This is a genomic window from Legionella pelazae, from assembly GCF_052527395.1.
This window is the reverse complement of the sequence record NZ_JBNVZS010000002.1, coordinates 173,015-230,685: the sequence shown is the minus strand read 5'-3', so window position 1 is coordinate 230,685 and position 57,671 is coordinate 173,015. Positions and strand designations below refer to the sequence as shown.

Here is a 57,671-nt window from a genome sequence, read left to right as displayed (position 1 = left end):
AAATGAAGGAAAACCTAAATACTCAGCTAATGCTTTTTGAATAGGAAAAGTTAATAAATCAGACGGTACTTCTTTTAATGTTTTTAAAACTATATCGTATAACAAATCAGGATTAATTTTAGTTCTTAAAGCGAGAGCTCTTTTAGCTATAGCAGGAAATAAGCCATTGATTCTTTTATAATTAAAAATATAACCTTTAGTAAGTAATTTATATTTAGACCATCCCTGATATTCAAAAGGATTAAGAATATCTTCATAATAATTAAAATAGCGAAATGCTGCTCCCCAATCAATGCGAGAAAATTGAGTTACTTTTTTTTCATTAGCTGGTAACAAACGATTCAAGCAGACAATATTTCCACTATGCACGCTGTAATCACCAAAGAGCAGAGAAAACATCAACGCAATAGATAACCCATAGTAAGATTTAAATTCTGCAGTTAATAATGCATATTGATTAGATCCATTTAGCATCTCTATAAGAGGATTTCGATCAGAATTATCTTTAAATCCTGTACCAATTATTTTATAAAGTTCAGTAAATTCTACCTTAGGTTGAATTAACCCATAAGACCCATCTTCAAACTTAATCCAATCTGCATTAATTAAGGAATCAAAATATTGTGGATCAATTAATTTTCGCTGTTTAAATTCTTTTAATAATAAGCCCGCTAATAATTCAGTAAATAATTCTTTAAGATCAGCTGGCTTTTTAACAAAGTAAATTTTGCCTTCTTGATCTTTATAAAAACCTTTTATTTGATTTTTACCACCAAGAGTACCTGCAATTTTAATTAATTCTTTACCTCTATACCTTAACATCAAATACTCCCTGGTAATAAAAAATATGACTAATTTTTTTATTTTTAATTAAGCCGAATCATCTTTTGTGTTAAAAGATCTACTTTTAAATTAATTAAATTGAGCTATTTCCTTTAACATTAAATTAAATTTAAACTACAGCTGTAATGAATTAATCAAACTGGTATTATATTAAAAAATCTGTTATTTACTTATAAAATTTTATAAGATAATAACCAAATTACTGCTAATGCGCAGTAATTTATAATTCTAATTTTTGCTTAAATAGAGGAAGTAAGAAAAGGTTCTAGATAATGAGGAATTCTTTTATCTAACCAGTAGATAGGCCGCCCCAGAATATTACCGCTAATAAAACCAACATGCCCACCTTTCATACTTAACTCTAGCGTTACACAATCGGGTAGTTGCTCAGGAAGCGGGATTACCTCAGGCGTCATAAAGGGATCATCTTTAGCATGAATGATTAACGTTGGTGTAGCTATTTCTGGCAGATAATTAAGCGAACTAGCCTGTCGATAGTAAGTATGCACACTCGTAAAGCCGTGCAAAGGTGCTGTTACATTTTCGTCAAATGTCCAAAAACACTTCCATTTTTCAATATCTTTGTAAACTTGTGGCAAATCTGAATTTATACTACTTCGTTTGTTAATAAAGATTTGTTGCAAAGAATTTAAAATTTTATTTTGATAAATTCGAGCGAAACCTTGATTAATTCGATCAGCAACAATTCGGAGTTGAAAAGGGACAGACACTGCAACAGCTGTGGTTAATAGCTGTTGTTTGCCACTTTCGCCTAGCCACTTAAGCAAGACATTACCGCCTAATGAAATACCTATTGCTGCTTTAAGAGTATGTGGCTCTAATTGCGCAAGATAATTAACAATGAAATTAAAGTCAACTGTATCGCCAGAATGATAAGCTCGAGGTAAACGATTAGGATGACCGCTTGCGCCACGAAAATGCATTAAAACGGCACGCCAGCCCTGCTTATTTATAGCATGCATTAAACCACCTGCATAAGGAGATTTAACACTACCGCCTAAGCCATGTAATAAAATGACTAAAGGTGAATTAGATGATAAACCATTGATAGCCCAGGCTAAATCAACAAAATCGCCATCCATTAATTCTACCCGCTCTATTTTATCAATAGGCGCTTTAATCTTACGCATTAAAGTCGGGTATACTGTTTGTGCATGTGGAGATAGCAACCACCATGCAGGTTTAAAGGTACTTACAGTTATCATAAATTATTATGGTATGTTGGACTAAATTCCTCTACTGCCTCAATCATTACAGCTACTTTTTCTGGCAAAATATCAGGTGTAATACCATGCCCCAAATTAAATACATGCCCACTCCCATAACCATACGAATCTAACACCTTTTTTACATGCTCACGAATAATCCTATCGCTTTTAAGTAAGAGCGCAGGCTCTAAATTACCTTGCAAAGCGACTTCTTCACCGACTAGTGCTCTTGCATATCCTAGCTCACAAGTCCAATCTAAACTTAAAGCATCACAACCCGTTGCAGCCATTTCTTTTAGCCACTTTCCTCCACCCTTTGTAAATAGAATGACTGGAATATCAGGGTGAATTTGCTTAAAAGCATGCACGATTTGCTGCATATATTGTAAAGAAAACTGTTGATACTGTTTGGTTGTTAATAAACCTCCCCATGTATCAAAAATCATAACAGCATTGACACCTGCTAAAACTTGTTCAAGTAAATAATTCTTTACCGCTTGAGCTAATTGCATTAATAAGATATGGGCCACTTCTGGCTGGGTGTCAAGCAAAGTCATCATATGATTAAAATTACGGCTGCTTTTCCCTTCGACCATATAACAAGCCAGTGTCCAGGGGCTACCAGAAAACCCAATTAAAGGTAGATCTTTAGGCATCTCTCGGCGGATTAATTTGATAGCGTCAAACACATAAGCTAAATCATTTCCTATATTAGGAGGGTTGACTGCCTCAATAGCCTTTGCTGATTGAAGTGGTGTATGAAAGCAAGGCCCTTCTCCTTCTGCAAAATATAAACCAAGCCCCATAGCGTCAGGAATAGTTAAAATATCAGAAAAGACAATAGCAGCATCGAGGGGATAGCGACGTAGGGGCTGTAACGTAACTTCACAAGCTAGTTCAGGCGTCTTACATAAATTTAAAAAATCGCCTACTTTGGCACGGACTTGACGATATTCTGGTAAATAACGCCCTGCTTGTCGCATTAACCAAACTGGCGTACGTGGAATAGGCTTACGTTGTAAGGCCCGTATTAAAAGAGAATTAGCAACGTCACTCATAGAAATCCAAGATAAAAAGGGCATTCTACCATTTTTAGCTTAGATAAAAATGCTTAATTTAGTTAAAGATTCAATAGGAGAAATAAAGTTTTACTAAAATTAGATTAATTTATCTTAATTACGTTAACGTAATTGCATTTTCTTTGTTAATTCATTTAGCTCATTTAAGTGTGAACTAATAAATTCCAACCGGCGAGCTAATGAGCCACTTGGGTTGAATTTAGGACTCGCTCGAGATTGCTCTTCTAAATCAACAATTACTTGTTTAATTGAGGCGTCATCTTCTTTAATACGTGAAATAGCTTTTTTAACTAGAAGGTGATGATGTCTATTCCAATGACCTGTCATAAATAAACTGAAGGTGGGCAAGATAGTATTTAATTTAGAATAATCATTAAGTACCGCTAGCGCATTGTCTTTAACACTTTTATTTTTATTCCACAAATGTTTATATCGCGCGTTTACTACTTTCTTAATACCGATGTCAGCAAGAAATTTTTGCTGTTCTGAAGTAAAAATAGTTGATGGTTTAGTAATATAATGGTTAAGCGCTTGATAAGCTTCCACCAAATAATTAGGCTTTTGCTTTTTTAAGAACTTATCAATTGACTTATCTTGTAAATTATTAATCTTTACTGCTGCAACAATTAACTGCAAAAATAATTTTGCTTTGCTGGCACTAGCTAAGGACTTCTCTACATTGATTATAGAACGTGAAAAGGGACAAAGGACCTGATTATCGTTAAGTGCTTCCCCTGTACTAGAAAGTAATTTTTTTCTGCTTTCATCTATTATTGTTATTTGACTCACAATTAGCTCTTCTAAGAAGGTACTAATTGACTGATGTTCAACTTCAGTACTATGCTCTAGCTCTTCTTGCTGATTTACCCTTAACTGATAAAGACGAGTAAGATAGGGAACCATAAAAACCATGTTTTTAGGCAAATCGTTAGAAGCAAGAGCAATATTTGCGTTTGCAGGCATATTTACTAAAATAAGAATTACCGTATCGATTACCTCACATGACTTCATAATGTGATTAATATCGAATCCTTTTCCCACCATTTGTTGCAATATCTCTTCATAAATACCTTCTTCTTCATTACGAGTCCTATATTGATTCAGCGCTAATTTTATAAATGACTTATCGCGCTCGCCTTCTTTAATAATTTGTCGACATTTGTTTAATTGTTCTTGTAAGCCTAATAGTGATCGTTTAGAAAATAGTCTAATAAAATTATTATTCTCATAATGAATGAACACAGAATCACTATGAATTTTAAAATCAATAGGGTCATAAAGTTGAGAAATTTTACTATCTACAGCTAAGTTTTGTTGAATCCCTTTTAAATTACTATAATTAAACATAACCGAATTTTCTCTTATTATCTTTTAGTCGAATTTAATTAATTTATTAATTAAAAATCCATTTATACATCAATTTATCGTTTATATTATACATATGCTAATTTAGCTAAGTTGGCAAATTAATTTTTATTATTAACTCTGAGTTAATACAATTATTAATTGAACGCAAGTTCAACCTATGATTCTTTATCCTTTTATACTAAATTAATATTAATTTAATTTTTATAGAAGCCCATTTCTCATTGCTCTTGAGAGCATGAGTTGCTATTCTAATTTTCTTTAAACGGATATTTAAGATGGATAGACTTGAAATCACAGGTCTCACTATTGCCACTAAAATTGGAGTACATACTTGGGAAAAACGTATTGTACAGCGTCTAGTATTAAATATTTCTATTCCTACTGATTTTACCCATTGTAATGATGATATTAATAAAACAGTTGATTATTCTAAATTGACAGACTTAGTGACAACTTTTGTTGAATCGAATTCATTTAATTTAATTGAGACTGTGGCAGATAACGTTGCCCAATTAATTAAGAAAGAATTTAATCTAGGCGAAGTCACAGTAAGTGTTAGCAAACCTCATGCTATTAAGAATGCTACTGATATTAAAGTATGTGTAACGCGTTAAGCTCTCTTATAAGGAAAAACTAGAATTTGCAGGTACAGATAGTTCCTGTGTTATAGATGTATTAGGAATGATAGCCTTTTCTTTTCTTTGATAATGTAAATTGGACTCTTTAGAGATCTCATAATTTAAATTAGGCTTGTCCTTTAAATGAAAAATATTTTTAAATTTCTGGTAAGATCCCATTTCTACTTCTGCAGTATTACTAGACTGGGATTTTAAATGTTCTAAAGATTTTCTTTTAAAACGATAAGTATTTCCTAAAATCAATGCAGTTTGCAAAATCATTAATGCAACGCCTACTCCTGGATTTAAACTAAATCCTACAAAAACTAATAGCCCGCCTGCAACAAGAAGTGCCGCCGAATTATAACTTAAACTAAATGCAAGATTTTGTTTAATATTACTTACAGTTTGCTTTGCAATTGTAAATAAACTTACAACAGGCAGTAAAGATTGACCTTGAATAATTGCACCTGCTTGCTGTTGTGTTATTTCACTACTTGAATTAGATTTAATAGCTATTCCAAAGTCACTTTGTGCCAAGGCAAGTGCATCATTGTCTGCATCACCTAACATAGCCACTTTGAGTTTTTTAGCCTGTAATTTGCGGATAAAATCAATTTTTGCCTTTTCATGCGTTTTAGTAGCTAATCCTACATAATCAGCCGCAATATGATCGATAGGAATATTTAATGGTTTAACGTATCGAATAGCAGTATCTTTTTTTTCCCCGGTGCAAATGAAAACTGGTTTATTTAATTTTTGTAAAGCAGTAATTGCCTGTGCTGTTTCATCACGTAGTGGATCAGTTAATATAAAATAACCCAATAATCGGTTATCACGAGCAATATAGATAGGGGTTTCAGCGACATCTAAAATTATTTTTTCGCTTACGGAAGTAACATCTATACCGATATCATGCATCATATTTTCATTACCAATGGTAATTTTTGCCCCTTTAATATCTGCGCTAAGCCCTGAATGATTAGTAGAGTCTACTAAGACATCTTCCGGAGCTTCTAGGGCGTGGATTTGCTTTTCTTTAGCATAATCAACAATGGCCTTAGCCATAGGATGTTTAGATTTTTGCTCTACTGAAACGGCATAGGCAATCATCCTATGTTCCTCTATTTCAGGCAACAGACAGCACAAATTAGTAACTATAGGAGCACCCTTAGTTAAGGTACCACGTAGATCACAAACAATTACATCTACAGCTGCTGCATCTTGTAATTTTTTTGCACTTTTAAACTCAACCCCATGAGTTACTGCTTTTTGTAAACCAATTTTAACTGCAAAAGGAACAATTAGCCCAAGAGTACACGGACAAGCAGATACTAATACTGAGATGGCACATTGAATTGCAAGCGCAGGTGGAAAAAATAAACCTATAGTAATGCCAGATAGAATTGCAAATCCAATAACCGCTGGAATAAAATACTGCAAAAGCCGACTTGCTGTTTCTTCGATAGGCGCTTTTTCATACTGTGCTGTTTCTATAGCTTTATCAAAGCGCGCTAAGTAAGAATTATGTACATCTGCAGTGACTTGTAATTTTAGAGGCTTTGCATCTTCTGCTAAATACATGCCTGAATAAACAAGCTCGCTCTTTTTAAAATTACGGGGTAATGGCGAGCCCGTTCTAATAGTTTCATAAATTAAATTATTTTCAGTTAAACAAACACCGTCCAAGGGAATAAGCTCGCCTGGGTTAATAACGATGACGTCATCATCTTTAATATTTAATAAAGGACATAACTCCACATTTTCTTCATCAATCAATAGATTGACACGTCTAGGCAACCGTTGTTGAAAACGCTTATCTATTTCTAGTTTATGTTTAAGTGACTCTTCAATTGCAAGTCCAACATGCCGAAAACCAAAAATTAAAAGCCCTGCTTCAAACATCATAGGAAGCCATGGTACAAAAAAAGCAAGCGTTGAAACAACAATCACAGTTAATGTGCTAAGAGTAAACAACATATCCATTGTTAAGGTACGGGATTTCCATAATTTCATTAATGCATCTTTGTAAGACGGGAAACCTAAAACTAAAGTTAACAAAGAGCTTAGTGTACCAATAATAATCATAACTGGTATTGGTAAACCGCCTGTAAGCAATGACAAGATTAATAAACTAAGTCCAGAAACTGTGCCAATTAGACCTTGGAACCAATGAGAAGTGAAAAATTTGCGAATTTTATCTGATAATTTTTGCTTTTTCTTAATCTCTGTAACCTCAGGCTCGAAAATGAGATCCTCTACAGAGAGAGGTATACATCTAAAACCTATATTTTCAACTTCACTAGCAATTCTTTCACTATAATTAACTCTGTCTTCGGTTGTGTCTTGTTCGTTAACAAGGATTTTTAATCGCTTAGTCGTTAAATCAATATTGTACTCTTCTAACCAGGAATGCTCTTTCTTATATTGTTCAAGATTTATTTCTATAGAGCGAATGCAACTAACACAGGTTATAGTGGGAAGAGAAAATTCATAAGTCTTTGAGGCCATATATTAACTCAAACATCAACTTTACGGATCATTCCTTTCATACGTTCGCTCCTTGCTACTGCAAGCTGCGCTTTCTCAGCTTCAGCACGTGAAGGAAAAGGGCCAACTACTACCCGATACCAGTTCACATTATTTTTTAAAATAGGTGAGATTGTTACATCGAAACCACGTAATACTAAGGATGCTTTTAAATGCTCAGCATCCTGGCGTCTATTAAAGGCGGCAATTTGAATTAAAAATGCTTCTTTGGTATGACGAGCAGCTAATAGAGTTGCTTTATTATCAATTGTTATTGCAGCTTGACGAGCTTGCTGATTAGAAAGCTGAGCCGGAGAAGTTATTGGTGATCTTTGCCCTATTACAGCTTGCGGTTGAGTCTGTTGCACATTGCCTGCTCCCTGCAAGGCCGCTCCTTGCATAGCCGAATTTGGTAATAATTGTGGGAGGGATGATTGCTGGTTTTTGGCACTTGCCACAGTTATTCGATTAGCTGTTGAGCCAGGTGGGGTATTATCTTTAGCTAGCAAGGTATAAAATTCAAATTTTGGTTTAACAACCTGTTGCTTAGCTACCTTCTTTTTTTCCACAGGCACTTCTTTATTTTTTAAGACATGTTGATTAATCCAAGCTGATAAGCTAGTAAAATCAAAGACGGTTGCAGTCAAATAACCACACAAAAAAGAGGCCAATAAGGTTACCAATTGTTTTGGGACATTACGGCGTTGTCTTACAGGTCTCTTTTTAACATAATCCTTTGCCATCACATACTCTCAGGGGCTGAAACACCTAATAATTGTAATCCATTTCCTAACACCTGACGTACTGCACTAAGTAAACACATTCGGGCGTTACGTAATGACTCATCTTCACATAATAAAATTATTGCATTGTAATAGCTATGTAAACCATTAGCTAGTTCACGTAAATAATAAGCGAGTTGATGGGGCTCGCAAGTAGATGCAGCTAATGTAACTACTTCAGGATAACGGCTTAACAAGGTTAATAATGTTATCTCATAAGGCTCTGATAACCGCTTAATTGATTGTAATCCCTGCTCTATATTTAAGGTATATTTTCGCTCTTGCAATTGTCGTAAAACACTACATATCCGCGCATGGGCGTATTGAATATAATAGACTGGATTTTCATTGGATTTTGACTTTGCTAAATCCAGATCAAAATCCATATGTTGCTCGGGCTTTCGCATTACATAAAAAAAGCGAGCCGCATCATTACCAACTTCCTCACGCAATTCTCTTAAAGTGACAAAAGATCCACTGCGAGTCGACATTTGCATACGTTCGCCACCCCGATATAAAATTGCGAACTGAACTAACATAATATCGAGTGCCTGCTCATCATGACCTAATGCTGTAACAGCAGCGCGAATACGTGAAACATAACCATGATGATCAGCACCGAAAATATCAATGACTCTGGCAAATCCACGATTATATTTATCCCAGTGATAGGCCACGTCCGAAGCAAAGTAGGTTGTTTGCCCATTAGCTCGAATTAATACTCTATCTTTCTCATCACCAAAAGAAGTAGCTTTAAACCACAAGGCACCTTCTTTTTCATAAGTATATCCGGCCTTCGTTAAGGCATTAATACCTTTCTCAATTGCTTTACCTTCTAATAATGACCGTTCTGAAAACCAACAATCAAAATGAACACCAAATTCATCTAGATCATTTTTAATATCATTAAGGACAGAATCAAGGGCTTGTTTATGAAATAAATTGAAGCTTGTTGTACCTAGCAAGGCTTTCATTCTTAAAATAATAGCATCAATATAAATTTCCTTGTCGCCACCTTCTGGTTCATCAGGGGGTAAATTTCCACTAACTATTGACCAGGGATACACATACTGATGGCTATGTTTATTTAAGAAATCTTTTGCAATTGCTTGAACATAGTCACCACGATAAGCATTCGTTGGGAATATAATTTGTTCGCCTGTTAATTCAAGATAACGAAGCCATACACTAGCAGCTAAAATATCCATTTGCCGGCCAGCATCATTAACATAATATTCACAACTCACATTAAACCCTGCTGCCTTTAAAATATTAGCTAAAGTAGCACCAAAAGCGGCACCGCGGCCATGACCAACATGTAAGGGCCCGGTTGGATTAGCTGAAACAAATTCAAGAATAACTTTTTTATTTTCACCAAGATTAGAACAACCAAATTGCTCTTTTTCTGTTAATATTTTTGCGATTACTTCTAATAAAACATCATTACCTAGAAAAAAATTAATAAATCCTGGCCCAGCTATTTCTATACGCTCAACAGCAGGTTGTTCATCTAATGTACTTATGATTAACTCAGCTACTTGTCTTGGCAGTTTTTGGCAAGGCTTTGCCAACATGAGTGCTAAATTAGTGGCAAAATCACCATGATTAGCGTCCTTTGTTCGCTCAATCTTAATTTCAACATTCTGATCCTGAGGAATAATACCTTGGGCTTTAAGCTTATTTATTGCATCTGAAAGTAACTGTTCAACAATGTGCTTCATCAAATTTTTCGTTTATCAAAAGGCAACTATTATGCGCTTTTTCCTGTCAGAAGCAAGGCTTTTACAATACATCTTAGGTCGATCAAAAGAGATACTTATTTAACTAAAATGAAACTTTTTAAATCTGCTAATAGCTCGATTCTAACAGGTAAAAAGCTTCCTTACTCTACAACAGGTAGTTTCTCATAAGCTTTTCTAATATAACCATCTTGAGATAAAATAATAGCAATAGGCCTTGTTTTATCAAAATGAGCAAAAATAATCATCATCATTACTGTAATGGGTACTGCAAGAAACATACCTAATATACCCCATATTGCTCCCCAAAGAGCTAGTGAAAATAAGATAACTAAAGGGCTTAAATGCAATGACTTACCTAAGTACCTAGGTTCAATAATGTTACCAATAGTAAAATGGATAAAGGTAAAACCAAGGGAGATAATGAGAAACGGCAACCAATCATCAAATTGAATCATCGCTAATAAGGCTGGAAAAACTGTTGCAATAATAGCACCTATATTGGGAATAAAGTTTAGAAAAAAAATAAGAAGTGCCCAAAATTCAGCAAAGTCCAGTCCTACTATTTTCATTAATACCCAACTGATAAGCGCCATTATAACACTTAAAAACGTTTTAATTCCTAAATAGGTTTGTGTGTCATTAACAATATGGCTGATAATATTATCTACTAATTCACGATGTTCAGTTTGAGGGAATAAAGCATCTATTTTTTGCCTTAAAAAGTGTTGCTCAATAAATAAAAATACAACATATAAGGTGATAAGCACAGCTGATCCGGCAACTGTACTAAAAACAGAATAAACGTTAACAACTAGGTTTTGTACACTTACATCTTTTAAAAAACTATCAAAACGAGCTAGCATTTTAATATGGAAAAAGTTATCAATGCTTTTAAAAATATCCTTCAAATTTTCTTGATAGCGTGGTGAGACATCAATTACTTCCATAACATTATTAGAAATAATATTTACCAAAATTGTAAACAAGACTGTTACAATGAGAAGAGAAATTAGCATTCTTAGCCAAAGTGGCATATGGGCACCAAAAATAGGTATATGCTGCATAGATACATTAATTGTATTGAGTAGATGCCAAATAAAAATGGCAATAACAAGTGGAATAAGTAAACCTCGACCAATAACTAGTAAAAAACCAATTATACAAACTAGGATCATGCTTGCAGTAAAGGTGACAGTCCGGTTCATCCCTTCTCCTATTGTTTTAATTTCCAAAAGATTGCTTTTGAAAATTTGCTATAGTGGTATAGCGCCGCCCACTAAGCTTTAGAAGAGGCGCAAGTGAAGCGAGGCGAAGGAGTGTACAACTAAGTACATGACCGAGCCGAGTGAACTTGCAACGCAGTATAAAGCTTATTAGGTGACGCTATATTAAAAGCAACCACGTACCGCAGGATACATTAAGACATACGAAAAACCTGACCATTTAAGTGATATCGTAGAGTATTTTAAAAGCTTAATTCAACACTTACTTAATTTCCTGCTATTATTCTTTCTTTTAACTTAATTATCATACCGTGCTGTCTCAAACTTGTGAAATATTACCAGGCGTAGGGCCTGCCTTAGTTAACAAACTGAGCCGATGTGGTATTAAAACCGTCGGTGATCTCCTTTTTCACCTGCCTTATCGTTATCAAGATAGGACACGTATTACACCTATTCAAGATCTTCGTCCGAATGAGTACTGCGTTATTGTAGGACAAATTTGTAAAATTGAAATTAAATATGGCAAACGAATGATGCTTTATTGTTATGTGCAAGATAGAACAAGTGGCATTTTAAGACTTCGTTTTTTCCATTTTAATAAACAACAATTAAATACTCTTAAAACGAATACTTGGCTACGAGCCTTTGGTGAAGTACGTGATTTTGCTAATCAATTAGAAATGATTCATCCTGAATATCGAGTTTTAGAAAATGAACATGATGTCAGAGTTGATGAAACATTAACGCCTATTTACTCAACTACTGAGGGACTTACGCAAAGTAGACTGCGTCAACTTATTAAAATGACTTTATCTAACTACCAATCTCAGTTAGAACAATTAGAATGGATGACTGCAGACCAGTTGAAAAGCTATCATTTTCCCTCTTTAGCACAAGCCATCACTTTTCTTCACAGCCCGCCTCCGGATACAACAATGAATACACTTGAGGCAGGCACCCACCCAGCTCTCCAAAGAATGAGTTTTGATGAATTATTAGCTCAACGTTTAAGCATGCAATTTGCAAGACACTATCGTAATCAATTTTATGCGCCGCCTTTATTACTTAATGAATTGCTCTATAAACAATTTCTTGATCAATTACCCTTTGCACTAACAGAAGCTCAATCGCGAGTCAGTCATGAAATTAAAGAAGATTTAAGCAAAAACAAGCCCATGCTTAGGCTAATTCAGGGTGATGTTGGCTGCGGGAAAACAACTGTCGCAGCGATAGCGGCACTACAAGCCATATCGCAAGAATATCAAGTCGCTTTAATGGCTCCTACTGACTTATTAAGTGAACAACATGCAATTAATTTCCAAAAATGGTTTTCTCCTTTAGGGATTAATTGTGTGCGCTTAAGTGGCAAAATGAAAGCAAAAGAGAAACGAGAAACCTTAATACAGTTAACAACAAATAAGTGCCATATCGCCATAGGTACACATGCTTTATTTCAAGAAGGCGTTGAATTTCATAAATTAGGATTAATTATTATTGATGAACAACATCGGTTTGGTGTAGAACAACGTTTATTATTGCAGCAAAAGGGGCAACAAGAAAAATTTATGCCTCATCAATTATTAATGACAGCCACTCCTATACCACGAACATTAGCAATGACACAGTTTGCTCATCTAGATATCTCTATTATTGACGCCCTACCCCCTGGTCGTATCCCTGTTCATACAGCAGTTATCAACCAAGATAAACGCGAACTAATTATACAGCGCTTAAAAGCGGCTATTGCAAACGGTATGCAAGCCTACTGGGTTTGCACACTTATTGAAGAGTCCGAGAAACTACAATGTACTGCAGCCAGTTTAACGGCTAAAACATTACAAGAACAATTACCAACTGTACGCATCGGTTTAGTTCATGGAAAAATGAAGCCAGTTGAGAAAGAAGCTATTATGGCAGCTTTTAAAGAGGGCGAATTGGATTTACTTGTTGCTACTACAGTTATTGAAGTAGGCGTAGATGTACCGAATGCGAGTCTTATGATTATTGAGAATGCAGAGCGTTTAGGACTCTCTCAACTTCATCAATTACGCGGTCGGGTCGGTAGAGGAAATAGTCAATCTTACTGTCTGTTATTATATCAATCGCCTCTCTCAGAGTTTGGTGCAGAACGTCTGCAAATCATGCGTGCAACTTCAGACGGCTTTATAATTGCTGAAAAGGATTTACAATTACGGGGCGCAGGTGAATTTTTAGGCACTAAACAGACCGGCTATCGCCAATTTAAGATTGCAAATCTTCCTCGTGATAGTGCTTTACTACCTTCTGTGGCCCACTGTAGTAATGAACTAATAGACAAAGCACCAGAAACAGCTAAGTTAATTGCTAAGCGCTGGCTAGGCCAATTCGAACAGTTTTTACAAAGTTAACCAAATCCATGGGTTTTAAAATTAGCCAATTAAAAAATTACGAGTTGCTGTACTTAAAATATAAATTAAAACTAGACATTATTTTTTTCTCTGTTACTATAGCCGACTTTCTTTACTCTGCACTTTAATATCCTGTGGATAACTAATTCTCTTTTTTTCCTAAACGTCCTTTTTATTAACATACTTTTTAAGTGAAAGCCTTGCTGGATATAGCTTAACAGCTTAATCCAAATAAATTAAACTTTCTTCGTTATCCACAAATTCTGTGGATAACCTTGTGCATAGACTCTTAAAATCCTTATAAATACGCAGCTTAGATGGCTGGTTTAGTTCTTACCAATTTAAGTAGAAAATTATTAAATGGCCCAATACGATAAAAAATCAGGCTAATTTAAATTAGCAAATGCCATATTTGTAGACGATTAATATTCTGAATTTATTTTTTATTGATTAAATTCTTTAAGTTAAAAAATAAATCTTAGTCCTTATCCTTATTTGCATTACAATAGATGATGCGCAATAACCTAAAAATTGATTAGCAATTTAAGCTCGTTAAAGAAGGTGGCCAATGTCTGAGCGTTATCAGGAAGCAAAAAGAGTAACTCTAATTGGTGCAATTACTAATGCATTACTAGGAATCATTAAATTAGCAGGTGGATTAATTTACCACTCTCATGCATTAGTTGCGGATGGAGTGCACTCTTTTGCCGATTTAATCACAGATGTTATGGTTATCTTTGCTTCTAAATTTGGCAGTCAGGACGCTGATAGTTCTCATCCTTATGGTCATCAACGTTTTGAAACAGCAGCAACGCTATTGCTTGCCTTATTATTGGCTCTGACTGGTTTTGGTATCACTTGGGATGCTATTGATGAACTGATTGAAGGGTTTCATAATATACCTGCTAAAATAACTTTGTTTATCGCTTTATCTTCTGTCATCTTTAACGAGATTTTATTTCACTACACTCGCTATATTGGAAAAAAAATTAAATCTCCTCTTATTATAGCGAATGCCTGGCACCACCGTTCAGATGCAGCTTCTTCCCTTGTTGTAACTATTGGAATTAGTGGCAGCTTTATGGGGTTTCCTTATTTAGACGCCGTAGCTGCTGTAATCGTAGGTTTAATGATTATTAAAATGGGCTTGTCTTATGGGTGGGATAGTGTCAAAGAATTAGTTGATACAGCCGTAGAGCCTGAGATTTTAGAGCAAATCAGAGCGGTCATTGAACAAATTGATGGCGTGCAACGTATTCACCAATTACGTAGTCGCTTAATGGGCGGTAATATTTTAATTGATGTTCATATTTTAGTTTCTCCTTTTATCTCCGTTTCTGAGGGACACTATATTGCTCAACATGTTCATCATTTGCTAATGAATCAATTTAAACGTATTAATGATGTCATTGTTCATGTTGATCCTGAGGATGATGAAATAAATTGCCCATCCCTTCATCTGCCAAATCGCACCTTACTAGAAAAAACCTTGTTAAACGCCTGGAAGGAGCAATTTTCAGGTATTCAATATTGGACACTACATTATCTTGACGGCAAAATGCGTATCGATTTAATACACAATTATTTGGACTCAGATAAACAATTGCAGGAGCTCTCTACTTTTCTTAGAGAAGAAATAAAACAGCAACCTTTTATAAAAAAAGTTTGTTTATTTTATGAAGATAAATTTATTGCTAATAATTAACCTTGCTTCTATTATTCAGACTGATTAAATTTAAGCTTTAATGAGAGATAAAAATGACAATTGCGACTAGTTTAAAATTAATTTTCGGTTTAGCAATAGTCGCTGTTATTCTTTTAGCGGGATGGTATCCTTTTAAGAAGAGAGCCCGTTATTCAGAGGAACATATTGATTTTCCTATTGGAGAAACATTATCCACGGGTATTTTTTTAGGGGCAGGCTTATTACATATGCTTCCAGACGCCGATCATCTATTTAATGAGTTTGGCTATCATTATCCCTTTGCTTATATTATTACAGGTATTGTTTTTTTATTCTTTTTATGGTTTGAGCATTTAGGAAAAGAGCTTTATCATCATCAAGCGGTAAATCATCCTGCCTTTGCCATTCTTGCCTGGGCTATGTTATCCATTCATTCTTTAATGCTTGGTGCAGCTCTTGGCTTAAATTCAAGTAATTCTTTGATTATTATGCTTTTTTTAGCAATCATTACTCATAAATGGGCTGAAAGCTTTGCTATTGCCGTTCAATTAAATAAAAGCTCGCTTAATATGGCTAAGCGTTTATTTTTCTTTTTAAGCTTTAGTTTAATGACACCCATCGGCATTTTTGTAGGTTGGTATTTTGGTCGTGGTGTTGAAACCCATTCCCTGTTTGATCCCATTTTAATTGCAGCTTCTGCCGGTACGTTCCTTTATTTAGGTACGCTGCATGGACTTGAAAAATGTGTCATGGTTGAGCGCTGTTGTAATCTCCGCTATTTTAGTTTTGTCATTATCGGCTTTTTATTGATGGCTTCGGTTGCTATTTATGTGTAATCTTATAATACAAAAACCTTTAATTCTTGCTTCAGGTTCAAAAATTAGAAAACAGCTCCTTGAATCACTTGGCTTAAAATTTAAAGTAATTCCATCCAACAGTGATGAAGAACTACTTAAAAGACAGTTAACAAAAAGTAGTCCTATTGAATTAGCCCGTGCTTTAGCTGCGGATAAGGCATTAACAGTCAGTAGAAAATACCCAGATTATTTCATCATTGCAGCTGATCAACTTTGTGTTATGGAAAATCGTTATTTTGACAAACCAGGTAATCATGGAGTAGCAACTTTACATCTTCGTCAGTTACGTGGTAAAAGGCATCAGCAAATTGCAGCGTTTTGCATTGCAAAAGCCAGAAAACTCCTCTTTGAAGGGCAAGAGGTCGCTTCGCTAAACATGAAATTATTAAGTGACCAAGCAATAGAAGCCTATTTGCAAGCAGATAAACCTTATCAAAGCTGCGGCGCTTACAATTATGAAGGTAGAGCTAAATGGCTATTTACAACCATAGAGGGTAACGATAGCACAATTCAAGGCTTACCTCTCTTACCCCTTATTCAGGCTTTACAAACTTTAAAAATTGCCACTTTATGCTAATTCTCAGTATATACTAATAAAAAGTAACGCTTCAGGGATGTGCTAATATGACTCGGCCAACAAAAGATAAAAGTAAACATCATAAAGAAGCAATTAGTTATATTAATCAGCCAAAGAGACCACTGCATGAGAAACAGCATTACGACCGGATTGCTTGTGTTTTTCAAGGTGGAGGCGCTTTAGGTGCTTATCAGGTAGGTGCTTATCGAGCTATTCGTGAGCGGGGCTATCTTCCTAATTATTTAACAGGCGTTTCTATAGGGGCCATTAATTCAGCTATTGTTGCTGGTAATCCGCCTGAAACACAGTTAGATAAGTTAACCAGTTTTTGGGAAACTATAACGCCTAAGTTATTGGTAGACGCTTTCTTCGATTTTAACATGACCGATTTTGCCCATCACTTGCATAATCAAATTGGGGCTATGTATTCTCTATTATTTGGTTTAGAAGGTTTTTTTAAGCCCCGTATTTTTCCACCTCATCCGTTAACTCAAGACTTACCTGATAATTTAAGTTACTATGATACGTCTGAGCTACGCCATACTTTAGAAAAACACATCGACTTTGATCGAATTAACCAAAATAAAAAAATTACTTTATGCCTTGGCGCCGTTAATATTACGTCAGGACAAATGATATTTTTTAATAGCCAAAAATGTACTATTACACCAGAACATGTGATGGCTAGTGGCGCTTTACCTCCAGGATTCCCGGCCATAAAAATTGGTGAAGATTATTATTGGGATGGTGGGATTTATGCTAATACTCCGCTAGTTACTGTATTAGATGCGCTGCCCCAACTTGATACACTTTGCTTCGTTGTTGACTGCTTTAGTTTGCAAGGTCGCCTGCCGAAAACCATGGATCAAATTGAAGAAAGACAAAAAGATATTCGTTATGCCAGTCATTCGCGAAGATTAACCAACGTTTATACGGTTAAGCAAAATCTACAAGCAGCAATTCAATTTCTAGGCGAAAGACTGCCACCAGAAACAAAAGAAGACCCTGAAGTCAAAAAAATACTTAAATTAGGCCACTGTAAGCGCCTTAGTATTGTACATATCATTCATCATGCAACGCCTTATTCTCATTCTTTTAAGGATTATAATTTTATTGAAGCAGTTATTAAGCTACGAATGGATATGGGTTATCAAGATGCAAGTGCTGTTTTAGATAAGCCTACTTGGGAGCAACAGTCTGATAAGACACTTAATTGCTCTATTTATGGTGTTCGTTCGGATTATTTCGACCAACATTAGACTTCTTTGGAAACTCTACTGCAAAGCAAGGGCCAATTTGCAGGCCGCGGCAGTGCTCGAATCCTCATGTACTCGATGTACACTCCGGTTCTGTGCGCTAGCGCAACCTGCAACTTAGCGCGCAGCGAGTTTCGAAAGAAGTCTATTAATTAATTTGGAGTCTATAATTTAACAAGCACTTCTTGCAAATGCTTTACAGCTTCAATTTCAAGGGGAAAACCTTGTTTTGCTTTAGGTGCATTAGCAAAAGGAATAATTGCCCTTTTAAAGCCATGTTTTGCAGCTTCTCGTAGCCGCTCTTGCCCGCTTTGTACCGGCCTAATCTCACCTGCTAAGCCTATTTCTCCAAAAATAATTGTTTCGGGATCAAACACTCGATTACGTAAACTTGAAACTACAGCTGCTAATAGCGCTAAATCACTACCCGTTTCAGTAACCTTTACGCCACCTACAACATTAATAAACACATCTTGATCAAAGGTAGCTATACCGCCATGTCTATGTAGAACAGCTAACAAAATAGCTAAACGATTGTGCTCAAGACCTGCCGTTACTCGTTTTGGTTGTTGGCCATGTGCCTCGTCTACTAAAGCTTGTACTTCAACTAGCATTGGTCTTGAACCTTCCCAGGTAACCATGACTGCACTTCCAGGAGTAGGGTCAGGTTGTTTAGAGAGAAAAATAGCTGAAGGATTAGCAACTTCCTTCAGTCCACGATCTGTCATGGCGAAAATACCTAGCTCGTTAACTGCACCAAAACGATTCTTTATTGCTCTTATTACCCTAAAACGGTTATCACTCTGACCTTCAAAATATAAAACACTATCAACCATGTGTTCTAGAACACGGGGACCTGCAATAGCGCCTTCTTTGGTGACATGGCCAACTAAAAAAACAGCTGTTTGGGTCATTTTAGCAAATCTTACAAGTTGCGCTGCTGATTCTCGTACCTGCCCTACTCCACCTGGTGCTGAGCTAATCGCTTCTGTAAAAATAGTCTGGATTGAATCGATAACCATTACTTTAGGTAATTCTTTTTGCGCATGATTAATAATCGTTTCTACTTGAGTCTCAGCCAACAATCGTAATTTAGCTGTAGGCAATTGTAGTCGTTTAGCGCGCATAGCAACTTGTTGTAGTGACTCTTCGCCTGTAACATAAAGTATTTTTTGCTGCACTGAAAGGTTAGCTAATGTTTGTAACAGCAATGTCGATTTTCCTATACCAGGATCTCCCCCAATAAGGACTACCGATCCTTCCACAAGACCGCCCCCTAAAACGCGATTAAGCTCGGACAATCCACAGTCCATACGCGTTTCATGATCAATAGTTACGTCTTCTAGAGAGGTAATTGTTGAGCGTTGATTAGAATAGTTACTAAAGCGAGGACTTTTTTCAACTTTAATGACATTTTCCTCAACAATAGAATTCCAAGCACCGCATTGAGTACAATGACCAGCCCATTGTGCAAAAGTACAAGCACACTGACTGCAAATAAATCGGATTTTAGTCTTCATAAATTTAATACATAACTTGTTAAACTAGCAGCTAACTTCTACAATTTCGATCATACTACACTTACCCTTACTAAAGTAGCAAATGACTATTCAATATTTTAAATGGGCAGTAATTGGTGCAGGCCCGGCTGGAATTGCAGCAGTAGGTAAGTTGATTGATGCAGGTGTTCAACCTGAAGATATTTTATGGGTGGATCCTTATTTCAAGGTAGGCGATTTAGGTAGGCTTTGGTCTAATGTATCTAGCAATACGACTGTGGATAAATTCAATCGCTTTCTCTATGCTTCCTCGGCGTTCAATTATCATGTCATCGCTGAGCAATTTAATTTGGCTAACCTACTTAGAGATAAAACCTGCGTATTAAGGGAAATTGTTGACCCACTACAATGGGTTACTAAACAGCTTTGCAATAAAGTCGTTAGTAAAGTGGATACCATTAAATGCATGATAATAGATAATAAGAAGTGGATACTATCAACTGATTCAAATAAATTTATAGCAAGCCAAGTTATTCTAGCAACAGGCTCGGTCCCTTCAACACTCAATTATTCCAATGTAACTAACCTTCCTTTAGAAATTGCTGTTGATAAACAAAAATTAAAAAAAGTTATTGACTTAAACTTTACCTATGGCGTTTTTGGTTCATCGCATTCAGCAATTATGATAATACGCAACCTAGTAGAGCTGGGCGCAAAACAAGTGATTAATTTTTATCGCTCACCTTGTCGTTATGCGATTGACATGGGTGAATGGATCTTATTTGATAATACAGGGCTTAAAGGAGAAACAGCGGCTTGGGCGCGTGAATCTATTGATGGTGTTTTACCATCTAATTTAGTTCGCTATAATATACTTGCCAATGATGTACGCCCCTATTTGGCTACATGCGATCAAGTTGTTTATGCAGTAGGCTTTGAGCGTCGTAATACGATAACAATTAATGGTCTTAGCTATTTTCCCTATGATCCCCATGTTGGTATTATAGCACCTGGCGTTTTTGGTTTAGGTATTGCCTATCCTGAACTAAAAGCAGATCCTTTTGGGATAGTAGAAACGCAAGTTGGACTATGGAAATTTATGACTTATTTAGATAAAGTAATGCCTGCATGGCTTGAATATCAAGTTTAGATTTGAAATTCAGATTAATCAATAACTTAACTTATAAAATTAATAACTCACTATACTTTTCTAAAATTAAACTTCTCTCTAATTATTTACGCTACCTAAGCTGTTTTTCCTAAAACATAGCATTTCTATGTTTCTTAGGTATACTTGTCTTTTTCTTAAATGTAGGACAGGACGGTTATGGCTAAGGCTATCCAGTTTGAAAAATCACTCTTAGAGCTTGATGAAATTGTTAAAAAGCTTGAGCAAGGCGATTTAACATTAGAGGAATCACTAAAATACTATGAAAAAGGAATTAATCTCGCTCGTAAATGTCAAACTGACTTAACGCAAGCTGAACAGAAGATAGAGATTTTGCGTCTAAATTCTTTAGATCCTACTGGACTTTGTAATGATTAATGAGCAACTAAATTATTATATTAAACGTCATGAAGCATTTCTTAAAAAGTTTATTGATCAAATTGAAATTCCTGCAAAACGTATAAAAGAAGCTATATATTACACTTTATTTCCTGGTGGAAAGCGTATTAGGCCTCTATTAGTTTATTTATCTGGGGAAGCACTGGATGTAGCTTTGCCTTGCTTAGATAGAATTGCTGTAGCAGTAGAGCTAACACACGTCTATTCATTAATACATGATGATTTGCCTGCAATGGATAATGATGATTTTCGCCGTGGCAAACCTAGCTGCCATCGCGCATTTGACGAAGCAACAGCCATTTTAGTAGGCGATGGTATGCAAGCTTTAGCAATCGATATTCTGTTAACCGAATTACCTCAAATTTTACCACCTTCTCAAGTGATTGCTATTGCTCATGAATTAGTGCATGCCAGTGGGCCTACAGGCATGGTTAGCGGACAGAGCCTTGATTTATCAGAGTTAACCAACATTGATATTAATGAGTCACAGCTCCATACTATTCATGAATTAAAAACCGGAAAACTAATTTCTGCCTGTGTTAAAATGGCTATTGCTGCCGGAAATCCAGATCCGAAGTTAAAAATAGCATTAAGTCAATATGCAGCTTATATAGGGTTAGTTTTTCAAATGCAAGATGATTATTTAGATCTTCATGCGCCGATTGATAAATTAGGAAAAAATCGCGCTTCAGATTTAGCTAATCAAAAAGTTACTTTTGCAAAACTTTATAGCCAAAATAAGCTACTTGATCTTATTAGCACTTACTTTCAAAAGGCAAAAGATGAATTAAGCCCCTTTTATGATAAAACGAAAGGCCTATTAGCACTAACTGACTTTCTACATATAAGATGCGAATTAACTTAATTTATTCTTTAGCCTTTTCTTAACATTTATTGCAGTAAGTCAAATTTTCAATACTAGCCAAATAACTGAAGTTATAAGAAGACGCACATATTTAAGCGCTTACCACTTTACTTAGCTTAATAAAAAGCCTAAGTGCTTTTTATCCTTTTATTTAGCCAGTTAAGCATCCACTGTTGAGTATCTGTAGGTGCTAAATCTAAACTCTGCATACAAATGAAGACGATATTTCTTTTTAACTCAGCTTGTCTAAGTTTGGATTGAATTTTTTGTAAAGAATAACAAGCACCATTGACAGCAATTGCTTTTAATGAGTTATCTAAACCAGCAAGACTGGCTTTGATCTCTAAATGATGAGCCAAGGAAATTGGCCAGTATTGCTTAGGATCTCGAAAAGGATAACTAATATTTTCTATTAATAAATTAGGATATTTACTAAAAAATTTTTCAAAAGTTTCACGCCTTAAAGGAAAAGGGATATGAGGTAAGTGAAAAAACTGTTTATTAAAACCAACTAATTTAGCACTATTTTCCTGTAACGTTCGATGCTCACTACAGGTAAGTACCTTAGGCGGTTTACGTAATAGTCTAGCCTGTAAATGATAAAAGTAATTTCGCCATTTTTTACTGGTTTGGGTTTTCCATTCGCCTCTTAATACAATTTTATCGTCTTTAAAAAAATCTTCAGGTTTTACAGGTCGAATAATAGAGCAATCATCATTTAAATAAATAAAATGATTAGCAAGTCCTTTAATACGCCATAAAACAGTTTCAATCGCTACACTATTAAATGTCGGTAAATACTTTTCAAATCCGACAAAAATTTCACGATGATCAACTATTTTAATTTTAGGTGGCAAATCTTTTTCTAACTGCTTAATAATTGGTGGAGTCTGTGCATCAGTGATAATAAAAATGGTTCTAATCCAAGGCGCAAAAAGCAATAATGACTGTAAGCAATAATTAAGTTCGCCGCATTCATTAAAACGAGTAGGTGCCGCTCCCTCTGGCCGTTGCTTATTCAATTTTGCAAGTGCCTTATCTAATTTTTTTTGATGTGCTTCATCATTTCCATCTACCCACGTAATCACTGCATCAATTGGTTCTGTAATTTGCATGAAAAAAGTTTTTAAGTTAAGGGTTATTTGACCTAGCATTATAAGAAAAAAAATGAATATAAAGATAATATTACAAAAGGGTAATTAAATTTTTTTAAAATAATTTTTAAAAACTAAACGATTTAGTCAAATATTAAGAATGGTGGAAAAATTTATATCATACTAACTTCTACAAATTCATTAATTTATGAAGTAGACTGAAGATTCGCTTAATCCACATACAAAAGGTGATGTATGGTTCGTGCTTTCATATCAGGAAAATTTGCCCAAAGTTTTTTTTCAGAGGGCGCCAAAAGAGCAGTGCCCTTGCTCGTACAGACAGCCAATTTAACTACTCAAGCTATTTTAATTACTAAATTAACAGGTTCTCTACCTAGTAAAGGCTCAACTGAAGAAATCGCTAACCATAATAAGTCAACGGACACTAAGCTAAATATGTAATTAATAGCTGTTTTAACTGTCCACCTAATTTTATAAACTTAGAAAGATACTTAATCAGTATTCCTTCTAAGTTTATAACTTAACCATTAAGCTTTTGGCCCAGTAGTTTGAGGTTGCTCTACCTCTTTCACTACCTCTACCTTCGGCGCTGTAGAACTACTAGCAGCAAAAGAAAAGAAGCCATTCCTTGATTGGCTAGTACGGGGCACAGTTGGGGGGAGTTCGCCTACTTTAGGCTGAGCTGATGGTCCATTAAAATAATTATAAGCTTCCCATGTACAATTAACGATTTTTGCTGGCAAAATTCCGCTAAAGACATACTTATCTAAAACCCACGATGATCCATTAAGCACTGCCAAAGCAACAGCACCATTAACTCCACCTATAAACGTTCCAGCACCTAAAGCTTTTACTCCACGGAAACTAAATTTACCTTGCGGTTTCACTAGCTCTGTAAAAATCTGCTTAACACTAGGTGTCTCAAACGTTTCCAAGTTCATACCTTTTATTTTACGTCGGTAAAGAACGTCTGCTGTATTAATAAATGGTGCAACGGCAAAGCCACCAATAATAGAGGTTAAAGCATTATGTGAAACAGGATTAGTCGTCCTAGATATGTAAGGATTGAGAAAATCGCTTATCATACCAGTAGATCCCATACATGCTAACGCTGAAAAATAATTCCTTGTACCACGAATCAACAAACCCTGTTTAAAAAACTCAAATTTCTGCGACATTGGTATCGATAGCGTATATCCTAGCGCATTGAGACTACGTAAGTTAGCATAAATCTGAGTAAAGCCAGTATCAATACCAGCAATAAGTCCTGCAGAAATTGTTTCCACTTTAAAATTACTGACATTTTTATTACTTTCTTTTCCCTTTTCACCTACTACCGAATCAACATGCGTAGAAACTGTTTCTCGATTTGCTATAACTGAATTTTTTATTAAGCTACTTTTATTAGCCGTTAAAAAACCTTGCACAAGTGGCTTTATCGTTTTGTAATTAAACATAGCTGGGGTAAAAAAACCAGCTTTGACGCCTATACCCTTTACGCCCATTTGTTTACGCATCTGGATTACTTCAAGCGGGTAAAGTGCACTTGCAATTGAAACACTTGTGGCAAATACTCTTATTACAGCTTTAGCATATTCATTTTGTATGGCATAGGAAGGTGCCTTCAAATTGTTTGTTTGTATATTATTACTGACTGCTGGCGCTGCAGTTGGTAATGGGACCACTTGCTTTACAGATGATCTTGTTATTATTTGGTTCTTAGCATCCTGCTCTATTCTCCCTTCTGTCTTGTTCTTAGTCATAAAAGTCTACCTCTTATTATAATTTTGACTAGGTATAGAGCCTTAGTTTTAAAACGGGTCCAGTATATAAAAGAATCATTAAGTCAGTATTAATGTTATTTAATAAAATACTTATAAATCTTTACAATTTATTAACTTCCCAGTAATTAAATGTTCAATAAGCAAAGAAATTTAAAAAATGTATGTGGCTATGATTAAAAATCAGCCAATTATGATGTACAACAGATAAACAACTTCAGAAAAAACTAGCCCTTAATAAAGGAATTTAAAACTTAACCAATTGATTTATAATAAAAATCAATTTGTTTACTAGTAACAATAATCTTAAATTACTAAAAAGTAAATAGTTAGTAATTTCCCTTCTTTACAAAAATACAGTCTTACCTTAACCTGATTATTTTAATAATCGTTTAATAAATCTGCCTTATATCTGCACATTATGTATGCTTATATTATTTTTTGATCCATTCTCCAACAACCTAGTTTAAGCAAGCCAGAGATTATCACCTCTAGTCCTAGACCGCAAGAAATTTCAATCAATTCGTGCTTAATTTAAAATTAGAGCATCAAAAATTGATATATTTACTAAAATTTTTCTGTTTTGTTACATTTTAAAGCTAAAAACAACGTAATATGTGCATCGCTTCGCTCTACCAATACGATTTACTTAAGCAGAGACTTTAAACCTCCAATAAATATTTTTGAAATAGAATGCTATTATTTAATCGATAATTATATTAAATATAAGGAAATGTATGAATAGAAATCTAAAATGGATTTTGTTTTTTATCTTAACGCAAAATGTTTACTATTCTCAGGCTGTCTCTTCAGAAAGCAATCAGGATAACATAATTAAGCCATCGGAGGAGTTATCAGCTGCTTGTACAGAAGAAGATGAGCCAAAGGTAGGCCAAGAGCCCTCTGATATTGACCTTCAAGTTGGCCAAACAAAAATTATTTCAGCTTCTGAAGCCATAACAGGCACAAAAATATATTATACCGTCTCAGCACTTGTTACCAACCCCCAAAATCAAGTCATTATTAACCGCCGAACTGGATCGGTCATTATTAAAGCAGAAGTTGAAGACGAGTTTCCAGTGACTATCAATGCAACAAATCCTTGTGGAACTACTTCTATTACTTTTAATGTTAAAATTAATCCTCAATGATTTAAAAACAATGATTATCAATACCTCACTAAATTTAATCATTAAAGCTCTTGCCTAACCGTAGATTTTACTTTAGTGCAAGGCGCAAAGGTTTCGAGAAGCAGAGTTTACAAGGAGTAGTAGCGCCGCAGAAATGTCTGCAACGCAGCAATAAAGGAAAAGATGCAGGTTAGGCAAAAGCTCTATTCATTTTTATTCCTGAAACCTCTATGATAAAGGCAAAGAGGAATTTCAACAAAATTATGACAATTGCATTCTTAGCGACGGGTGATGAAATTATTCAAGGAGATACTTTAAATACTAACTCCCCTTATTTAGCTCATGTACTTAATACTGAAGGATTAGCAATTGGCATACATTTATCTTGTAGTGATGACGAAAATGATATATACCAAGGCCTTAGCTTCTTAACAAATCAACACGATATCATCATCCTAATTGGTGGCTTAGGTCCCACTTCAGATGATAGAACACGTTATGCATTAAGCCGTTATTTAGCAAGCCCACTTATTGAATTCCCTGAGGCACTAGCTCATATTCAAACTAGAATATACCAAAGCAAACTTGCTATAAGTGAAGGTAATAGGCAACAGGCGAAATTTCCTGCCCAAGCAATTTTATTACCAAACCCAAATGGTACAGCTTTAGGCTGCTATATTAGAAGGGATAATAAGCTCTTTATTATGTTGCCTGGTCCACCGCGTGAATGTTTACCTATGTTTAATAATTATGTTTTGCCCCTTTTACAACAGGATAAACGTAGTACCAAACAGTTACTTAAATGGCGCTTATTCGGCGTAGCAGAAAGTCAAATTGCACAAGCAATTGATGACGCATTAAAAGGTATTAACTGCAAGACAGGCTATCGATTAGATACTCCCTATGTAGAATGTAAGGTATGGGCTGAGCAAGAATTAGTTGAAACAATCACTAAAATTTTATGGCCTATTATTAGCCCACATCTAATCACTAAAACAGAGAAGAAAGCATCTGAGGAATTAGTTGAGTTTATTCAAAAATGGCAAAAGCCCCTTGTTATTTTAGATGAAGCGACAGGCGGCCTTTTGCAATCATTAATTCAACTTCCCGAGACTTATTCATTGATTAAGTTTCATGAGCCCAGCCATGCTGTATTACATTTTCACATTTGTGGACTCTATGAATATTGGACTAATCGGCCTAAAAATGGAGAAACGTCATTAGCTATCTTTTATAGACATAGTCGTTTTGAGGGAAAAGAGACTCACATATTACCTCATCGCAGCCCACTTGTAGTTCATTATGCAGCTGAATTAATAAGCTCCCGGCTTCTTCATTTGATCAATCAACTCCATTAACGCATAACAGAGTTCTTTTGTACCTTCACCTGTTAAAGCAGAAACCATAAATACTCGTTCTTGCCAGTTTAGTCCTTGAACAATAGTTTGCTTAATCTGCTCTCTTTCCCGTTCATCAGGTAAAAGATCGATTTTATTTAATACAAGCCAACGTGGTTTATTAAGTAACTCAGGATCATATTGGGCTAGTTCTTGTGAGATAATTTTTGCATTCGTAATTGGATCGCTATCATCTATAGGTAAAATATCAAGTACATGCAATAAAATACATGTACGTGTTAAATGCTTTAAGAAACGATGGCCAAGACCTGCGCCTTCTGAAGCGCCCTCAATAAGGCCAGGAATATCAGCCATCACAAAACTTTTAAAAGAAGATACCCTAACTACGCCCAGTTCAGGATGCAGAGTCGTAAAAGGATAATCAGCAACTTTAGGCTTAGCACTTGAAACTGCTCGAATTAAAGTTGATTTACCTGCATTTGGTAAGCCTAATAATCCCACATCAGCTAATATTCGCAATTCTAATCGTAAGCGGCGTGCTTCACCTGGGGTACCTGGCGTAGTTTGTCGTGGTGCTCGATTAACACTACTTTTATAGCGCGTATTACCAAGTCCATGAAATCCACCTTGAGCAACTAATAAGCGATCGCCTGGTTGTTTAATATCTCCCAATAACTCGTCAGTATCGCAATCAAAAACTAAGGTGCCTACTGGTACTTGAATAATTAAATCATCACCTTTTTTGCCAGTACAATTTCCACCCATGCCAGGCTGTCCATTTTTAGCCTTAAAATGCTTTTGGTAACGAAAATCAATTAAAGTATTTAAATCGGAATTTGCTTCTAGATAAATGCTGCCACCATCACCACCATCGCCACCATCAGGCCCACCAAAGGGCACAAATTTCTCCCGCCTAAAACTTAAGCAACCATGTCCACCATGACCTGCTTCGACATTAATGATAGCCTCATCGACGAATTTCATTTACTTTCTCTATTTAAATTTAACTGATATGGAAAGAGTTTTTATACTACTTAAGTAGTTTCTAGGCTTAATAATAGTACAGTCTAGTTTCTTTTTATAATGATTTTAGCTATAGCGCCATCCACTAAGCTTTATACTTCGTTGCAAGCTTGCTCGGCTCAGTCATGTACTTATTTGTACACTCTTTCGCCTCGCTCACTTGCGCCTTGTCTAAAATTTAGTGGGCGACGCTATATGTCTATAACGCTTATAATTAGCAGCAATCTTTGAAAAAGAACTAAAGGTATTATGAATGCCGCAAAGCAAAAACTGCGGCACAATAACTGCAAAGAAATTAATTTATATCAGGCTAAAATTAATAGCATGATAATGAAATTTGCTAATCTAGAAATAACCAGATCTAATTAGCGGCACCTTCAGCTGCTTCAATGATGACATATTTACGGTTTTTAGCCCCTTTAACACGAAAAGCAACTGTGCCAGCAATAAGAGCAAATAATGTATGATCTCGACCACAGCCTACACCTTCACCAGCATGAAATCGAGTTCCGCGTTGACGGACTAAAATTTCGCCAGCATTCACATATTGGCCACCAAAGCGTTTAACGCCAAGATACTTAGGATTCGAATCGCGGCCATTACGCGTACTACCGCCTGCTTTCTTATGAGCCATTATTTTCCCCTCTTAACTATTAATCGCAGTAATTTTAATCTGCGTAAAATTTTGTCGATGACCCATTTGTTTCATATGGTGTTTACGACGACGAAATTTAATAATCTTAATTTTTTTGTGACGATCATGTCCTAATATTTCACCTTTTACAGCAACTTTTTCAATTAAAGGATTGCCTACAGTCACCTTATCACCATCAGCAAGCATGAGTACGTCAGCGAAATCGACTTCACTCCCAACATCGCCAGACAGCGACTCTACTCTAATAACATCGCCCTCTTTTACGCGATATTGTTTACCGCCCGTCTTAATTACCGCATACATAGCTTATCTCCAACCCGCCGAAATGGCTTTATTAAGTTCAACAAAGTCGCATATTTTATGAAATTACTGCTATGACTTCAAGTTGATTTTAAATTATTGTATACTCTGGCTCCAAATTTATTTTAGTACTTAACTTGGTCGCGCGTTAAGTACACATGTTTTTCTATGGAGAAAGTTATGTCATCAATCGTTTTAGAAGCCGAAGCAAGAGCTGATATAGGGAAAGGTGCGAGCCGCCGCCTACGTCGCCTTGAAAATAAAGTACCTGCAATTTTATATGGTGGCGATAAAAAACCTCAAGCTTTAAACCTTCCTCATAACAAGGTTATAAAAGCACTTGAAAGCGAGAGTATTTATTCATCAGTTTTCGATTTAAATATTGCTGGCAAAGTTGAACATGTTATTCTTAAGGCATTACAACGCCACCCTTATAAACCCGTTATCCTACATATGGATTTACAGCGTGTATCAGCAAAAGATATTCTTATTAAAAATGTTCCGCTCCATTTTATTAATGAGGAAAGTGCAAAAGGCGCGAAGGCAGGCGGACGTATTAGCCATAATATGACCCAAGTCGAAATTCGCTGCCAAGCTAAAAATCTGCCAGAATTTATTGAGGTTGATATGGCTAATGTTGGCTTAAATGAAGTTGTTCATCTTGCTGATTTAAAATTACCTAAAGGTGTTCAGCTTACTGTAAACGCTAATGATGCTGATCATAACTTACCTGTTGTGGCTATTCACCCTCCAAAAGGTGGTGCAGAAGAAGAGGAAGCAGCGCCAGCAACTCCTTCTGAAACGCCGGAAGCTGAAGCTTAATTAAAGTTAACAACAGCAAGCATAGCTTAATTCTACTTAATCTTTGTTGAGGCGAACAGTAATTTACTCGCCTCTTTTTATATATTATGACAATAAAATTAATCATTGGCCTTAGAAACCCAGGGCCTGCTTATGCTGCTACTCGACATAATGCTGGAGGCTGGTTTGTTGAAATGGTAGCTAAACACTATAGGGTTTCTTTTAAAATTGAAAAAAAACTCCATGCAGAATTAGCTACTATTGAGCAGGCAGGTTATACTTGTAAACTTCTTATGCCCACTACATTTATGAACCAAAGTGGTTTAGCAGCCAGAGCAATTAGTCAATTTTACCGCATTGACCCGAATGAAATTCTTGTTGTGCATGATGATCTTGATCTTCCTGCCGGCCGTATTAAGTTAAAAATGGGTGGAGGACATGGTGGTCATAATGGACTTAGAGATATAACACATCAGCTTGGTAGTTCAAATTTCCATCGCCTACGAGTTGGCATAGGGCATCCTGGGCATAAAGACTTAGTATTAAATTATGTACTTGGTAAACCTAGCTTAACGGACAAACAGCTAATTCTAGCGGCTCTTGAGCGAACAATAACAGCATTACCTTTACTCATACATGGTGAAATAGCCTTAGCTATGAATAAGATTAATAGCTAAAAATTACACTTTAACTGCTAAAATAATCAGCTAAACGTTGTTAAATATTATTTATAAAGAGGCCAATTATGGGATTTAAATGTGGTATTGTAGGCTTACCTAACGTTGGTAAATCAACCTTATTTAATGCGCTAACTAAAGCTGGCATTGAAGCACAGAACTATCCTTTTTGTACAATTGAACCTAATGTAGGCATTGTAACAGTACCTGATCCACGCCTAGATGAATTAAGCAAAATTGTTAAACCACAACAAACAATACCTACTACGATGCAATTTGTTGATATTGCCGGAATTGTTAAAGGTGCTTCTAAAGGTGAAGGTTTAGGTAATCAATTTCTAGCAAATATTAGAGAGGCAGATGCTATTGCTCATGTGGTACGTTGCTTTGGTGTTAATAAATCAGATGTTATTCATGTTGAAGGGCGTGTTGATCCACTAAGCGATATTGAAGTTATTAATACTGAGTTAGCATTAGCAGATATGGAAACTATTGAGAAAGCGTTAATTAAAGTAAATAAACTAAGTAAAAGTGGAAATAAAGAAGCATTAGCTGAAAAACAAGCTCTTGAGAAAGTAAAAGAGCATTTAGATGCAGGATTTCCTGTTCGAACATTATCAATTACCCCTGCAGAAGAGGCTATAATTCGACGTTTTTTTCTTTTAACAGCAAAACCTGTACTCTATATTGCTAATGTTGATGATGATGGCCATCAGAATAATCCTTTACTTGATAAAGTAGTTGAGTTCGCAAAAAATGAAAATGCTAAAGTAGTTTCCCTTTGTGCCGCTACCGAAGCAGAATTAGTAGAGTTAGAAGACGCTGATCGTTTAGAATTAATGCAAGATTTAGGGTTAAATGAGCCTGGATTAAACCGGGTTATTCGAGCCGGCTATGAATTGTTAGGTTTACAAACCTACTTTACCGCCGGTGTAAAAGAAGTAAGAGCTTGGACTATACCTAAGGGAGCTACTGCACCCCAAGCAGCAGGCGTCATTCATACGGATTTTGAAAAAGGTTTTATTCGTGCAGAAGTTATTTCTTATGATGCATTTATTACCTTTGGTGGAGAACAAGGCGCAAAAGAAGCTGGGAAACTACGTCTAGAAGGTAAAGACTATATAGTTTGTGATGGCGATGTAATGCACTTTCGCTTCAACGTATAAACTATTTCTATGTTAGCCTTTAGTCTATTTTGATTTGGATTTCGTATAGATTCGCAAGCATTCTACGGACACATTTATTTAGCAACATAAAAGAGCTTTTGGCTCTTTTATGTTAAAACTCATCTTATTTATGCTTTATCACCGATAATACATAGATTATTCTCAAGCATCCGTGTTTGCAATTCCGCCATGATTAAATCACCTTGTAGAGAGCTATTAATGACTTCAGCTGAAGTCATATAACTAATACAAACTGTTAAACCTTTACCCATTTCCGTATTAACCAACTGTTGTATAGACTGCTTAATACGTTCAAAAATAATAAGGCAGCCTTCTTGATTAGCTAAAGGTAGAAAGAAATACATTGTACCATTGGTTCGTGCAGCTAAATCACTTTCACGAAATACTTGCTTTAGTGTTGTAAATAATTGCCCCATTAAGCGTTCGGAGTCTTTTTCACCATGTAGCTCAATAAATTCATTTTCATTGGTAACATGTAAGACCATTACACTGAAATAAATCGAGCTATAACGTTCAGCTAGCTTCACTTGCCAACTAAGGATAGACAAGAAAACAGGATAATCAATGACTTTAAAATAATGGCTAAAATTTGTATAAATACTTTTTTCAATGCCACGCGCAAGGTATTCACCACGATGGGTTATACAATAGTTATAAAGCCGTCGTGCTATAAATTCAGAAGGTGCAGCAGCACGTTGGCAGAGTAAGCAAACTAAATGAACTGCGGGTTCTGCGAAGAAATGAGAGCAAGTATTACATATCTTATCTTCTAAGGGTATTTCATAATCTACACCCAATTCTTGTAATTTAGCATGACAACGTGTGCATATTAATCGCTCCTGACGTAAAAACTCCGGTACTAGAGCAATATTTCCACAAGCAAAACAGTGAACAAACCGTTGTGGTTTAACGTCAATGGAATGACAATTAGGACAGCTATTCTTTAAATTAAGTAATCCTGAACCACAAGACGCGCAAATTTTTATCTCGTCAACTAAACCTTGCTGAGAAAGTAAATCCCTTAATACTAAATCTTCTAAGAATTGCCAATGTTCTAGGCCTGAATCTTCATTATAGAGGATGGTTAATAAAGGATATTCATAAATATAAGGAGAACTGGCGCTTTTATAACCTTGTATATACGTATTTGGCCGAGAATATAAATAAATAAGTAAAATTGATTCTTTATTAAGGGATTCTAAAGCTAATTTAGATACACTTAGTAGACGCTCATGGATTTGACTTGCGGTTTTATTTAGTACCTCACTATCCGCAGGACCATCAAAAATATGCCTGCAACTTGATTCAACGTCACCGTGATAAAAAATAGGCGTAAAACGATATTCTGGCTTTTTACGTATTTCTTTTACTAAATCAATCCAGTTTTGATGCGGCGACTTTGCTAAAATTAAAGCAAAAGGAGGTTCGGAAGGAAGTTCGCCAATAGAGCTTGCTTCATCAACTTCTAAAGGAAGTAGTTTCTTAGTATTAATATTGTTAATAACCCAAACTGTTTGCTGGTTCATCAGAGTGCTCCAGATCTTAATCCCTAAAATGAGTAATCATTTTCCCTAACTTTATAACTTTAATCTGCTAAGTTTTAACCAAATTAAATTTCCTAGGCTATAAATTGATTCTAGCTAAAGAAGGAAAGAATTTCCTAATTAGGAATTTTATTTTCTGTAATTAAAAAAGAAAATTTATAGGCTTAGAAGCGCCAATGTATAATTTTTGTATTTATTATAAGTTAACTTGACATTAAGTATTATGAACTTTAGCATGCATGGATTAAATGCTAAAGGATAAAAAATGTCGGTAGACCGTTTACGAGCGCTAGTTGCTAACGACTTTGAGGCCGTTAATACCCTAATCATTGATAAAATACAATCTGAAGTAGGACTCATTGACGATTTGTCACATCATATTGTAGAGAGCGGAGGAAAGCGTTTACGTCCCCTGCTTGTTTTACTTGCTAGCCATGCTTGTAACTATAAAGGTCATGATCATATTGCTCTAGCAGCTATGGTTGAATTCTTTCATACAGCGACTTTATTACATGATGATGTTGTTGACGAATCTAAATTACGACGAGGCAAGGAAACAGCTAATGAGATTTGGGGAAGTAAAGCCAGCATTTTAGTAGGTGATTATCTATTTACCCAATCCGTACAATTACTTGTTAATGTAAAAAATTGGTCTATTCTACGCTTATTTGCCAATACATCTCATAAAATTAGCTGTGGTGAAATAAAGCAGTTAGTTAATCGTCATAACCCTTTACTATCTATTGATGATTATTTAGAAGTAATACGTGCTAAAACAGCATTATTATTTGCCGCCTCAGCAGCAATCGGAGCCATTCTTGGAGAAACTGGCCAGGAAGTTGAGAATAGCCTTTATCAGTATGGATTACATTTAGGCAATGCGTTTCAATTAATTGATGACGCCTTAGATTACTGTGCTGACACACAAAAAACTGGAAAAAATATTGGCACGGACTTAGCAGATGGAAAGGCTACGATGCCAATTTTACATGCGCTTAAACAGGGAACACCTGAGCAACAATCTATAATAAGACAAAGTTTAAAAGAAGGTAATTTAAATAATCTTTCTGAAATTTTAAATATTCTCCATGAAACAAAGGCAATCGAGTTTACCAAGCAATTTGCTGCAAATGAAATTGATGCTGCCTTAACGGCTTTACACATACTTCCAGACTCCTCTTTTAAACAAGCACTAGAAAACCTAGCAGAATTTGCACTTAGACGAAACCATTAAAGCGCAAGTGACTCAGATGAAGAAGTTTATGTGGAATACCTGCCTGAAACTGAATGAACTTGCAATGCTGTATAAAGCTTAATGAGCGAGGCTATACTACTGTAATCGGAGTGTAGCTCAGCCTGGTAGAGCACTGCCTTCGGGAGGCAGGGGTCGCAGGTTCAACTCCTGTCACTCCGACATTTATTTCGGCAAGTGGGCTAAAGTCAATAAATCTCTAATAAATTGCTCTTTCTCTTGCGAATACGCTAAAAACATGGTTTTACCTCGCAAAATAATTTTCTTTTTTAAATCATTATATTCATTTACTTTCAGAGGGTGAGTGCGCAAATAATCCCGTATCGCTAAGTTATTTTGCCAATGCTCCCCATACAGTAAGACAACGGCTAAATTAAAATTTATTTTGCCTCGCTTACGAAAATACAACCTTCCCTCTACGCCTGCTTCGCCTAAATATTCATAGCCCAGTTGCTGTAATGGTGCGATAAAAGATTCAATAGCGTTACTATTCTTTATTCCAATTAAGACATCAATGATTGGTTTTGCCATCATGCCTGGTACAGCTGTACTGCCAAAATGCTCAATAGTCACTTGATTTGCAAACACCGATTCTAACTGTAATTTTTCCTTTAGAAAAAATTTGGGCCATTTAACATCATACTCAGAGAGTGTTATCGGCTCGTCTAAAGGCATCTTTTTCTCCTGAAATATCAATAACTAATAATACAGAACTGCTTATCAATTTATCGCATTAATTAAATAATCAAATTGATTAGTAGCATTTTACATGCTTTAATGAACTTACTAACCATTAACCTAATAAAATTCATGATTTTTATAAAGCAAAGGAGTTACTTAATACCAATTGCTCGCTCTCATTGATAATTTCAGGTAAAGTAGCTTTTGCTAGTTTTTCTTCAACTAAAGAAAGAAAGTTGCGATCTATAAATTCTGCTTCCAAATTTCGATAATCATCTAGCATTTGCTCTTGAGCTACATTAAAAAATGTATTTAACCAGCCTATAGCCTCTTGATAACTCGTTGTTAGTAGCTCCTCCTTCTTACTAGAAGAATCAGAATTAAGTTTAATTTTTTGATAGATAATACATAAAAAGATAGTAATGTGGATCGCAAATTTAGCGGAAATTGATGGGCAAAAATTATCTTTTTGAGCTTCAAGATTAATTAATAATAAAGGCTTTGTAGTATGGGTTTGCCACCGAGTAACAAATATTGGTCTCAAATGGGTGTTAGTATATTGGCAGAATTTATCAAAATTAAATTGTTTCTCTTCAAAAACAGAAAAGTCGTGCCGACCTAAACCACGATCTGCTTCAACGACCAAATGGGTATTGGGCCCATTTTTCATAAAGCCAGTTACAGCAATATGTAAACCTCCCCAACCATCTTGAATATAAACTGGAAGAATAATCGGTTTTCCTTGACTGTAATCTTTATAAAGCTTATCAGTATCATAATCACCTTCCTCCGTATAAAGGCTATTAAGGCAGGTGTTAAATTCTTTTATAACTGGATCTGGTAAATTTTGTGTTTGAGTCAGTTTAAAACAGTTAAAATATAAATCGATAAGGAAATTCCAAAAAGCTTGTGAATCCTGCATATCAGTATGCTTGCATACCGTACCATTTGAGAAACTAATTCCAGGAATTTCTAGAAAAAGAGCAATAAATTTCTGTAATTTTATTGCCTGAAACGCTTTATCATTAACCTTTAAATTAAGAAAAGGTAAATAGCTAAGTAGCGTCATATCGCTTCTATTTTGAGGTGCATCTTTAAGGCGATGGTCAAATTTTATCCCATATTTCATATAGATATTAAGCATTTGCTGTTTTTTCTGTACCGAAATAAATCGAGAGCCAATACCTTTCTCCAATAAACTTAAGCCATCAGCTCTAGTTGAATTTACATCAGCGCCATACATTAATAATAATTCTGTAATGGTAGGATTATGAGAAAACTGAAACAATAACTTCGTTCCCAAATCTTTTCTTAAATTTAAAAAATTTGGATTATTTTGTAATACATACTCAGCAACTTTAAGATGATTATGAGATAAGGCAGTTTCGATAAGTAAGTCAAATTGTCTGTAAAATTTATTATTTTTCTCTGCTTTATTAAAATAATCTATTAAAAATTTACACAGCTGCTGATCAACTTCCTGTCTGTTGATGAACTGAATTAAGATATCTCCTATATCTAATGTGCCATCGGGAAATATATCGATTAGAAAATAGAGCAATTGCTCAGTCTCTTTTATTGATGAAACAAGCGCGTCATTAACTATTTGCTGATTTGTGATTAACCATGCTTTTTTTGAATTAAGGAAGTTATAGGCATCCTTGTAGTTTGGACTTTCAAAGTTGAAAAAATTAAAAACAGTAGTTAGTAGTTCTCTAGGATAATAAGCGAATAGTATATCTATTAATTGATAAGCTTTAGAGACATAGAGATAATTAACAACCTTAGCCAGAGTATCTTGCTCAGGTAAAGTTTGTTTATCTAGAAAGCGTTCTATAAGTAGTTTTAATAATTCTATTTCTTGATTAGAGTTAAAAAGATAAAAAACCGTGTCAAAATTTATTTTAAAATTCTGTCTAGCAAGCCAATTAACTGCGGCATCATTTTGATTGTTATAAGCATTGATAAGCATTGCTAATTTTTGATTATCTTTTAAAAAGATTTGCTGCTTTTCTAATTTAATTAAGGTTTTTTTGTCCTTAGCTTCAATCGCCTCATCAAGCAAATTTTTAAGGTATTTATTTTCCAACCCTTTTCTCAAAACTATTGCTGAAGTTGCTGCAGTAAGTGCTAAAGGGCCAAATAGAAGATAAATAACGATAGCACCAACAATACTTAAAATTAGCCTTTGTAAAAATATCTTAGAGAGAGAACGCATAAATCTTTATTATAACCAGCAGAGTTAATTCAAAGAGGATTATTATAAATCGATTTGTCCAAAAAATACAAATTTAGATTTTTTTATGTCATATTATATGGATAATAATTAATACTCAAGCACCCTGCATGATTACTATAAATTTTATCTATGCGCCTATAATCATAGCGTTATTGACGTTTTACTTTAAGTTTAAGCCAATTTCTGATTGAAGTTCTTCTTTAGCAGCCTTTATAGTTCTTGGTTGTAGCTGAAAAATTTCATGAGAAATCCCTAATGTTGCAGGCTGATCGCTTGCAACTGGCCTAGTCCCTAATGAAGTTAAGAGTTGCTTCGTACTCTCATTTTGAGAATTAGTATTGAGTAATTTAATTTTTTGTTGGAAATCAACTGTCACTGTGTGGCGATTAACCTGCGGCGATTGTAGCGCTTCCTCTGGTATGCTATTTGTAAGTAGTCCTATAATTATTTTTTCTAGAATTCCTTTAGTCGGGCCTTTGGTTGCCATATGCTTATCATTAAGAATAATGGCTGCACTTGATTTAGGAAGTACTTTGTTGATTTCTTCAGCAGTCCTACAATCCACCATGTGATCCTGAGTACATGAAATTAAACAAATAGGAACACGATTATATAAGGATACATTTTTCCTTACATTATCAGTTAGATTAAATCCATTCATATCTGTTAAAAAAAACTGATTAAGCACCTCAATTGAGCAACCATCTAACCCCATAATCATGTAATCTAATTTATCTAGTTTTAGCCCCATTTTATTTGCTAGATAATTAACTCCCTTCATAAGTGGTATCAGTTGTCGATAATAGTTTTTTATTAACCTTCCTAAATTGCTATTGAGTAATTTCTCATTTTCTTCTGAGTAAAGCGGAGCAAGATTAACAACAATATTTTGAATATAATCGTCTTTATCTTCAATTTTTCCATGAAGTAATTTATCTAGCGCTAATTTAATAGCATCATAGTTAGGATGCTGTTTAAAACGCTCTAAGTATTTTCTTGAATATTCTTTTTCTCCAGCGCCATTTGGTCCAACCAGAGAAATGATTTGACGTAAGTGAATACTTGTATCATCGGTTAACCACTGCGGACGATGCGCAGGAATATCCATTGCTGTCATGCTACCAAATGAACCACCATACACACGTAAATTCATGGCTTGATGGGGACATAATTCTTCTTTGACAGCTTCTACTACCTTTGCTGCAATTTCAGTAAAGTTATACATACTGTATTCTCTAACAATGTCCTTTGCTCTATCACTTTTATCACAACCTAGCGGGTCAAAGAGAATAATATTCGGTAAACTAACATGTTGCGCTTTTGCTTGTCTTTCTAAGTTTCTAGTGAAAAGATCTGTTGATATTAGACCAAAACCAGGCCCCCCAGAAATACATAGAAGATAATGGTTTTGTTCAATATGCTCTGTAGGTGCCAATACTTTGCAATAGATCTTACGACTATTAATAAAAATATGTTTATCGAAAATTACTTGCATATCTTCTTCCTTTATTAACTTGAAGTACTCTAGATAAATTGAATCATTACACAATTTATTGGCAGGATATTAGAGATGAAAATTTTAAGCTAAGAATTCCTTCAATCTCTACGTCCATTTTTATTACTTAAAAGTATTCTTTAGAGAACATTGTATTAATTGAATAATGCTAAGCAAACAGCTTTTGTTATTGGCAAAAACTTCCTTTAATAGTTCATAGGGCTAAACGAACGTTATCCCGTAAAATGCCAAGCATTTATGTGAGATCCAAAGCCAAAATAAGCAAATTTGACATAAGAGATATTATGCTCTGTTGACAATTCATTTTTTAAATTGCCTAAAGCCCTTAAGTTCCGCAGCTTGTCCGGCTTTGTTGCTTAAATAATGAAGCATCATTCTCAAATAACTAATGCCATTCCCGCGCGGCATTGTTGCGTGGATGAGTGTGAGAACTAATTATAATCAACATGATCTTATGCCATCCCCACCCTGTCATCCCGCGAAGGCGGGGAACTATTCATAAATTAACACTGGGATTAATTTACCATAGATTCCCGCCTGCGCGGGAAAGACATTCACTATCCACGCAACAATGCCTTGCAAGGATGACATAAAGCTAATTTGACCATCAGTTTTTCTAATTATTCGTGCAACAACGCTGGTTTGTTCGCGGATCCATGATTTTCCAGATAGTGCGGACTAACCCCGCCACATAGGGCTGATAGAACAATTATCAACAGCCCCTAGGTATTTTTTCGTTAAATACTAATTTGTTGATTTAATTAGACATAAATTAGTTGATCGTCATCTCTTTGTCCAGATCAATATAAAAACAAATAACTTTTATATCAAACTGACTTTAATCACTTCTTTTCCACCAAAGTATGGTTGTAAGGCGGTAGGAATATGAATATGGCCATCTTTATCTTGATAGTTTTCCATGATTGCCACTAAAGTGCGACCGACTGCTAGCCCTGAACCATTTAAGGTATGTACTAATTCAATAGAAGAATCAGGTAATCGATAGCGGGCCTTCATACGGCGAGCTTGAAAGGATTCCATATTCGAACAAGAAGAGATTTCTCGATAAGTATTTTGACTTGGTAGCCAAACTTCCAAATCGTATGTCTTAGCAGCACCAGCGCCCATATCACCTGTACATAATGTTACAACTCGATATGGTAATTCCAGGCGTTTTAGAATAACTTCTGCATGCTCGGTTAATTGCTCGAGCGCTTCATAGGATGATTCGGGTGTAGTTACCCATACTAGCTCTACTTTCTCAAATTGATGTTGCCTAATCATTCCTTTTGTATCTCGGCCATAAGAGCCAGCTTCACTACGAAAACAAGGTGAATGACACACATAGCGCAGTGGAAGCTTGTCCAAAGGAGTAATTGTATTGCGAACTGTATTGGTTACAGGAATCTCAGAAGTAGATGTTAAATAGTACTGCTCATCTCCCTTAATCTTGAATAAATCATTTTCAAACTTAGGCAATTGTCCTGTACCGAATAAACTATCTGCATTAACGATATAAGGTACATAAATTTCATTATAACCATGCTCTTGGGTATGAATATCTAACATAAATTGAATCAGCGCTCGATGTAGTCTCGCTAAATCATGTTTCATAACCACAAAACGACTACCAGCTATTTTTACAGCTAATTCAAAATCAAGTAATCCTAAAGCTTCACCTAATTCATCATGTGATTTAACAGGAAAGTTAAATTGAGGTACTTCGCCCCAGCGTCTTATTTCAACATTTTCTGATTCATCATCCCCAATTGGTACTGATTCATGGGGAATATTAGGTAAGGTTAACAACAAAGCTTCTAGTTGACTTAGAATTTGTTCAAGCTCTGCTTTTTTTTGATTTAATTCTTCACCTAAGTTACTAACAGAATCTAGTAAGGAAGAAACATCGTCACCTCGGCTTTTTGCAAAACCAATTTCTTTAGAGCGCTGATTACGCTCATTTTGCAATGATTGAGTAGCAACTTGCAGTGACTTACGCTGTTCTTCTAGCTTAATATAAGCGTCTACATCTAATATAAATCCTCGTTTTCCTAACTGTCTTGCTACATGCTCAGGGTTCTCACGTAATAAATGCGGGTCTAACATCGCTCTACCTCAAACTTTTCTTATTTAACCAATATACATGTCCGCAAGCCAATGCAAAACACGTCCTGGCTCTAATTGGTCATGAAAGTGGCTTAAAACATTATCTACAATACTAGGCTCATCACAAAACTCAATGATCATGGGTAGGCTCAAGTGCATATCCATTATTTTAGCTTCACGTAACTTACCTGAATGACCAAATCCTTTAACACCTCGGAATATAGTAGCGCCTTTAATTTTATTTTGATGCAAATAATTATAAATGGACATTAATAAAGGTGAGTCCTCACTTAAATAAATACGTGCAACTTTCACTTTCATCAAAAGCCTCCTCCAACCCATCGCCCTATATGTACACCTAAAAAGGCTAATGATAAAGAACAGATGTTATTTAGTAAAATATTTGTCCAGGCGAGCAAACTATTTCCATTTTCAAATAATGCCCAAGTTTCCCAAGAGAAACTTGAAAAAGTCGTATAAGCGCCTAAAAATCCTACAATCAAAAATAGCCGCCAAAGGTCGCTAACAGCAAACCGCTCTAAAAGTATTATCATTATAAAGCCAGCTAAAAATGAACCAATACTGTTAACGATTAAGGTACCAAAAGGAAAGCGCAGGCCAAGTAGTGTTTGCACTAGTGTCACCGTCGCAAAGCGCACAACAGCACCCAACGCGCCCCCTAAGGCAACTATAATAATACTTATCATAATATTATCTAACGATGCCACGCGATGAGTTATTTAAGGCATCAATCATAGGAATGACTTCAGGGCAATCTTGTTGCATGACTTCTAATTCGGCCACAGCTTGCTGAACAGTTAGCCCCTTACGAAAAATTATTTTATAAGCGCGCCGTAAATAGTCAATTGCAGCCGATGAAAAACCACGTCTTCTTAGTCCCACCGTATTAATGCCGCAAGCTGACGTTGTATGACCAGCAATCATGACATATGGTAAGACATCCTTAGTCACATAAGTTGCCCGCGCAACAAAAGCATAAGCGCCAACATGACAAAATTGATGAATTGCTGCATAAGCTCCGATGATGGCATAGTCGTTAAGAATAACATGTCCTGATAAAGCAGAATAATTAACCATAATGGTATAGTTACCTACCACGCAGTCATGACCTACATGCGAATAGGCCATAAAAAAATTATGATTGCCTATACTTGTTAATCCGCCGCCTTTTACTGTGCCACGGCTTATCATGCAATATTCACGAATGATATTATTATCCCCAATCTCTAAACGAGTTGGCTCACCTTTATAAGTTACATCTTGAGGCTCATCACCAATGGAAGAGAACTGGAAAATTTTATTATTTTTACCTATTATCGTTGGGCCTTGTATAACGACATGTGGCCCAATCCAGGTGCCTTCTCCAATCTCAACATCAGCGCCAATGTAGCTACCTGGTCCTACTGATACCCCTTCTGCTAATCTTGCAGATGGATGGATCATTGCACGTTCATCTATCACTTTTCATTTCCTTTGCTGCACTCATTAAATCTGCGGAACAGGCAAGCTTATCACCAACGAACGCCTCACCATGCATACGCCAAAAATCACGTTTTTGGCCAATTAATCTGACTTCAAGCCGAAGTTGATCGCCTGGTGTAACAATTTGTTTAAATTTAGCATTGTCAATTCCTGCAAAAAAATATAGAAATTCATGCCCTTCTTTAGGCTTACGAGATAAATTTGATAAAATAGCGCTGGCTTGCGCTAATGCCTCAAGCATCATGACTCCAGGCATAATAGGATTTCCTGGAAAATGTCCCATAAAAAAGGGTTCATTAATTGTTACATTTTTAATAGCAATTAAATAATCTAACTCTTTGTATTCCATTACTCTATCAACCAGAATAAAAGGATAGCGATGTGGTAGTAGTTCAAGAACTCTTATTATGTCTATGGGTTCACTCATATGCTATCTCTCACTTAATCAAATTATCTGAACTGTTAACAAAATAGTGTGTTTAGCTTTGCTGCAGAAATAAGGCTTAAAGTATACATCCCGCATTCTTATTGTTAGTCACAATAATAGCATTAGACTTATAATGAACCAACTATAACTATTAAATTTAATTATCTTAAATTTCAATAGCTTAGTATTAATATATGACTATCCAATTAATCATTAAGTAGATTTAATCAATTTGAGTTATTCATAATAAAAAATTATAAACATGCATGAACCTTGTCTGATCAATCTGGACTTTAATGAAAAATAAAGCAACGCTATAGCAGTTAATTCAATAACTGCTACAAACAACTTAAATATCCAATTGTTAACCAATAAGAATTAATTAATTTCTTTAACAATTTGCTCAGTGATATCTAATTTAGACGTACTGAAAGGAGCGGCATCTTTTTGCAGTACGAGATCATATTTTTCATTTTCAGCTATTTTAGAAATAGCCTTTCTTATTTTTGTATAGAGATCTTCCATCGCTTCATTATGTGCAGTACTTAATTCTTGCTGATATTGCTGCCCTTCACGCTCGAACCGCTGTTGAGTTGCTACAATTTTCTTTTCTAATTCTTTTTTCTGACTTTGGCTCATTATAGCGCTATCACGCTTAAATTTTTCCATATCCTTTTTTAAATCACCTTCCATGGCTACTAATTTATCACGACGAGGCTTAAATTCTTTTTCTAGCTTTTGCTGAATTGCCTTCATCTGATTAGATGTTTGCATAATCTTCTGTAAGTCAACTACAGCGATTCTTGCATTATCAGCAAATGCCGAAAAAGTCCCTAAACACATGAGTATTGCAGTAAGAAAACTACTAACACGCTTCATAATTTTTCTCCAGTTTGAAAGACAACCATGCTAACATAATTCACTCTATCTTGCGAAGATACTGACAGCAAAATCTAGCAAGTTTATAAGGCTCTTTTATTAAAGACTGTTTAATAAAAGAGCCAAACAAGTTACTTTAATTCCTCAAATCTGTCGTCTTTTAAAATGCTGATGATAAAGTAAATTGAAATACTTGAGTTTCATCGCCTGGTTGTCGATTTAATGGTTTAGCAACACTGAAAGCTAAAGGCCCAAATGGAGAGCGCCACTCAAGAGATAGCCCAGCGGAATAACGTATTGGGCCTGAATTTGTTCCTGTTAATGCTGGTGGAATACCACGTGCAAATACATTACCTGCATCTACAAACGTAGTCGTTCTAATAGTTTCTCTGCTAAGTGGGTAAGGTAAAATTAATCCTATACTACCATTAACTAAGAAATTAGCTCCTAGCCCGCGGCCATAATTATCTTTTGGCCCTAACGTGTAACTTTGAAAACCTCTTACCATGCCAGGTTGAGAGATACCACCTGCATAAAAATTTTCAAAAAATGGTAAAATATCATTATTAAAGCCATTCCCATAACCTATATTACCAAACGCCGATAAGATAAACCCGCGCAAAAGTGGCTGATATAAATGGGCTGAATACGTTGCTTTATAATAAGAGAGGGAGTCTGAATCAGCTGGAAGCGCAACCAATCCAGTAAACTGTTGATTTAAGCCCCGAGTCGGATATGGAAATTGATCATAAGTGTTACGATTCCAGCCGCCAGTTAGGCGAATTTCATTAAAGTTACGGCCATATATATTAATAAAATTCTGAATTTGTTGGACGATACCTACTGACTTTACATTTAGGTTTTGAAAGCCATAACCTAATTGCAGATTACTCACATCACTTAAGGCAATACTGTAACTAACATCGCCACCAACTCGGTCAGCTGAATAAGAGCTTACATCTAATTTATCAGGATCAACTCTTTGATAGTAAAAGTTAAAACCTCTACCTACGCCAGTCTGCGTATAAAAAGGGTTAAAGTAGTTGAATGAATATTCTTGCCCCCAATAACTTGCATTAAAATTTAAACCCACTGCCCGACCTGTACCCATAAAGTTATGCTGATTAAAAGCAGCATTAAATTGAGGGCCATTAGTGCCATAACCAAAAGATGCACTTGCCTCAGCTGATGGCGCTTCTTCAACTTGTACATCCAAGTCAACCTGGTTATTAGCACCCGGTACAGGGGTTGTTGCAATATTAATATTCTTTAAATAACCTAGAAGACGTAATCTTCGCTCTGATTCTTTTATATTATGTAACGATAATAAGGCGCCTTCATCTTGGCGAATAATGTTACGTAAAACATAATCGGCTGTTTTCGTATTACCATGAAAATTAATGTGTCGTACATAAACATGTCGGCCTGGATCGACAATAAAATTGATAAAGACGGTTTTGTTTTCTTCATCTATTTTAGGCTCTGCATTAATAGCTGGAAAGCCAAAACCTTGATCACCTAGCGCTAAACCAATTGCAGAAATACTCTCAGTCACTTTCTTACGTGAGAACACTTCTCCTTTCCTTATTTGCACCAAAGAAGCTATTTTCTCTTTAGGTAAGATAGTTCTTCCTATAACATCATAGCCTGAAAATCGATATTGAGGCCCCTCATCAATATGAATATTAATAAAAACATCTTTTTTGTCAGGAGATAACATGACCTGAGAGGAAACAATATTAAACTTTAAATAGCCCCGATCGAGATAAAAGGAACGTAAAGCTTCTAAGGAAGCATCCATAGCCGCTTTAGAGTATTGGTCTTTTTTAGAAAAATAAGTAAAGACATTACTCGTTGATAATGACATCTGCGAGAGTAATTCACCGCTTGAGAAATCATGATTACCTATAAATTTAATTTCACGAATGCGAGAAACGCGCCCTTCGGAAATTGTCACTGTGATTGCAACACGATTTTCTGTTAAAGGTGTAATTTTAGTATTGATGAAAGCATTATACTTACCACGAGCATTGTAAGCTTGCTTAAGTTCTTTCTCCAATCTCTCTAATGCAGAGCGTTGAAATACACGCCCCTTCACTAAATTCATCTGTTTTAAGAGCTCCTTCATCTTATCAGAAGGAATTTCTTTATTACCAACCACCTCTATTGAACCAATAGTAGCACGCTCAATAACATTTACAATTAAGGTATTACCTTGTCTTTCTAGAGAAACAGATTGGAAGAAGCCAGTATCATATAAGGCTCGAATAATTTCGCCTGTAGTATCAGGCCCTACTTCTTCACCAACTTGTATTGGTAAATAATTTAAAACTGTTCCAACCGTTACACGTTGTAAGCCTACAACTTTGATGTCGCGCACTACAAATTCATCTGCGTGAGCTTGTATTGACCATGCCAATATAGTTGAACAGAAAACACTTAATACTCTTTTTTTACTGACTTTCTTCATTATTATTTTACGTCCAGCACATCATTAAAATGATTGGTTTCGAATTTACTTCACTTTATTTAATTTAAAAATTAGTCCTTAAGGTTTGCCTTCCTTTTATAGGAACTCATTAGCTCTGTCAAGAAAAGTCGAGGTCACTTAACTAATAATCTTGAAAGATCATTGCTTAATCCCAGACCCATTAAAGCGATTAATAAAACTAAACCTATACAAAATCCAATTGATTTGGCCTGCTCAGATAAAGGTTGGCCACGAATAATTTCAATTAAATAATAGAATAGATGTCCACCGTCAAGCATTGGAATAGGCAATAAATTAAGCACACCTAAGCTAATGCTGACAAGCGCTAGAAATGATAGGTAGTAAGTAAAGCCGCCTCGCGCTGATTCGCCAGCGCCTTGAGCGATACCTACTGGTCCACTAAGGTTCTGCCAATCAAGCTTACCGGTAAAGAACCGTGCCATCAATGAAAAGGTTGCCTTAATTAAAGTCACTGTCTGTGTAAATGATGTGCCAATTGCTTTTAAGGGTGGCTCATGTTCATATCTAAGCCATTGCTTTGGCCATTCAACTTTTTGTGAGCGAACTCCTATAAAACCACGAGAATGGCCATCTTTCTCTTGATTGCCAATAATTAGATTAACTGGTAAAACCTCTTTACCTCGAAGTACAGTTAAGTTAATGGATTTATTAGGGTTTTTGGAGACATAATCTACTAAGCCTAACCAGTCATCTACTGACTTACCATTAAGTTCTTTAATATAATCACCTCTCTGTAAGCCTGATTTTTGAGCTGGAGAATCTGCTACTACCTCGCCAACTATAGGCGGTACTTTCGGAATAAAGGGAACGATACCTAAATTTGCTAGAGGATTAGGATTTTTACTATCCAATTTCCAAGTAGAAAGAGGTAATATAACTGTTCGCTGCTGGCCACTTTTAAGCGCTTTCAATGATAATTTAACCGACTCATCACTAGCAATTAAAGGCATTAAGGCATACTGAAAATCGCGCCAACTTTTTATAGGAGCATCGTTAAAAGCGACTATTTCTTCTTTAGCTGCTATGCCTGCAAGTGCTGCAGGGCTACCTGGCTTTACCGCATCGACTATAGGAGCTAGTGAGTATATTCCAATAACTAAAACAAGCCATAAAGCGATAAAGGCGAATAAAAAATTAAAAATTGGACCTGCTGCGACAATAGCAATACGTGCAAGAATAGATTTGTTATTGAAAGCAAGATGTCGTTCCTCTTTAGGAACTTCTTCTTCGCTTTCATCAAGCATTTTAACGTAGCCGCCTAAAGGTAATAAAGACCATACGAACTCCGTTCCACGCTTATCATGCCACCTTGCAAGCACTTTTCCAAACCCAAATGAAAAACGTAATACTTTTACGCCACACATACGAGCAACTAGAAAGTGGCCATATTCATGAACGGTGATGAGTATGACAAGGGCGATAATAAAATATACTACGGTAAGAAGCATTGTTATATTCCTGGTGCAAAAATATGCATGCCAAAATAAAAGAACGGCACTGCAGCTATTAAACTATCTAGCCTATCAAGTATGCCACCATGACCAGGTAAAAGATGACCTGTGTCTTTGATTTGTCTGCGCCGCTTTAGCATGCTAATAAAAAGATCACCAAATAAGGCAACTAGAGTAATGCCTATTGCAATGATAAACCAATTAGCAGTTATCTGAGGGCGGAAAATGAAATAACCTACGGTAGCTACCAATAGAGTTAATAAAAAACCGCCTATAAAACCTTCTATTGTTTTACCAGGACTTACAGCTGGAATCAGCTTATACCGCCCAAAGAATTTTCCCATTAAATAGGCACCAATATCTGCTGCCCATACCAAAAATAAAAGATAAACAATGAGCGAACGTCCTTTATTCATTGTAAAAATAGCCATTAAACCTTGACCAAATAATGGTAATAATAAAAGACCTAACATAACTACTATAATAGGATGTGCCCATGCCTTTTGTAATTTTGGATAGCTTTGTATGAATGTGAAAATAAAAAGCCATACAACTAAACCTACATAAAGCCAATAGTTGTAAAACCAACGTATAATAAAAAAGCTAATGACAATACTCACTATAAAACTTATTTTAGAGAAAGCTTGGGAAGCAGGAACTAATTGTAACCACTCTAAACTACAGCCTATAACTAATATAAGTATGACACTACTTAATATCCAGTAACTACTATAATAAATTCCAATAAGTACTAAGGGCACTAATATTAAGGTAGTCAACAACCTTTGTCTAAACATGCTCTATCTCATTTAGTTGTTGAGAAGTTTTACCAAAACGACGCTGACGCTTTCTAAAATTGAATAGCGCTTTTTCAAATTCCTCTGCTGTAAAATCAGGCCAGTAAGTTTGAGTAAAATATAATTCTGTATATGCTAATTGCCAAAGAAAAAAATTACTAATTCTTTGTTCACCACTTGTCCGGATAAATAGATCTGGATCAGGTAAATTATAAGTATTCAGGTAGCTAGCAAAGATATTTTCATCGATAGCATCTATCGCAATTTTTCCAGCGAGTACTTCTCTAGTCACACACTTTAGAGCATTTATAATATCCCACCGGCCACCATAATTAATGACAACATTTAAAATTAAGCGCTCATTTTTGGCAGTAAGTTCCTCAGCTCGCTGCATCTGTTTTTGCAAAGATGCCGATAGCGTTTTCCTAATTCCACTAAAGCGCAAGCATACATTATGTTGATGTAATTCCTTAACTTCTTGATGCAATGCTTTTAAAAAAAGGGACATAAGGAAATCAATTTCCTTTTCTGGACGTGCCCAATTTTCACTACTAAATGCAAATAAGCTTAATACGGGAATAGTATGCTGTAGACAGCAATGGATTATAGTCTTAACTGTTTCTACACCTGCACGATGACCTTCAAAACGTAATAAACCTCGTGTCTCGGCCCAGCGCCCATTGCCATCCATTACAATAGCTACATGCTTGGGTAATTTATTATTCAACCAAATTCTTCCAACAACTATTCATGTATCTAGTTTAACCGCTTTGCACCAAAATATTAAGTACTAAACTAATCCAAACATGACAACGTAAATAAAATTCCAGGCTATATACTATTGACCTACCTAAAAAGACAATTAAACCCTCAAAAAATCAATAAATTAAAAAATTTAATCGTATATTAATAAATATCATTAACAATATAAAATAAGGTCCTTAATTTTATACTCTTTTCGCGCAGTCATTAATACGTTTATACTTACAGTTTGCATTCAATATTAAAATACATATAAAGTCTATTTCAGTTCATTGATATGACTTCTATTAAATTTAGCCTTGGAGTTTATAATGTTTCAGCGAAAGCCTCTAGTTTTAATGATTCTTGACGGCTGGGGTTATCGAGAAGAAAAAATACATAATGCTATAGCTGCTGCAAAAACGCCTCAATGGGATAAGTGGTGGAAAAATTATCCGCATATACTTTTAGATGCCTGTGGGAAGAGTGTTGGCTTACCTAATTCACAAATGGGTAATTCTGAAGTTGGACATATGCATATTGGCGCTGGCCGAATAATTTATCAGGATTTTACTCGTATTAATGAAGCAATTGATCAAGGTGAATTTACAGCCAATCCTACTTTAGTAAATGTTATTAGTGATATGAAGCAAACTGGCCATGCTCTTCATGTTATGGGTCTATTATCGCCAGGTGGTGTTCACAGCCATGAAAATCACCTATTTGCCTTTCTCGCGTTATGTAAGCAGTTGAATTTTGATAATGTTTATTTACATTTATTTTTAGACGGACGTGATACTCCACCACAAAGTGCTATAAATAGCATACTTGCTCTTAATGCATGTTTAGCTAAGTATCCTGTAGCAACGATTGCTTCAATTACAGGGCGTTATTTTGCTATGGATAGAGATAAACGCTGGGAGCGGATTGCGCCTGTTTATCAATTATTGACTGAAGGCAAAGCAGATAGAACCTTTCTTGACGCGACCACGGCTATCCGAGCATTTTATAAAGAACAAAAGTATGATGAATTCATTCCCCCAACAATTATTGGTACAGGACGACCCATTGAAAATGGTGACTCTGTTTTCTTCTTTAATTTTCGTGCTGATCGTGTCCGTCAGCTTACCCAGGCTTTTATAGAGACTGATTTTAGCTTCTTTCATCGTACCATAAAACCCCACTTAGCACATTTTGTTAGTATGACAACCTATGCAAAAAATTTATTAACTGAAGTTGCTTTTCCGCCAATACAGATGCGCAATACCTTTGGTGAAGTAATAGCAGCTCACAGCCTAAGTCAACTTCGCATTGCTGAAACTGAGAAATATGCTCATGTAACCTTTTTCTTTAATGGCGGTTCAGAACAAATTTTTCCAAGTGAAGATCGTATTTTAATTCCTTCTCCTCGTATTCCCACTTACGATTTAATGCCTGAAATGAGCGCTCCTGAACTAACCAGAGCACTCGTAGATGCAATTATCAGTGATGATTATGATGTTATTATTTGTAACTATGCCAATGCTGATATGGTTGGTCATACAGGTGATTTTAATGCTACAGTTCGTGCCATAGAATGTTTAGATAAATGTATGCAGCAAGTAGGTCAAGCTGTTTTAGATAAGCAGGGGGCTTTATTTATTACAGCTGATCATGGCAATGCTGAGATGATGTTTGATACAGTTAATAATCAAGCCTACACTGCCCATACTTGTCAGCCTGTCCCACTTTTATTTGTTGGTGAGAATTGGCATTTTAAAGAGGCTCATGGTAGCTTAATAGATATTGCTCCATCTTTACTAGCTTGGCTTGAAATAGATAAACCTATTGAAATGACAGGTAAGTCATTATTAACAAAATTAGATTAACCGCTTATATGGTGTTGCCCACTAAGTTTTAGACAAGGCGCAAGTGAGCGGGCGAAGGAGTGTACAACTAAGTACATGACTGAGCCGAGCAAGCTTGCAACGAAGTATAAAGCTTAGTGGGCGGCGCTATACGGTTAATTGCTCAGTACTATGGATAATTAAGTGATGGCCAATAAGTTCTCTAGATCTAGCAAAAACTATCATTTTCTGTTCATCATATTGATCTTTCCTCTTATTAACTTCTCTTTTGCAGCTAACAGTGAAGCTATTACTGAAACCCAAAATAAGCTAAAGCAATTAACTAATCGCATTAACAAGCTTAAACAAAACCTTACCAACGCCTCTGATAAAAAAAGTATTCTAAACCAGGAACTTGCTAAAACAGAGAAAAAAATTGATCTCAATCTACAGAAATTACAGCTTACCCAACAAGAATTAGCCGTTAAGCAACAAAAGATCAATGGCTTAGCCCAACAAATTAATGAAATTAATCAGCTTCTACATTATCAACAAAATTTATTAGCAGAACATATCAAAATACGCTATAAAACAGGCGAATATCAGCCACTTAAATGGATAATCAATCAAAATGATTTCTTAGCAATTAGTCGATTACTTACTTATCATCAATATTTAGCTTATTCGCGCCGCCAGATAATCGATAAAATTAACGTGACTAAAACTAACTTGGCACATAATCAGGCGAAATTAAAGATAGAGATAGAAACAAAACGTGCTTTACAAAGGCAGCTAGCATCTTTTCAAGAAAAATTAAAACGCAATAAAGAGTATCAATCATTCGTGATTCAAACCTTAAATAATGATATTCAGACAAAGGAACAATCTTTATTAGAATACGAACGCAATAAAGAAAATTTAACAAAATTATTAACAAGTTTAAATGAACAAACTACGAGCTTCACTCAGTCATTAAAACCCTTTATCTACATGCGCCACAAACTACAACTACCTGTACACATTGATAAAAATAATTATCAAAAAATGAATCAAGGCATTACTTTCTTTGCTAACGAAGGAGTACCTGTTTATGCTATTTATTCAGGAAAAGTTGTTTTTAGTGACTGGTTAAATGGCTATGGCTTATTGCTAATAATTGATCATGGGCAAGGATTCATGAGTCTATATGCACATAATCAAGCCTTATATAAAAAGCAAGGAGCTATTGTACAACTTGGTGAGCAAATTGCAGCTGTCGGTCATACAGGTGGAGTAAAGCAAAACGGACTATACTTTGAGATAAGACAACGTGGTAAAGCTGTTCCACCGCTAGGATGGTTATCATAAGTTAAGAATTCAATTAATAATCTACAAAAATTACTATAATTACCCAATATATTAAAAATTAAAATAACTTTTACCGCCCAAGTGGACTATAGCGCCTATCATTTAGCTTTAGACAAAGCGCAAGCGAGAGAGGCAAGGGAGTGTACAAACAGTACATGACCGAAGACGAACGAGCTTGCAACGCAGTATAAAGCTAAATGATAGGCGCTATACTGGCATCTATATTGCTTTCCACTTTATAGACTAAAGTTATAGGAAAATTTTGTTTCAATAAATTCATTCTTATGGCAAAGAGACTATAGTTTATAAATAAATGATTTGAGAACTGGAAAGTGACTTAAGCTAAGCTTTCCTAGGAGAGATGATATGTTAAGAAATCGGTGGTATTCAAGTATTTTTGCAGCACTATTAACAAGTACTTTTCTATTGCCCTTACCCCTTCTTGCAGCCGAAGAAGCAACTTCTAATGCAGAGCAACCCACACCTACAAGAATACCTATGGAAGATGTGCAACGATTTTCAAATGCAATTAGTGAAATAAAGAAATATTATGTGAAACCAGTTGATGATAAAAAACTCTTTGATAATGCAATTAGAGGTATGTTAACAGGTCTTGATCCACATTCTGATTATTTAGATGAGAATGACTTTAAAGACCTACAAACTTCTACTGCAGGAGAGTTTGGCGGTCTAGGAATTGAAGTAACCATGGAGGAGGGAGTCATTAAGGTAGTTACTCCTCTTGTTGACACCCCTGCTTTTCGAGCTGGGATTAAAGCAGGTGATTATATAGTTAAACTAGGTAATAAATCCGTACAAGGTATTAGTTTAAAAGATGCTGTTGAATTAATGCGCGGTAAAGAAGGATCAACTATTGATCTTACTATTTTACGCAAGGGTGAAACTAAACCATTAGTTTTTTCATTAGTCCGGGAAAAAATTGTAATTAAAAGTGTCAAGAGTAAACTACTTGATGGAAAATATGGTTACATTCGTTTAACGCAATTTCAAGCAATGACTGGTCAAGACATGGAAAAAGCCATTGCCCAACTTAAGCAAGAAGCGGGTGGTAAACTTAAAGGATTAATTTTAGATTTACGTAATAATCCGGGCGGACTATTAGATTCTGCTATTCAAATAGCTGATGATTTCATCGACACCAATAAAACAGGTGAAGAGGAAATGATTGTTTATACGCAAGGCAGACTCCCTGGTTCAAAATTTACAGCGCTAGCTAATCCTGGCGATATTTTAGAAAATGCGCCAATGGTGGTTCTTATTAATAATGGCTCAGCCTCTGCATCTGAAATCGTTGCTGGCGCCTTAAAAGATAACAAACGAGCTATTATTGTTGGTACTCAAAGCTTCGGAAAGGGCTCAGTACAAACAGTATTACCGCTTGATGATAAGCGAGCTATTAAGTTAACAACTGCACTTTATTACACGCCTTCAGGCACCTCTATTCAAGCAAAAGGCATTACACCTGATATTGTTATTGAAGAGGTCGAGGTAGCAAAGAGTGATGATGATAAAAAGTCACTTTTTTCAGGTTTTTCTGAAGCAGATTTAAGTGGCCATTTAGATGATGGCAGTAGTACAGAGAAACAACAAGCCTCTCCAGCTGTAGAAGGCAATGAATCTATAAAAAATGATCAAGCGTTATTACATGAAGATTATCAACTTTATGCTGCATTAACTATCCTTAAAGGCCTCGCTCTAGCTAGAAAATAATTCTGATTGTGCTTACCTAGGGTAAGCACAATCTATAAGCTCATAGGTTTTCTAGGGTAATCTGCCTAATATACACACTAAAATGTTTCTTACTTATTAATTTATGGCATAATTACAATTTTGCGAAGTGGCCCTATGCGTTTTATTATTCTCTTTCTAAGCTTAATAATGATGCAATTTAATTGCTTTGCAAGCGTAGAAAATGTATTTGAGACGATTAAAACGGATCCTAAAAAGCTATACTCTTTTCTCAAAGCCATGCCTAAAGGGGGTGAACTACACTATCACCTAGCAGGTGGTGCTTACCCTGAAACAATGCTCGCCCTGGCAGCTCAAAATAATTATTGTGTTACCCCACAAACATTTACAGCAACTTATCAGCAAGAGCCATGTGATAGCCAAACTATTAATATAAGCGCCATACCTCCCAAAAGTAGCCTTTATCAACAAATCATACAAGCATGGTCTTTTAAGAAATTTAAACCTGGGAAAATCTCTGGCCACGATCACTTTTTTAATTCCTTTTACAAATTTATGCCTATTGTTATTAATCAACCAGGCCCTGTACTTGCAACAGTGATGCAACGTGCCGCAGCTCAACATGAGCTTTACATGGAAATTATGCTGTCAGTTAAAGACTTTAACCAACAAATTATTAATAAAGAATCTATTATTCCAAGTCACTTTAATCGCTTAAAAGAGCTATTATTTGCTAATCAAACTTTTAACTCAACTGTACAAGAGATTAATTCTGAATTAACCAACTTATTACCTAATGCTAGAGATTATCTGGGTTGTGATAAACAACCAGAGCAAGCGGCCTGTCAATTAAAAATTAATTTTCAACTTCATGTTTTACGTGAGCAACCTTTAGCTCAGGTTTTTTCACAAGCTCTTCTTTATTTTACAATTGCTGCAAAAACACCTGAGATTGTTGCAGTTAATTTAGTTCAAGCAGAAGACGGACTTATTTCATTAAAAGATTATCATCGCCAAATGCAAATTTTTAACTTTATGCATCAATTGTATCCTAATGTCCATATTGCTTTGCATGCCGGAGAACTTTCTAAAAATGCTCAAGCACCAGCTTTGAAAACAAAAGATTTACGTTTTCATATTAATGAAGCAATTAAGTTGGGTCATGCAGAAAGAATTGGCCATGGCATTGATATCAGCCAGGAAAATAATGCTAATAAACTTATTAAGTATATGGCAGCTAAGTATATTCCAGTTGAAATTAACTTAACTAGTAATAAAAGAATTTTAAATGTGTTTAAAGATCAACATCCATTTAAATTATACCTTAAGCATCAAGTACCTATTGTGCTTTCTACAGATGATGAAGGCATTTTACGCACTAGCTTAACTAAAGAATATGCTATTGCCATAAGGGATTATAATCTCGACTATCAAACCTTAAAACGTATCAATCATAATGCATTAACCTATAGTTTCTTACCAGGAAAAAGCTTATGGGCGGATCCTTGGACCTTAAAACCTATAAGCGTTTGTAGAAAGCTAAATAGCTCTAGTTGTCTTAATTTTATTAAAACAAGTGAAAAAGCGAAATTACAAAGAAAGCTGGTATTAAAGCTCCAAGCGTTTGAAAGAATGTATAATAATTCTCATCCCAGATAAGTTAGCCTAGTTAAACTTAATCAGCTAGACTTTGTTAAACTTCGTTTAAAACGAATTAAATAATCTACAGCACGAAATGCCTCTGCTACACGTTCGCCATTTGTAACGCGTTCTTGTAAAATTTGCATAGTTGGCGCTGAGATAATGCCATTTCCTAATAATAGACCATCGAGTGCAAACTTAATGAAACATTCTTTAACATGCTCCCAAATAAATTCATAATGATCAGTACTGCCTTTAAGTAATAGGCTTAAGGGAATATAGCCATCAAAAGGATGATGTTGATGATAATATTGCATCACTACAGGAATTTCATAGGTACCGGCTTCTACCTTTTCTATTTGATAACTATAAGATGATTTTTTAAGTAAATTAATACAACTTTCTAATTGCTGCTCGGCTAGCTGTTCATAATAATTAGACCAAATAACTAATATTTTTTGCCCTGACATTGACTTAACTCACTACTTATAAAATAAACCTAATTTATTACTCTGCAAATGGGTTACGTAATACTATGGTTGAATTACGTTCTGGGCCAGTTGATAAAATATCAATAGGGATACCTAAGAGCTCCTCAATGCGTTTAATATATGCTTTAGCATTAACTGGTAAAGCATCAATGGATGTTAAATCTGCTGTTGATTCCTGCCAACCTGGCATCTCTTCATAGATTGGAATAATATCTCCAAAATCGTCCGCGGATGGCGGAAAATCGGTAATTAATTTGCCATGGCGATCCTGGTAGGCTGTCGCTATTTGAATAGTATCTAAACCATCAAGGACGTCGAGTTTTGTAAGACAAAGTCCAGAGATGCTGTTGATATCAATTGAGCGGCGTAATAAGACAATATCTAACCAACCACAACGTCTTGGTCGACCAGTAACAGCGCCAAATTCATTACCTCGCTCTGCTAAGCGGCTACCAATATCATTTTGTAATTCAGTTGGAAAAGGTCCGCCCCCTACGCGAGTTGTATAAGCCTTAGCAATACCTAAAATATAGTCTAAATAACGAGGCCCAAAACCTGCACCATTAATGACACTACCAACACACGTATTTGATGAGGTAACATAAGGATAAGTACCATGATCAATATCTAAGTGGATACCTTGAGCCCCCTCAAATAAGATAGAGTCACCTTGTTTGCGATGAATATGCAAGCGAGCAGTTACATCACAAACCATATTAGCTAATTCATCAGCCCAGATTAGAGCGTCATTTATTGTAGATTGTAAATCAACTTCAGGCTGATTATAGTAATTTTTCAATAGGAAATTATGATAATGGATTAATTCTTTGGCTTTTTCCTTAAATCTTTGTGGATTTAAAAGATCATTAACTTTAAT

The 57,671-nt window shown here is 35.5% G+C and carries 50 protein-coding genes and 1 tRNA gene (2 of these 51 running past the window's edge); 21 read left to right on the top strand and 30 right to left on the bottom strand.

All coding sequences use genetic code 11. The features are described 5' to 3' along the window. The 4 genes from ACQUW5_RS03405 to ACQUW5_RS03390 form a co-directional block, all read right to left on the bottom strand. Positions 1-822, bottom strand: the 5' portion of a protein-coding gene (locus tag ACQUW5_RS03405; RefSeq protein WP_444989807.1) for a hypothetical protein. The gene continues 741 nt to the left of window position 1, outside the view; only the first 822 of its 1,563 coding nucleotides appear in the window; the start codon lies at positions 820-822; its stop codon lies off the left edge, out of view. A gap of 260 nt (positions 823-1,082) precedes the next feature. Further along, the gene (locus tag ACQUW5_RS03400) at positions 1,083-2,069 is read right to left on the bottom strand and encodes a hydrolase (protein WP_444989806.1); all 987 of its coding nucleotides are present in this window, start codon (positions 2,067-2,069) and stop codon (positions 1,083-1,085) included. Next, the gene (gene hemE / locus ACQUW5_RS03395) at positions 2,066-3,130 is read right to left on the bottom strand and encodes a uroporphyrinogen decarboxylase (RefSeq protein ID WP_444989805.1); all 1,065 of its coding nucleotides are present in this window, start codon (positions 3,128-3,130) and stop codon (positions 2,066-2,068) included. The genes ACQUW5_RS03400 and hemE overlap by 4 nt, the downstream gene beginning before the upstream one ends. A 123-nt stretch (positions 3,131-3,253) precedes the next feature. Further along, on the bottom strand, positions 3,254-4,498 hold the full coding sequence (locus tag ACQUW5_RS03390; RefSeq protein WP_444989804.1) for a DUF5617 domain-containing protein: 1,245 nt from the start codon (positions 4,496-4,498) through the stop codon (positions 3,254-3,256). Between the two features lie 296 nt (positions 4,499-4,794). Between ACQUW5_RS03390 and folB the strand changes: the two genes are divergently transcribed. Beyond that, on the top strand, positions 4,795-5,133 hold the full coding sequence (gene folB, locus ACQUW5_RS03385; protein ID WP_444989803.1) for a dihydroneopterin aldolase: 339 nt from the start codon (positions 4,795-4,797) through the stop codon (positions 5,131-5,133). A gap of 6 nt (positions 5,134-5,139) precedes the next feature. Here folB and ACQUW5_RS03380 read toward each other — a convergent pair whose 3' ends face one another. From ACQUW5_RS03380 to ACQUW5_RS03365, 4 genes are all read right to left on the bottom strand, one after another. After that, positions 5,140-7,647: a heavy metal translocating P-type ATPase gene (locus ACQUW5_RS03380; RefSeq protein WP_444989802.1), complete on the bottom strand. Its 2,508-nt coding sequence runs from the start codon at positions 7,645-7,647 to the stop codon at positions 5,140-5,142. 8 nt (positions 7,648-7,655) lie between these two features. Next, on the bottom strand, positions 7,656-8,408 hold the full coding sequence (locus ACQUW5_RS03375; RefSeq protein ID WP_444989801.1) for an SPOR domain-containing protein: 753 nt from the start codon (positions 8,406-8,408) through the stop codon (positions 7,656-7,658). Continuing rightward, on the bottom strand, positions 8,408-10,168 hold the full coding sequence (argS, locus tag ACQUW5_RS03370; protein ID WP_444989800.1) for an arginine--tRNA ligase: 1,761 nt from the start codon (positions 10,166-10,168) through the stop codon (positions 8,408-8,410). The genes ACQUW5_RS03375 and argS overlap by 1 nt, the downstream gene beginning before the upstream one ends. Positions 10,169-10,329: 161 nt before the next feature. Further along, positions 10,330-11,394, bottom strand: coding sequence for an AI-2E family transporter (locus tag ACQUW5_RS03365; protein WP_444989799.1), 1,065 nt, complete (start codon positions 11,392-11,394; stop codon positions 10,330-10,332). 329 nt (positions 11,395-11,723) lie between these two features. On the opposite strand from ACQUW5_RS03365, the gene recG reads away from it, so the two are divergent. The 5 genes from recG (at position 11,724) to ACQUW5_RS03340 (ending at position 18,176) form a co-directional block, all read left to right on the top strand. Continuing rightward, the gene (recG, locus tag ACQUW5_RS03360) at positions 11,724-13,799 is read left to right on the top strand and encodes an ATP-dependent DNA helicase RecG (RefSeq protein WP_444989798.1); all 2,076 of its coding nucleotides are present in this window, start codon (positions 11,724-11,726) and stop codon (positions 13,797-13,799) included. A 568-nt stretch (positions 13,800-14,367) separates the two neighbouring features. Further along, the gene (locus ACQUW5_RS03355) at positions 14,368-15,504 is read left to right on the top strand and encodes a cation diffusion facilitator family transporter (RefSeq protein ID WP_444989797.1); all 1,137 of its coding nucleotides are present in this window, start codon (positions 14,368-14,370) and stop codon (positions 15,502-15,504) included. 53 nt (positions 15,505-15,557) lie between these two features. Beyond that, positions 15,558-16,319, top strand: a complete 762-nt coding sequence (locus ACQUW5_RS03350) for a ZIP family metal transporter (protein ID WP_444989796.1) — start codon at positions 15,558-15,560, stop codon at positions 16,317-16,319. Further along, complete coding sequence (locus tag ACQUW5_RS03345; RefSeq protein WP_444989795.1) at positions 16,312-16,917, top strand: Maf family protein; 606 nt, start codon at positions 16,312-16,314, stop codon at positions 16,915-16,917. Before ACQUW5_RS03350 ends, ACQUW5_RS03345 begins: the two co-directional genes overlap by 8 nt. A 47-nt stretch (positions 16,918-16,964) precedes the next feature. After that, a complete protein-coding gene (locus tag ACQUW5_RS03340) occupies positions 16,965-18,176 on the top strand; it encodes a patatin-like phospholipase family protein (protein ID WP_444989794.1) in 1,212 nt (403 codons plus the stop codon). Between the two features lie 161 nt (positions 18,177-18,337). On the opposite strand, the gene radA is transcribed toward ACQUW5_RS03340, so the two are convergent. Continuing rightward, entirely contained in the window at positions 18,338-19,693 is a 1,356-nt protein-coding gene (gene radA / locus ACQUW5_RS03335; RefSeq protein ID WP_444989793.1) for a DNA repair protein RadA, read from the bottom strand. 82 nt (positions 19,694-19,775) lie between these two features. Between radA and ACQUW5_RS03330 the strand changes: the two genes are divergently transcribed. The 3 genes from ACQUW5_RS03330 (at position 19,776) to ACQUW5_RS03320 (ending at position 22,104) form a co-directional block, all read left to right on the top strand. After that, on the top strand, positions 19,776-20,822 hold the full coding sequence (locus ACQUW5_RS03330; protein WP_444989792.1) for an FAD/NAD(P)-binding protein: 1,047 nt from the start codon (positions 19,776-19,778) through the stop codon (positions 20,820-20,822). Between the two features lie 177 nt (positions 20,823-20,999). Continuing rightward, a complete protein-coding gene (locus ACQUW5_RS03325) occupies positions 21,000-21,218 on the top strand; it encodes an exodeoxyribonuclease VII small subunit (protein WP_444989791.1) in 219 nt (72 codons plus the stop codon). Then, a complete protein-coding gene (locus ACQUW5_RS03320) occupies positions 21,211-22,104 on the top strand; it encodes a polyprenyl synthetase family protein (protein ID WP_444989790.1) in 894 nt (297 codons plus the stop codon). Before ACQUW5_RS03325 ends, ACQUW5_RS03320 begins: the two co-directional genes overlap by 8 nt. Before the next feature lie 128 nt (positions 22,105-22,232). Here the strand turns inward: ACQUW5_RS03320 and ACQUW5_RS03315 are convergent, their stop codons facing one another. Next, positions 22,233-23,219, bottom strand: coding sequence for a stealth family protein (locus ACQUW5_RS03315; RefSeq protein WP_444989789.1), 987 nt, complete (start codon positions 23,217-23,219; stop codon positions 22,233-22,235). Between the two features lie 234 nt (positions 23,220-23,453). On the opposite strand from ACQUW5_RS03315, the gene ACQUW5_RS03310 reads away from it, so the two are divergent. Continuing rightward, the gene (locus ACQUW5_RS03310) at positions 23,454-23,660 is read left to right on the top strand and encodes a hypothetical protein (protein WP_444989788.1); all 207 of its coding nucleotides are present in this window, start codon (positions 23,454-23,456) and stop codon (positions 23,658-23,660) included. 86 nt (positions 23,661-23,746) lie between these two features. Here the strand turns inward: ACQUW5_RS03310 and ACQUW5_RS03305 are convergent, their stop codons facing one another. Further along, positions 23,747-24,982: a hypothetical protein gene (locus ACQUW5_RS03305; protein WP_444989787.1), complete on the bottom strand. Its 1,236-nt coding sequence runs from the start codon at positions 24,980-24,982 to the stop codon at positions 23,747-23,749. Positions 24,983-25,737: 755 nt separating this feature from the next. Between ACQUW5_RS03305 and ACQUW5_RS03300 the strand changes: the two genes are divergently transcribed. Continuing rightward, positions 25,738-26,151, top strand: a complete 414-nt coding sequence (locus ACQUW5_RS03300) for a hypothetical protein (protein WP_444989786.1) — start codon at positions 25,738-25,740, stop codon at positions 26,149-26,151. A gap of 242 nt (positions 26,152-26,393) precedes the next feature. Continuing rightward, on the top strand, positions 26,394-27,488 hold the full coding sequence (locus ACQUW5_RS03295; protein WP_444989785.1) for a competence/damage-inducible protein A: 1,095 nt from the start codon (positions 26,394-26,396) through the stop codon (positions 27,486-27,488). Here ACQUW5_RS03295 and cgtA read toward each other — a convergent pair. The 3 genes from cgtA to rplU all read right to left on the bottom strand — a co-directional run bounded on the left by cgtA (position 27,444) and on the right by rplU (position 29,469). Beyond that, on the bottom strand, positions 27,444-28,472 hold the full coding sequence (cgtA, locus tag ACQUW5_RS03290; protein WP_444989784.1) for an Obg family GTPase CgtA: 1,029 nt from the start codon (positions 28,470-28,472) through the stop codon (positions 27,444-27,446). The genes ACQUW5_RS03295 and cgtA overlap by 45 nt on opposite strands. A gap of 400 nt (positions 28,473-28,872) precedes the next feature. Then, on the bottom strand, positions 28,873-29,145 hold the full coding sequence (rpmA, locus tag ACQUW5_RS03285) for a 50S ribosomal protein L27 (RefSeq protein ID WP_444989783.1): 273 nt from the start codon (positions 29,143-29,145) through the stop codon (positions 28,873-28,875). 12 nt (positions 29,146-29,157) lie between these two features. Continuing rightward, positions 29,158-29,469, bottom strand: coding sequence for a 50S ribosomal protein L21 (gene rplU / locus ACQUW5_RS03280; protein WP_444989782.1), 312 nt, complete (start codon positions 29,467-29,469; stop codon positions 29,158-29,160). A 177-nt stretch (positions 29,470-29,646) separates the two neighbouring features. Between rplU and ACQUW5_RS03275 the strand changes: the two genes are divergently transcribed. The 3 genes from ACQUW5_RS03275 (at position 29,647) to ychF (ending at position 32,110) form a co-directional block, all read left to right on the top strand. Then, positions 29,647-30,288 carry a 50S ribosomal protein L25/general stress protein Ctc gene (locus ACQUW5_RS03275; RefSeq protein WP_444989781.1) on the top strand — a complete coding sequence of 214 codons (642 nt, stop codon included), beginning with the start codon at positions 29,647-29,649 and terminating at the stop codon, positions 30,286-30,288. An 86-nt stretch (positions 30,289-30,374) separates the two neighbouring features. Further along, positions 30,375-30,944: an aminoacyl-tRNA hydrolase gene (gene pth / locus ACQUW5_RS03270; protein ID WP_444989780.1), complete on the top strand. Its 570-nt coding sequence runs from the start codon at positions 30,375-30,377 to the stop codon at positions 30,942-30,944. A 68-nt stretch (positions 30,945-31,012) separates the two neighbouring features. After that, positions 31,013-32,110 (top strand): redox-regulated ATPase YchF, encoded by a 1,098-nt coding sequence (gene ychF / locus ACQUW5_RS03265; RefSeq protein ID WP_444989779.1) that lies wholly within the window; start codon positions 31,013-31,015, stop codon positions 32,108-32,110. Between the two features lie 128 nt (positions 32,111-32,238). Here the strand turns inward: ychF and ACQUW5_RS03260 are convergent, their stop codons facing one another. After that, the gene (locus ACQUW5_RS03260; protein WP_444989778.1) at positions 32,239-33,657 is read right to left on the bottom strand and encodes a TackOD1 domain-containing metal-binding protein; all 1,419 of its coding nucleotides are present in this window, start codon (positions 33,655-33,657) and stop codon (positions 32,239-32,241) included. A gap of 283 nt (positions 33,658-33,940) precedes the next feature. Between ACQUW5_RS03260 and ACQUW5_RS03255 the strand changes: the two genes are divergently transcribed. Continuing rightward, on the top strand, positions 33,941-34,909 hold the full coding sequence (locus ACQUW5_RS03255; RefSeq protein WP_444989777.1) for a polyprenyl synthetase family protein: 969 nt from the start codon (positions 33,941-33,943) through the stop codon (positions 34,907-34,909). 106 nt (positions 34,910-35,015) lie between these two features. Further along, positions 35,016-35,089, top strand: a tRNA-Pro gene (locus ACQUW5_RS03250). A gap of 3 nt (positions 35,090-35,092) precedes the next feature. Here ACQUW5_RS03250 and ACQUW5_RS03245 read toward each other — a convergent pair. From ACQUW5_RS03245 to uppS, 13 genes are all read right to left on the bottom strand, one after another. Further along, positions 35,093-35,602, bottom strand: coding sequence for a GrpB family protein (locus ACQUW5_RS03245; RefSeq protein WP_444989776.1), 510 nt, complete (start codon positions 35,600-35,602; stop codon positions 35,093-35,095). 142 nt (positions 35,603-35,744) lie between these two features. Further along, positions 35,745-37,826, bottom strand: a complete 2,082-nt coding sequence (locus ACQUW5_RS03240) for an ankyrin repeat domain-containing protein (protein ID WP_444989775.1) — start codon at positions 37,824-37,826, stop codon at positions 35,745-35,747. A gap of 181 nt (positions 37,827-38,007) precedes the next feature. Continuing rightward, positions 38,008-39,342, bottom strand: coding sequence for an alpha/beta hydrolase family protein (locus ACQUW5_RS03235; RefSeq protein ID WP_444989774.1), 1,335 nt, complete (start codon positions 39,340-39,342; stop codon positions 38,008-38,010). 843 nt (positions 39,343-40,185) lie between these two features. After that, positions 40,186-41,469, bottom strand: coding sequence for a serine--tRNA ligase (serS, locus tag ACQUW5_RS03230; RefSeq protein ID WP_444989773.1), 1,284 nt, complete (start codon positions 41,467-41,469; stop codon positions 40,186-40,188). Between the two features lie 24 nt (positions 41,470-41,493). Beyond that, on the bottom strand, positions 41,494-41,790 hold the full coding sequence (locus ACQUW5_RS03225) for a DUF190 domain-containing protein (protein ID WP_444989772.1): 297 nt from the start codon (positions 41,788-41,790) through the stop codon (positions 41,494-41,496). After that, positions 41,790-42,176, bottom strand: a complete 387-nt coding sequence (gene crcB / locus ACQUW5_RS03220; protein WP_444989771.1) for a fluoride efflux transporter CrcB — start codon at positions 42,174-42,176, stop codon at positions 41,790-41,792. The genes ACQUW5_RS03225 and crcB overlap by 1 nt, the downstream gene beginning before the upstream one ends. A 4-nt stretch (positions 42,177-42,180) precedes the next feature. Continuing rightward, on the bottom strand, positions 42,181-42,951 hold the full coding sequence (lpxA, locus tag ACQUW5_RS03215; protein ID WP_444989770.1) for an acyl-ACP--UDP-N-acetylglucosamine O-acyltransferase: 771 nt from the start codon (positions 42,949-42,951) through the stop codon (positions 42,181-42,183). After that, the gene (fabZ, locus tag ACQUW5_RS03210) at positions 42,941-43,399 is read right to left on the bottom strand and encodes a 3-hydroxyacyl-ACP dehydratase FabZ (protein ID WP_444989769.1); all 459 of its coding nucleotides are present in this window, start codon (positions 43,397-43,399) and stop codon (positions 42,941-42,943) included. Before fabZ ends, lpxA begins: the two co-directional genes overlap by 11 nt. Positions 43,400-43,777: 378 nt before the next feature. Then, positions 43,778-44,278, bottom strand: a complete 501-nt coding sequence (locus ACQUW5_RS03205; protein ID WP_444989768.1) for an OmpH/Skp family outer membrane protein — start codon at positions 44,276-44,278, stop codon at positions 43,778-43,780. A 160-nt stretch (positions 44,279-44,438) separates the two neighbouring features. After that, complete coding sequence (gene bamA / locus ACQUW5_RS03200; protein WP_444989767.1) at positions 44,439-46,748, bottom strand: outer membrane protein assembly factor BamA; 2,310 nt, start codon at positions 46,746-46,748, stop codon at positions 44,439-44,441. A gap of 134 nt (positions 46,749-46,882) precedes the next feature. Continuing rightward, a complete protein-coding gene (gene rseP / locus ACQUW5_RS03195) occupies positions 46,883-48,238 on the bottom strand; it encodes an RIP metalloprotease RseP (RefSeq protein ID WP_444989766.1) in 1,356 nt (451 codons plus the stop codon). A 2-nt stretch (positions 48,239-48,240) separates the two neighbouring features. Beyond that, positions 48,241-49,038: a phosphatidate cytidylyltransferase gene (locus ACQUW5_RS03190; protein ID WP_444989765.1), complete on the bottom strand. Its 798-nt coding sequence runs from the start codon at positions 49,036-49,038 to the stop codon at positions 48,241-48,243. Further along, a complete protein-coding gene (gene uppS, locus ACQUW5_RS03185; protein WP_444989764.1) occupies positions 49,031-49,765 on the bottom strand; it encodes an undecaprenyl pyrophosphate synthase in 735 nt (244 codons plus the stop codon). The genes ACQUW5_RS03190 and uppS overlap by 8 nt, the downstream gene beginning before the upstream one ends. 346 nt (positions 49,766-50,111) lie before the next feature. Here uppS and gpmI point away from each other — a divergent pair, with 346 nt between their 5' ends. From gpmI to ACQUW5_RS03165, 4 genes are all read left to right on the top strand, one after another. Next, entirely contained in the window at positions 50,112-51,647 is a 1,536-nt protein-coding gene (gpmI, locus tag ACQUW5_RS03180) for a 2,3-bisphosphoglycerate-independent phosphoglycerate mutase (RefSeq protein WP_444989763.1), read from the top strand. A gap of 165 nt (positions 51,648-51,812) precedes the next feature. Continuing rightward, positions 51,813-52,952 carry a murein hydrolase activator EnvC family protein gene (locus ACQUW5_RS03175; protein WP_444989762.1) on the top strand — a complete coding sequence of 380 codons (1,140 nt, stop codon included), beginning with the start codon at positions 51,813-51,815 and terminating at the stop codon, positions 52,950-52,952. 366 nt (positions 52,953-53,318) lie between these two features. Further along, positions 53,319-54,683 carry a S41 family peptidase gene (locus tag ACQUW5_RS03170; protein ID WP_444989761.1) on the top strand — a complete coding sequence of 455 codons (1,365 nt, stop codon included), beginning with the start codon at positions 53,319-53,321 and terminating at the stop codon, positions 54,681-54,683. Between the two features lie 135 nt (positions 54,684-54,818). After that, on the top strand, positions 54,819-56,321 hold the full coding sequence (locus tag ACQUW5_RS03165) for an adenosine deaminase family protein (protein ID WP_444989760.1): 1,503 nt from the start codon (positions 54,819-54,821) through the stop codon (positions 56,319-56,321). A 20-nt stretch (positions 56,322-56,341) separates the two neighbouring features. Here ACQUW5_RS03165 and ACQUW5_RS03160 read toward each other — a convergent pair whose 3' ends face one another. Both ACQUW5_RS03160 and ACQUW5_RS03155 read right to left on the bottom strand, forming a co-directional pair. Next, positions 56,342-56,773, bottom strand: coding sequence for a 6,7-dimethyl-8-ribityllumazine synthase (locus ACQUW5_RS03160; RefSeq protein ID WP_444989759.1), 432 nt, complete (start codon positions 56,771-56,773; stop codon positions 56,342-56,344). A gap of 37 nt (positions 56,774-56,810) precedes the next feature. After that, on the bottom strand, positions 56,811-57,671 hold the 3' portion of the coding sequence (locus ACQUW5_RS03155) for an adenylosuccinate synthase (protein WP_444989758.1). The gene runs 432 nt beyond the window's last position; 861 of the gene's 1,293 nt are visible here — the last part of the coding sequence; the start codon falls outside the window, past its right edge — the gene reads right to left on this strand; its stop codon occupies positions 56,811-56,813.

Bases quoted from the DNA above. Each gene is read 5' to 3' on its own strand.
- ACQUW5_RS03320 (WP_444989790.1), top strand. From the start codon at position 21,211: ATGATTAATGAGCAACTAAATTATTATATTAAACGTCATGAAGCATTT.
- rplU (WP_444989782.1), bottom strand. From the start codon at position 29,469: ATGTATGCGGTAATTAAGACGGGCGGTAAACAATATCGCGTAAAAGAG.
- ACQUW5_RS03175 (WP_444989762.1), top strand. From the start codon at position 51,813: ATGGCCAATAAGTTCTCTAGATCTAGCAAAAACTATCATTTTCTGTTC.
- ACQUW5_RS03310 (WP_444989788.1), top strand. From the start codon at position 23,454: ATGGTTCGTGCTTTCATATCAGGAAAATTTGCCCAAAGTTTTTTTTCA.
- ACQUW5_RS03260 (WP_444989778.1), bottom strand. From the start codon at position 33,657: ATGAACCAGCAAACAGTTTGGGTTATTAACAATATTAATACTAAGAAA.
- bamA (WP_444989767.1), bottom strand. From the start codon at position 46,748: ATGAAGAAAGTCAGTAAAAAAAGAGTATTAAGTGTTTTCTGTTCAACT.
- ACQUW5_RS03365 (WP_444989799.1), bottom strand. From the start codon at position 11,394: ATGAACCGGACTGTCACCTTTACTGCAAGCATGATCCTAGTTTGTATA.
- ACQUW5_RS03160 (WP_444989759.1), bottom strand. From the start codon at position 56,773: ATGTCAGGGCAAAAAATATTAGTTATTTGGTCTAATTATTATGAACAG.
- rpmA (WP_444989783.1), bottom strand. From the start codon at position 29,145: ATGGCTCATAAGAAAGCAGGCGGTAGTACGCGTAATGGCCGCGATTCG.
- ACQUW5_RS03255 (WP_444989777.1), top strand. From the start codon at position 33,941: ATGTCGGTAGACCGTTTACGAGCGCTAGTTGCTAACGACTTTGAGGCC.
- fabZ (WP_444989769.1), bottom strand. From the start codon at position 43,399: ATGAGTGAACCCATAGACATAATAAGAGTTCTTGAACTACTACCACAT.
- ACQUW5_RS03205 (WP_444989768.1), bottom strand. From the start codon at position 44,278: ATGAAGCGTGTTAGTAGTTTTCTTACTGCAATACTCATGTGTTTAGGG.
- ychF (WP_444989779.1), top strand. From the start codon at position 31,013: ATGGGATTTAAATGTGGTATTGTAGGCTTACCTAACGTTGGTAAATCA.
- hemE (WP_444989805.1), bottom strand. From the start codon at position 3,130: ATGAGTGACGTTGCTAATTCTCTTTTAATACGGGCCTTACAACGTAAG.
- ACQUW5_RS03350 (WP_444989796.1), top strand. From the start codon at position 15,558: ATGACAATTGCGACTAGTTTAAAATTAATTTTCGGTTTAGCAATAGTC.
- ACQUW5_RS03275 (WP_444989781.1), top strand. From the start codon at position 29,647: ATGTCATCAATCGTTTTAGAAGCCGAAGCAAGAGCTGATATAGGGAAA.
- serS (WP_444989773.1), bottom strand. From the start codon at position 41,469: ATGTTAGACCCGCATTTATTACGTGAGAACCCTGAGCATGTAGCAAGA.
- argS (WP_444989800.1), bottom strand. From the start codon at position 10,168: ATGAAGCACATTGTTGAACAGTTACTTTCAGATGCAATAAATAAGCTT.
- ACQUW5_RS03225 (WP_444989772.1), bottom strand. From the start codon at position 41,790: ATGAAAGTGAAAGTTGCACGTATTTATTTAAGTGAGGACTCACCTTTA.
- ACQUW5_RS03300 (WP_444989786.1), top strand. From the start codon at position 25,738: ATGAATAGAAATCTAAAATGGATTTTGTTTTTTATCTTAACGCAAAAT.
- ACQUW5_RS03245 (WP_444989776.1), bottom strand. From the start codon at position 35,602: ATGCCTTTAGACGAGCCGATAACACTCTCTGAGTATGATGTTAAATGG.
- ACQUW5_RS03315 (WP_444989789.1), bottom strand. From the start codon at position 23,219: ATGCAAATTACAGAACCAATTGATGCAGTGATTACGTGGGTAGATGGA.
- ACQUW5_RS03355 (WP_444989797.1), top strand. From the start codon at position 14,368: ATGTCTGAGCGTTATCAGGAAGCAAAAAGAGTAACTCTAATTGGTGCA.
- ACQUW5_RS03240 (WP_444989775.1), bottom strand. From the start codon at position 37,826: ATGCGTTCTCTCTCTAAGATATTTTTACAAAGGCTAATTTTAAGTATT.
- ACQUW5_RS03170 (WP_444989761.1), top strand. From the start codon at position 53,319: ATGTTAAGAAATCGGTGGTATTCAAGTATTTTTGCAGCACTATTAACA.
- ACQUW5_RS03190 (WP_444989765.1), bottom strand. From the start codon at position 49,038: ATGTTTAGACAAAGGTTGTTGACTACCTTAATATTAGTGCCCTTAGTA.
- ACQUW5_RS03165 (WP_444989760.1), top strand. From the start codon at position 54,819: ATGCGTTTTATTATTCTCTTTCTAAGCTTAATAATGATGCAATTTAAT.
- pth (WP_444989780.1), top strand. From the start codon at position 30,375: ATGACAATAAAATTAATCATTGGCCTTAGAAACCCAGGGCCTGCTTAT.
- radA (WP_444989793.1), bottom strand. From the start codon at position 19,693: ATGAAGACTAAAATCCGATTTATTTGCAGTCAGTGTGCTTGTACTTTT.
- ACQUW5_RS03325 (WP_444989791.1), top strand. From the start codon at position 21,000: ATGGCTAAGGCTATCCAGTTTGAAAAATCACTCTTAGAGCTTGATGAA.
- ACQUW5_RS03380 (WP_444989802.1), bottom strand. From the start codon at position 7,647: ATGGCCTCAAAGACTTATGAATTTTCTCTTCCCACTATAACCTGTGTT.
- gpmI (WP_444989763.1), top strand. From the start codon at position 50,112: ATGTTTCAGCGAAAGCCTCTAGTTTTAATGATTCTTGACGGCTGGGGT.
- ACQUW5_RS03235 (WP_444989774.1), bottom strand. From the start codon at position 39,342: ATGCAAGTAATTTTCGATAAACATATTTTTATTAATAGTCGTAAGATC.
- ACQUW5_RS03295 (WP_444989785.1), top strand. From the start codon at position 26,394: ATGACAATTGCATTCTTAGCGACGGGTGATGAAATTATTCAAGGAGAT.
- ACQUW5_RS03330 (WP_444989792.1), top strand. From the start codon at position 19,776: ATGACTATTCAATATTTTAAATGGGCAGTAATTGGTGCAGGCCCGGCT.
- cgtA (WP_444989784.1), bottom strand. From the start codon at position 28,472: ATGAAATTCGTCGATGAGGCTATCATTAATGTCGAAGCAGGTCATGGT.
- ACQUW5_RS03305 (WP_444989787.1), bottom strand. From the start codon at position 24,982: ATGACTAAGAACAAGACAGAAGGGAGAATAGAGCAGGATGCTAAGAAC.
- ACQUW5_RS03345 (WP_444989795.1), top strand. From the start codon at position 16,312: ATGTGTAATCTTATAATACAAAAACCTTTAATTCTTGCTTCAGGTTCA.
- ACQUW5_RS03375 (WP_444989801.1), bottom strand. From the start codon at position 8,408: ATGGCAAAGGATTATGTTAAAAAGAGACCTGTAAGACAACGCCGTAAT.
- ACQUW5_RS03400 (WP_444989806.1), bottom strand. From the start codon at position 2,069: ATGATAACTGTAAGTACCTTTAAACCTGCATGGTGGTTGCTATCTCCA.
- folB (WP_444989803.1), top strand. From the start codon at position 4,795: ATGGATAGACTTGAAATCACAGGTCTCACTATTGCCACTAAAATTGGA.
- rseP (WP_444989766.1), bottom strand. From the start codon at position 48,238: ATGCTTCTTACCGTAGTATATTTTATTATCGCCCTTGTCATACTCATC.
- crcB (WP_444989771.1), bottom strand. From the start codon at position 42,176: ATGATAAGTATTATTATAGTTGCCTTAGGGGGCGCGTTGGGTGCTGTT.
- ACQUW5_RS03340 (WP_444989794.1), top strand. From the start codon at position 16,965: ATGACTCGGCCAACAAAAGATAAAAGTAAACATCATAAAGAAGCAATT.
- ACQUW5_RS03390 (WP_444989804.1), bottom strand. From the start codon at position 4,498: ATGTTTAATTATAGTAATTTAAAAGGGATTCAACAAAACTTAGCTGTA.